At 45.1% G+C, this 57,671-nt stretch carries 43 protein-coding genes, 2 tRNA genes and 3 rRNA genes (2 of these 48 only partly in view); 24 read left to right on the top strand and 24 right to left on the bottom strand.

The annotated features are described in order from the left end of the window. The 4 genes from dnaG to K6V26_RS03240 form a co-directional block, all read left to right on the top strand. Positions 1–324, top strand: partial view of a DNA primase gene (dnaG, locus tag K6V26_RS03255; protein ID WP_224264591.1) — the final stretch only. Its footprint begins 1,839 nt before the window's first position; only the last 324 of its 2,163 coding nucleotides appear in the window; its start codon lies beyond the left edge, outside the window; the stop codon is at positions 322–324. Positions 325–337: 13 nt separating this feature from the next. Beyond that, complete coding sequence (locus tag K6V26_RS03250) at positions 338–1,264, top strand: ABC transporter ATP-binding protein (RefSeq protein ID WP_007657637.1); 927 nt, start codon at positions 338–340, stop codon at positions 1,262–1,264. After that, positions 1,261–2,571, top strand: coding sequence for an ABC transporter permease (locus K6V26_RS03245; protein WP_224264590.1), 1,311 nt, complete (start codon positions 1,261–1,263; stop codon positions 2,569–2,571). The genes K6V26_RS03250 and K6V26_RS03245 overlap by 4 nt, the downstream gene beginning before the upstream one ends. Before the next feature lie 219 nt (positions 2,572–2,790). Beyond that, on the top strand, positions 2,791–3,315 hold the full coding sequence (locus K6V26_RS03240; RefSeq protein ID WP_224264589.1) for a histidine phosphatase family protein: 525 nt from the start codon (positions 2,791–2,793) through the stop codon (positions 3,313–3,315). 12 nt (positions 3,316–3,327) lie between these two features. Here K6V26_RS03240 and K6V26_RS03235 read toward each other — a convergent pair whose 3' ends face one another. From K6V26_RS03235 to K6V26_RS03210, 6 genes are all read right to left on the bottom strand, one after another. Further along, positions 3,328–3,741, bottom strand: coding sequence for a PaaI family thioesterase (locus K6V26_RS03235; RefSeq protein ID WP_007657632.1), 414 nt, complete (start codon positions 3,739–3,741; stop codon positions 3,328–3,330). A 28-nt stretch (positions 3,742–3,769) separates the two neighbouring features. Beyond that, complete coding sequence (xpt, locus tag K6V26_RS03230) at positions 3,770–4,336, bottom strand: xanthine phosphoribosyltransferase (RefSeq protein WP_007657631.1); 567 nt, start codon at positions 4,334–4,336, stop codon at positions 3,770–3,772. Positions 4,337–4,341: 5 nt separating this feature from the next. Next, a complete protein-coding gene (locus tag K6V26_RS03225; RefSeq protein ID WP_007657629.1) occupies positions 4,342–5,721 on the bottom strand; it encodes a nucleobase:cation symporter-2 family protein in 1,380 nt (459 codons plus the stop codon). 27 nt (positions 5,722–5,748) lie between these two features. Then, positions 5,749–7,578 (bottom strand): endonuclease/exonuclease/phosphatase family protein, encoded by a 1,830-nt coding sequence (locus K6V26_RS03220; protein ID WP_224265803.1) that lies wholly within the window; start codon positions 7,576–7,578, stop codon positions 5,749–5,751. 226 nt (positions 7,579–7,804) lie between these two features. Then, complete coding sequence (locus tag K6V26_RS03215) at positions 7,805–8,830, bottom strand: threonine aldolase family protein (RefSeq protein WP_010800178.1); 1,026 nt, start codon at positions 8,828–8,830, stop codon at positions 7,805–7,807. Between the two features lie 137 nt (positions 8,831–8,967). After that, on the bottom strand, positions 8,968–9,477 hold the full coding sequence (locus K6V26_RS03210; protein ID WP_007657623.1) for an RNA polymerase sigma factor: 510 nt from the start codon (positions 9,475–9,477) through the stop codon (positions 8,968–8,970). A gap of 263 nt (positions 9,478–9,740) precedes the next feature. On the opposite strand from K6V26_RS03210, the gene K6V26_RS03205 reads away from it, so the two are divergent. Continuing rightward, a complete protein-coding gene (locus K6V26_RS03205) occupies positions 9,741–11,126 on the top strand; it encodes an NfeD family protein (protein WP_195438157.1) in 1,386 nt (461 codons plus the stop codon). Here K6V26_RS03205 and K6V26_RS03200 read toward each other — a convergent pair. Continuing rightward, entirely contained in the window at positions 11,121–11,777 is a 657-nt protein-coding gene (locus tag K6V26_RS03200) for an AlbA family DNA-binding domain-containing protein (protein ID WP_010800180.1), read from the bottom strand. The two genes, K6V26_RS03205 and K6V26_RS03200, sit on opposite strands and share 6 nt — an antisense overlap. A 70-nt stretch (positions 11,778–11,847) precedes the next feature. Here K6V26_RS03200 and K6V26_RS03195 point away from each other — a divergent pair, with 70 nt between their 5' ends. After that, complete coding sequence (locus tag K6V26_RS03195) at positions 11,848–14,109, top strand: cation:proton antiporter domain-containing protein (RefSeq protein WP_007657617.1); 2,262 nt, start codon at positions 11,848–11,850, stop codon at positions 14,107–14,109. A 28-nt stretch (positions 14,110–14,137) separates the two neighbouring features. After that, positions 14,138–14,896: a 3-deoxy-manno-octulosonate cytidylyltransferase gene (kdsB, locus tag K6V26_RS03190; protein ID WP_007657616.1), complete on the top strand. Its 759-nt coding sequence runs from the start codon at positions 14,138–14,140 to the stop codon at positions 14,894–14,896. Here the strand turns inward: kdsB and K6V26_RS03185 are convergent. From K6V26_RS03185 to K6V26_RS03175, 3 genes are all read right to left on the bottom strand, one after another. Further along, entirely contained in the window at positions 14,877–15,710 is an 834-nt protein-coding gene (locus tag K6V26_RS03185; RefSeq protein ID WP_007657615.1) for a DUF6057 family protein, read from the bottom strand. The two genes, kdsB and K6V26_RS03185, sit on opposite strands and share 20 nt — an antisense overlap. Before the next feature lie 280 nt (positions 15,711–15,990). Further along, entirely contained in the window at positions 15,991–17,889 is a 1,899-nt protein-coding gene (yidC, locus tag K6V26_RS03180; RefSeq protein WP_007657613.1) for a membrane protein insertase YidC, read from the bottom strand. Between the two features lie 11 nt (positions 17,890–17,900). Beyond that, on the bottom strand, positions 17,901–19,505 hold the full coding sequence (locus K6V26_RS03175; protein WP_224264588.1) for a CTP synthase: 1,605 nt from the start codon (positions 19,503–19,505) through the stop codon (positions 17,901–17,903). A gap of 231 nt (positions 19,506–19,736) precedes the next feature. On the opposite strand from K6V26_RS03175, the gene K6V26_RS03170 reads away from it, so the two are divergent. The 11 genes from K6V26_RS03170 to K6V26_RS03120 all read left to right on the top strand — a co-directional run bounded on the left by K6V26_RS03170 (position 19,737) and on the right by K6V26_RS03120 (position 30,989). Next, positions 19,737–21,275, top strand: a complete 1,539-nt coding sequence (locus K6V26_RS03170) for a DUF3078 domain-containing protein (protein ID WP_224264587.1) — start codon at positions 19,737–19,739, stop codon at positions 21,273–21,275. Between the two features lie 101 nt (positions 21,276–21,376). Next, a complete protein-coding gene (locus tag K6V26_RS03165) occupies positions 21,377–21,796 on the top strand; it encodes a SoxR reducing system RseC family protein (RefSeq protein ID WP_224264586.1) in 420 nt (139 codons plus the stop codon). 9 nt (positions 21,797–21,805) lie between these two features. Next, a complete protein-coding gene (locus K6V26_RS03160; protein WP_046146557.1) occupies positions 21,806–22,771 on the top strand; it encodes a Fe-S cluster domain-containing protein in 966 nt (321 codons plus the stop codon). A 12-nt stretch (positions 22,772–22,783) separates the two neighbouring features. After that, positions 22,784–24,115, top strand: coding sequence for an electron transport complex subunit RsxC (rsxC, locus tag K6V26_RS03155; protein ID WP_224264585.1), 1,332 nt, complete (start codon positions 22,784–22,786; stop codon positions 24,113–24,115). A gap of 12 nt (positions 24,116–24,127) precedes the next feature. Beyond that, entirely contained in the window at positions 24,128–25,087 is a 960-nt protein-coding gene (locus tag K6V26_RS03150) for an RnfABCDGE type electron transport complex subunit D (RefSeq protein ID WP_122328723.1), read from the top strand. A 2-nt stretch (positions 25,088–25,089) separates the two neighbouring features. Beyond that, positions 25,090–25,725 carry an RnfABCDGE type electron transport complex subunit G gene (locus K6V26_RS03145; protein WP_129699200.1) on the top strand — a complete coding sequence of 212 codons (636 nt, stop codon included), beginning with the start codon at positions 25,090–25,092 and terminating at the stop codon, positions 25,723–25,725. Further along, positions 25,718–26,302: an RnfABCDGE type electron transport complex subunit E gene (locus K6V26_RS03140; protein ID WP_028728844.1), complete on the top strand. Its 585-nt coding sequence runs from the start codon at positions 25,718–25,720 to the stop codon at positions 26,300–26,302. Before K6V26_RS03145 ends, K6V26_RS03140 begins: the two co-directional genes overlap by 8 nt. A gap of 18 nt (positions 26,303–26,320) precedes the next feature. After that, positions 26,321–26,893 (top strand): electron transport complex subunit RsxA, encoded by a 573-nt coding sequence (gene rsxA / locus K6V26_RS03135; protein WP_007657600.1) that lies wholly within the window; start codon positions 26,321–26,323, stop codon positions 26,891–26,893. A gap of 22 nt (positions 26,894–26,915) precedes the next feature. Beyond that, positions 26,916–27,956, top strand: coding sequence for a UDP-glucose 4-epimerase GalE (gene galE, locus K6V26_RS03130; protein WP_007657598.1), 1,041 nt, complete (start codon positions 26,916–26,918; stop codon positions 27,954–27,956). Positions 27,957–28,255: 299 nt separating this feature from the next. Next, positions 28,256–28,618 carry an Hpt domain-containing protein gene (locus tag K6V26_RS03125; RefSeq protein ID WP_007657596.1) on the top strand — a complete coding sequence of 121 codons (363 nt, stop codon included), beginning with the start codon at positions 28,256–28,258 and terminating at the stop codon, positions 28,616–28,618. Between the two features lie 13 nt (positions 28,619–28,631). Then, a complete protein-coding gene (locus K6V26_RS03120) occupies positions 28,632–30,989 on the top strand; it encodes a hybrid sensor histidine kinase/response regulator (protein WP_224264584.1) in 2,358 nt (785 codons plus the stop codon). A gap of 15 nt (positions 30,990–31,004) precedes the next feature. On the opposite strand, the gene K6V26_RS03115 is transcribed toward K6V26_RS03120, so the two are convergent. The 3 genes from K6V26_RS03115 to K6V26_RS03105 form a co-directional block, all read right to left on the bottom strand. Beyond that, positions 31,005–31,631, bottom strand: a complete 627-nt coding sequence (locus tag K6V26_RS03115) for an HAD family hydrolase (protein WP_224264583.1) — start codon at positions 31,629–31,631, stop codon at positions 31,005–31,007. Between the two features lie 109 nt (positions 31,632–31,740). Continuing rightward, the gene (locus K6V26_RS03110) at positions 31,741–32,391 is read right to left on the bottom strand and encodes an NAD(P)-dependent oxidoreductase (protein WP_224264582.1); all 651 of its coding nucleotides are present in this window, start codon (positions 32,389–32,391) and stop codon (positions 31,741–31,743) included. Positions 32,392–32,545: 154 nt separating this feature from the next. Continuing rightward, the gene (locus K6V26_RS03105) at positions 32,546–33,364 is read right to left on the bottom strand and encodes a peptidylprolyl isomerase (RefSeq protein ID WP_224264581.1); all 819 of its coding nucleotides are present in this window, start codon (positions 33,362–33,364) and stop codon (positions 32,546–32,548) included. A 492-nt stretch (positions 33,365–33,856) separates the two neighbouring features. On the opposite strand from K6V26_RS03105, the gene K6V26_RS03100 reads away from it, so the two are divergent. Both K6V26_RS03100 and K6V26_RS03095 read left to right on the top strand, forming a co-directional pair. Continuing rightward, positions 33,857–34,606: a DNA-binding domain-containing protein gene (locus tag K6V26_RS03100; RefSeq protein WP_224264580.1), complete on the top strand. Its 750-nt coding sequence runs from the start codon at positions 33,857–33,859 to the stop codon at positions 34,604–34,606. A gap of 134 nt (positions 34,607–34,740) precedes the next feature. After that, positions 34,741–37,854, top strand: coding sequence for an InlB B-repeat-containing protein (locus K6V26_RS03095; protein ID WP_224264579.1), 3,114 nt, complete (start codon positions 34,741–34,743; stop codon positions 37,852–37,854). 20 nt (positions 37,855–37,874) lie between these two features. Here the strand turns inward: K6V26_RS03095 and K6V26_RS03090 are convergent, their stop codons facing one another. From K6V26_RS03090 to K6V26_RS03050, 9 genes are all read right to left on the bottom strand, one after another. After that, complete coding sequence (locus K6V26_RS03090) at positions 37,875–39,704, bottom strand: peptidase U32 family protein (protein ID WP_224264578.1); 1,830 nt, start codon at positions 39,702–39,704, stop codon at positions 37,875–37,877. A 22-nt stretch (positions 39,705–39,726) separates the two neighbouring features. After that, positions 39,727–40,659 carry a homoserine O-acetyltransferase MetA gene (gene metA, locus K6V26_RS03085; protein WP_010800193.1) on the bottom strand — a complete coding sequence of 311 codons (933 nt, stop codon included), beginning with the start codon at positions 40,657–40,659 and terminating at the stop codon, positions 39,727–39,729. Between the two features lie 144 nt (positions 40,660–40,803). Beyond that, the gene (locus K6V26_RS03080; protein WP_224264577.1) at positions 40,804–45,318 is read right to left on the bottom strand and encodes a multidrug efflux RND transporter permease subunit; all 4,515 of its coding nucleotides are present in this window, start codon (positions 45,316–45,318) and stop codon (positions 40,804–40,806) included. Next, positions 45,315–46,481, bottom strand: coding sequence for an efflux RND transporter periplasmic adaptor subunit (locus tag K6V26_RS03075; protein WP_007659138.1), 1,167 nt, complete (start codon positions 46,479–46,481; stop codon positions 45,315–45,317). Before K6V26_RS03075 ends, K6V26_RS03080 begins: the two co-directional genes overlap by 4 nt. A gap of 333 nt (positions 46,482–46,814) precedes the next feature. Continuing rightward, positions 46,815–46,925, bottom strand: a 5S ribosomal RNA gene (gene rrf / locus K6V26_RS03070). 123 nt (positions 46,926–47,048) lie between these two features. Further along, a 23S ribosomal RNA gene (locus K6V26_RS03065) occupies positions 47,049–49,926 on the bottom strand. A 131-nt stretch (positions 49,927–50,057) separates the two neighbouring features. Further along, positions 50,058–50,131 (bottom strand) — tRNA-Ala (locus K6V26_RS03060). 23 nt (positions 50,132–50,154) lie between these two features. Beyond that, positions 50,155–50,228, bottom strand: a tRNA-Ile gene (locus K6V26_RS03055). Between the two features lie 146 nt (positions 50,229–50,374). After that, a 16S ribosomal RNA gene (locus tag K6V26_RS03050) occupies positions 50,375–51,901 on the bottom strand. The 16S, 23S and 5S rRNA genes sit together here with 2 tRNA genes alongside, the layout of an rRNA operon. 535 nt (positions 51,902–52,436) lie before the next feature. Between K6V26_RS03050 and K6V26_RS03045 the strand changes: the two genes are divergently transcribed. The 3 genes from K6V26_RS03045 (at position 52,437) to K6V26_RS03035 (ending at position 55,232) form a co-directional block, all read left to right on the top strand. Next, positions 52,437–53,315, top strand: a complete 879-nt coding sequence (locus K6V26_RS03045) for a pirin family protein (RefSeq protein ID WP_224264576.1) — start codon at positions 52,437–52,439, stop codon at positions 53,313–53,315. Between the two features lie 129 nt (positions 53,316–53,444). Further along, positions 53,445–54,605 carry a lactaldehyde reductase gene (gene fucO / locus K6V26_RS03040; RefSeq protein ID WP_224264575.1) on the top strand — a complete coding sequence of 387 codons (1,161 nt, stop codon included), beginning with the start codon at positions 53,445–53,447 and terminating at the stop codon, positions 54,603–54,605. A gap of 114 nt (positions 54,606–54,719) precedes the next feature. Continuing rightward, positions 54,720–55,232, top strand: coding sequence for a ferritin-like domain-containing protein (locus tag K6V26_RS03035; protein ID WP_007659478.1), 513 nt, complete (start codon positions 54,720–54,722; stop codon positions 55,230–55,232). A gap of 47 nt (positions 55,233–55,279) precedes the next feature. Here K6V26_RS03035 and K6V26_RS03030 read toward each other — a convergent pair whose 3' ends face one another. Beyond that, positions 55,280–55,720, bottom strand: coding sequence for a 5'-nucleotidase (locus K6V26_RS03030; protein WP_224264574.1), 441 nt, complete (start codon positions 55,718–55,720; stop codon positions 55,280–55,282). 152 nt (positions 55,721–55,872) lie between these two features. Continuing rightward, the gene (locus tag K6V26_RS03025) at positions 55,873–56,541 is read right to left on the bottom strand and encodes a Crp/Fnr family transcriptional regulator (protein WP_224264573.1); all 669 of its coding nucleotides are present in this window, start codon (positions 56,539–56,541) and stop codon (positions 55,873–55,875) included. A 361-nt stretch (positions 56,542–56,902) separates the two neighbouring features. Between K6V26_RS03025 and hcp the strand changes: the two genes are divergently transcribed. Next, on the top strand, positions 56,903–57,671 hold the beginning of the coding sequence (gene hcp / locus K6V26_RS03020; RefSeq protein WP_224264572.1) for a hydroxylamine reductase. Its footprint extends 887 nt past the window's final position; 769 of the gene's 1,656 nt are visible here — the first part of the coding sequence; it begins with the start codon at positions 56,903–56,905; its stop codon lies beyond the right edge, outside the window.

The raw sequence follows: 57,671 nt of genomic DNA, 5'->3' as shown, positions 1-57,671 counted from the left end.
CTGGCCCATCCGGACCCGAACGTAAGCCGACTGGCCGCCAACCTGATCAGCGAAAAGTATCAACTGAGCAAGTATCACAGCAAATACCGCGAGTTGGAACAGGAACAGGATAAACTGGACCAGTTAGTCACCCGCGAAATATATGCGATGAAAGATGCCTATATCCTCCGGCAGATAAAGGAGACACAACTGGGCATCAAGGAGGCGCACGCACAAGGAAATGAAGAAAAGGTGTTCGAGCTGATGAAACAACTCACACGCCTGAATGAAATAAAAAACGTATTGAGTAAGGAATTGGGAGAACGTATCGTATTAAAAATGTAACAACTTATAGCCTATGAACTTTTTGGAAACGGAAGATGTGGTTAAACAATATGCCAATCATCTAGCCCTGAACAAAGTCAGCATACAGGTGCCCGAAGGGAAAATATTCGGGTTACTCGGACCGAACGGTGCCGGAAAAACCACGCTGATTCGTATCATCAACCGCATCACCGCCCCCGACAGCGGCACCGTCCGTTTCAACGGACGCGAATCGAGACCGGAGGATATTTACCAGATCGGTTATCTCCCGGAAGAACGGGGATTGTATAAAAAGATGAAAGTAGGCGAACAGGCCATCTATCTCGCCCAACTTAAAGGACTGTCTTATTCCGAAGCCCGGACCCGCCTGACCCGTTGGTTTGAAAAGTTCGACATCATGCCCTGGTGGAATAAAAAGCTGGAAGAGTTATCGAAAGGGATGCAACAGAAAGTGCAGTTTATCATTACCGTTATCCACGAACCGTCACTGCTTATCTTCGACGAACCGTTCAGCGGTTTCGATCCGGTGAATGCGGAAAGACTGAAACAGGAAATCCTGGAACTGAAAGAGAAAGGACATACGATTATTTTCTCTACCCACAATATGGCTTCGGTGGAAGAGATATGCGATAACATAGCTCTGATCAACAAATCGCAAGTGGTATTATCAGGAAATGTGGCAGAAGTCAGAAACCGTTTCCGGAACAATACATTTACATTACGTATCTCATCCGATAGTGTCCTTTCAAACGTTCCGTCGGATACCTTCACGCTGCTTTGCGAAAAAGAACAAAGCGGAATACGCGAACTGCAAATCCATAAAGCCGACGGGATCAGTAATTCCACTTTACTGTCTACTCTGTCCGAACAGGTCGAAATCCTGTCGTTTGCAGAGGAACTTCCTTCCATGAATGATATATTTATTAACACCGTATCGGGCACAAACACCACACAGGCATGAATAAAATAGGACTTATTATCAAAAGAGAATATTTGCGCCGGGTAAGCAAAAAGTCGTTTATCCTGCTTACACTTCTGACTCCGTTTTTGTTTGCCGCACTGGTATTCGTACCGTTATGGTTGTCGACCATTAAAGGAGATGAAGTACGTAACGTTGCCATCATCGATACGACCGGAAAATATGCCTCGCTGTTCGAGAATAACGAGAGTTTTCATTTCATCCACAGCGATAAAACGTTAGACGAATATCGCCAGGGTGAAGATAAGGAGGTATTCGCCTTCCTGAGTATCACAGACGATTTGCTGAACAATCCTAAAGCAGCAACCCTTTACTCAGAAAAACAGGTTCCGGCCGAACTGAGCCGTTTGGTCAACCAGACACTCAGCAAGCAGTTGGAAAGCGAAAAACTCGCCTCTTTCAATATCCCTAACCTGAAAGAGATCATCCGGGAAAGCAAAATCAATTTCAACGTACAGACCATAAAATGGAGTGAAGACGGAAAAGAAAGTGCTTCATCGGCAACCGTCGCTTCGATCATCGGGATGGTGTTCACGTTCATTATCTATATGTTTATTATGATGTATGGTGCAATGGTGATGCAGGGGGTTATGGAAGAAAAGACCAACCGTATCATTGAGGTGATGATCTCGTCCGTTCGTCCGTTCGACCTGATGATGGGGAAAATTATCGGTATCGGTTTTGTTGGTCTTACACAAGTATTCCTATGGGGTATTATCACGACCATACTGGTCAGTGTAGGAGGTTTTATGTTCTCCGGTGGAGTCGATGTGGCATCCCTGCAAGCTGGGCCTCAAATGGGGATGATGGATGCAAATGCTTTAGCCTCTTCTTCCGGGAATGAAATCATGGGAATCATCAATTCAATCAATATTGCAGAAATCGGTATCTCTTTTATTATCTATTTCATTGGAGGTTATATGTTGTATGCATCCATATTCGCGGCTATCGGCTCGGCGGTAGACAGCCAGGAAGATACCCATCAGTTTATGGCTCCGGTCACGATCTTTATGATCTTTGCGCTGTATGCCGGTATTTACAGTATGGAAAATCCGGACGGACCGCTGGCATTCTGGTGTTCGATGGTTCCGTTCACTTCACCGATCGTCATGATGGTACGTATTCCTTTTGAAATTCCTTTATGGGAAAAGTTACTATCAGTCTCTTTATTATATGCCTCTGCCATCGGCATAGTCTGGCTATCCGCCAAAATATACCGGGTAGGTATCCTGATGTACGGTAAAAAACCGAGTATCAAGGAAATGGTGAAATGGATTAAATATAAATAAGATGGCAATTATAGAAAGATTTGAGCTATTTGTTTATAGTGACGGGAGTAACTAATTCCCCTCTTGAGAGGGGATAAGGGGTGTGTTAAAACTAGTTATAGGGCGAAACTATAACACACCCCCTTCCCCCTCTCAAGAGGGGAGCCAGGTACAACCGGTCAATAATCAGATAGTTCAATTCTGATAATATTTGAAACATTCATATCCGACAATATAAATATGGAAGCGACAATCTCACTTATATTAAGCCGTCATGGAGAGACGGAAGAGAATAAATTGCGTATTATGCAGGGACAGATGCCCGGGCATCTGTCTGAGTTGGGCAAACAGCAGGCGGAACAGTTGGCCGACCTGCTGGAAGAGGAAGAAATCGACGTTATTGTCAGCAGCGACCTGGCCCGGAGCTACGACACCGCTATGGCTGTTGCCCGCCGCAAAGGATTGGAGCCTGTCCGGACACCGCTGCTCAGGGAAATGGATTGGGGTATCTATACCGGAAAAGTGGCCAATGAAATGGATTTCAAGAATCTGCCGGAAAGCGTGGAAAGCGTGGAGGCTTTATATAAAAGAGCCGGAGAGTTTCTGCAATTCCTGCAAACGAACTTCTCGGGAAAACGTATCCTGGCTATCGGGCACGGAGGTTTCAACCGTGCCATTATCGTCCGTATAGAAAAAAGGCAGCAAGAGGAAATCCTGAAGCTGCCAATCATGAAAAACACAGCTTGCCTGCGCTTTTCACTCTAAATGATATTTACTTTACACCTGGGGCTGCACGACACTGAATGTACCGGATGCTTTGCTGACCAGTTTATCGTCGCAATAAATCTCACATTCACTGAAATGGACGTGCCGTCCCGGTTTGATAACCGTTCCTCTCGCGATCAGTTCCTTTCCCCAGGCAGCCCTTAAAAAGGATACTTTCAATTCGGCTGTCAATACGTCTTTATCGAGCGGCGTCATCGTATAGGCTGCAAAACCGGCTATCGTATCTGCCAAAGCCGCCAATACACCACCATGAATAACGCCGCTATATTGGCGTTGTTCATCATGCAAAGGCATACGCGCCTCAACGATCCCGTCTTCAACAGTAGTGAACTGTACCCCCAAATGATTCACATAAGGGTTTGTCTTCACCCTGTCGAGCAATCTTTCTTTTACTTCTGCATTCATTATTTTTACTCAATTAGTTGGTTTCTTTCTAGCGGATAGTAATCTTACAATCATCCAGATTGTCGATAATAGCCAGGCTTTCCACATGGATACCCGACTCACGCAAGGCTTTTCCTCCATCCTGAAAGGCTTTTTCTATAATAAAGCCCATACCGGAAATGGTTGCACCGGCCTGCTCTGCCAGATCGATCATTCCCAGGGCAGCATTACCGAAAGCCAGGAAATCGTCTATAAAAAGAATATGATCGTCTGCCGTCAGGAAGTTATTACTGATACAAACCGTATAATCACGGTCTTTCGTAAAAGAATGGACTACCGTACTCAGCATGTTCTCCATCGTCTTCGGTTGCTTCTTCTTTACAAATACGACCGGCAACTGCAAAATATATCCCACCATAATAGCCGGAGCAATACCGCTGGCTTCGATCGTTACAATCTTATTAATATGTTCGCCTTTAAAACGATTGATGAACTCTTCGGCAACCTTGTACAGAAGCATCGGGTCCATCTGATGGTTAATAAAACTATCGACTTTCAGGATACCTCCCGGATAACATCTGCCGTCTTGCAGAATACGCTGTTTAAGTAATTCCATGTGTTTTATTCTGTTTTATCTACTTGATCTTCCTTTACTCTTATCAAAACATTGGCTATGATAGCTGTTAATCCGCCAGTTGTTATACCTGAAGAAAAGATACCTTTAATCGCTTCGGGAGCCGTTTTCAGAATATCGGGCATCAACTCGACACCGAGTCCCAACGACAAACTGACTGCCAGCACCAGCGTAGCTTTCCGGTTGATTTCCTGTGCGGCAATAATACGGATACCGGCCGCTGCCACCGTACCGAACATCAATAAAGTCGCTCCCCCAAGGACCGGATCGGGCATCAAAGAGAAAATAACCCCGACAACCGGAAATAACCCCAACAGGATCAACATTCCGGCAATATAATAACCGACATATCGGCTGGCAACACCTGTCAACTGGATAATCCCGTTATTTTGTGCAAAGATAGAGTTTGGAAACGAATTAAAGACACCTGCGACGAAAGAATTCACGCCATCCGCCAACACACCGCCGGATACACGCTTCAGATACCCCTCTCCTTCAATCGATTTACCGGAAATCATGGAGTTGGCAGTAACATCGCCGGTCGCCTCGATCGCAGTAATCAGGTAGACCAGCCCAATCGCAATAAAGGAAGATATATTAAAATCCAACCCATACTTAAAGGGTACCGGAATATTAAATCCACTCAAATTTTGTGAAGCGGCAGCGCTCATATCCACCATGCCCAAAGCAAAGGAGAGTCCGTAACCGATACACAGCCCAAGAACAATCGAGCTCATCCGCAGGTATTTATTCTTACAACGGTTGAAGAACAGGACGCTCAACAACACCGTCGCCGCCACTCCCAGATTCTCCAAACTACCGAACGTACCGTTATCCATCGCTGCAAAGCCACCTCCGCAGGAGACAACCCCCACTTTAATCAAGCTCAAACCAATCAACAAGACAACGATACCGGAAACCAACGGTGTAATGATAGAACGCATATACTTAAATGTACGGCTGATAATCATCTCGACCGGAGCGGCAGCCATACAAACACCAAAGATAAGCGGCAACCCGCCAGCCAGGCCGGCAGAGATGATCGGTCCGATAAAAGAAAAACTCGTACCCTGTATACAGAGCAACCCTGCCCCTACCGGACCAATCCGCTTACATTGTATGAAGGTCGACACACCGGAAGCAAAGAGAGCCATCGACACCAAAAATCCGGTTGTTTCGAGATCCAGCTTCAATGCCCCCGCAATAATCAAAGGCGGAGTAATGATTGCGACAAAAATGGCTAATAAATGCTGCAAAGCGGCAAACAACGTCTCCTTTAAAGGCGGACGGTCATCGATGCCATAAATCAAATCTGTTTCTTTTACCGGGATAATAGTCTCTTCTAACTCCTCTGTGTTAATCTTCATCTTTACTTTATATATTGATATATTCTATTACAGTTTCAAATCCTGCAAGGTCTCGCCTTTGGCATTCAATACACGCAATGTCATTTCCTTTCCTTTCTTCTGAAGGACCATCACTGTGGCACCGTCCATCCGGTATCCTCCTCCCACCATAATAGGGAAGTTGTTACCATTGGCAGTACCTTTCGGATAATAGGCATGGCGGTGTGTATGCGCATTGATACAAATATTGAACGGTGCTTTTGCCAGCAGCCCTCCCCATAACTCCAAACACGGATTATAACGATCCACCTCCTTACCATAAATAGGTATATGATGGATTAAGACACGTTTTGCAGCCTGTTTGAATGGTTTCGAGGCCAGTTCTTCTTTCAGAAAACCGACCTGTGCTTCGCGCAAAGCCGAAAAATCATTCAAGCCATAATATACCCAGTGGTCGTCCGGTTTGTCTTCGCCACAGTCGAGCATAACGATACGGGTATCGCCCCAGTTGAATGCTCCATACGTTTTATCACCTATATAATCGAACAAGCTACGCAACCCGATTGAATAAGCATTTCTAATCTCATGGTTGCCACGCAAATAAAAAACGGGTACATCAGCAGCACCGACCGTCTCGTTCAGTTCCGAAAGGAAATGAGTCGCTTCGTCATGATCTTTCGGGTCATCGATGCAGTCACCATTAAAGATCACGAAATCATAGTCTACATCCTTCACTTGTTTGTATAGGGCTTGTAATGTCTCAGAATGTTTGTGCAGGTCGTTGAAGATAATAGTTGTAAAATCAGCATCGGAAGAAGCCGGTAAGGTGAATGAATGGAAATCGGAAACAGCCGTTTCGCCGAATACTTTCTTATAGGCCTGATAAAGCATTATTTCCTGTGAGCAAACACGATAATAATACGTCTTGCCCGGTTCCAGATCGTTCAGTCTTACTTTATTTTGCAAGTCATTGCAAATAACCTGTCCGTCCACGATCGTACGTGCTTTTTTCAACTGGTTCTTATCGGTTCCGTATTCCACCCAGCTATAAGCAGGCACTGTCGTCTGCCACATAACCGTGATACCGTTTCCTACCGGGTTCTGTAAATAAGGTTCCGTACGGAATATCTGTGCGGCAGGCTGCATAAAAGCAATCTCCGCCACAATCGGACGATGATCGGAGGCAGCCGGCTCATTCACGACATAAGCAGAAAGGCGGGTAAATGCCGTTGTGTCCTTGGCATAAGCAGCGATATAATCGATTGTTTCCGTAGGTTCGTCGGCCGGGAAAGTCGGTTGCTTGTTGTTTGTCAGGATAACGAAATCCTTTTGAACCTCCTGTATGACTTCCGAATCAGGATGGGCATTGAAATCGCCGGCTATGAATAAAGGCTTATTGGCTTTTGCCGCTTCCTTACGGATGATATCCAAGGAGGCCAGACGATCTTCCCCTGTCAGCGACAGGTGGGTGCAGCAATAAATATATTTCTCAAATTCAACGATCAGCAAAGCACGTTCTTCCTCTCTTCCCGGAAGAGCCAGATAACGGTAACTAAGCGGTTTCTCTTTACTCAGCATCCCAATGCCGTATTTACCGCCGTCATAATTTATTGCGGGAGCATAAACGGGAAACATAAGTGTCTTATCAGCCAATACACGCAAGATGTCGGTCTGGCCGCTTCTGCCCGTTACACTGTCCACTTCCTGAACAGCGACAACATTCGGACGCACCTTATTGATTACATCAGCCGTACGTTGAATATTGGAGACATTATCCAATCCTCTCCCGTTACGGATATTATAACTCATGATACGCAAGGAGTTATCCACCCTTGCCCCTTTCTCCTGTGAATAAATATTACATAACGGCAATAACATAAAAAGTATCGCCATGAACCTACTCCCGTGTCTCATCTGTTTATTATTTAGTGATTAACAGAGGACAAAAGTAAGAAAAAGGAATGATTTTCCCTTTAGAGGTAGGTCTAATTTCATTTAGAGGTAGGTGTAAATCGATTTAGACGTACCTCTAAATTCATTTACACCTACCTCTTTTCTCAAAAGGTATGGTAGAAAAAACGAGAATGTTCTAAATATCCCGAAATTATTCTCCCATTATTTCTTTCAAATCCTGTTCGAACTGTGCAATATCTTCACCGGTCGTATCCCACGAAGTAACCAGGCGGGCCTCGTTATTTTCTTCGTTCCACATATAGAAGAAATAACGGTCCTGCAATTTCTTCAGCGGTTCTGCCGGGATGGTGAAGAATATCTGATTGGTTTCAACCTTCTGGGTAAACTGTATCTGGGGATATTGTTTGAGTGCCTCAGCCAGTTTAGCTGCACTGATATTGGCTTTCATCGCATTTTCAAGCCAAAGGTTGTTTTCAAGATAAGGAATAAACTGTGCAGACAGATAACGCAACTTGGAGGCCAACTGAGCCGATTGTTTCCGGTAATACTGCAAATTCTCCGTGATCTCAGGACGGAAGGAAACGACAGCCTCCCCCATCATCATTCCGTTTTTGGTCCCCCCAAAACTCAGGATATCCACACCGGCATCTACCGTTACCTGTTTCATGGAACAATTCAGATATGCACAGGCATTTGCCAGACGGGCACCGTCCATGTGCAGATACATATTGTAAGCATGCAACAAATCGGCAATGGCTTTTACTTCTTCTACCGTATAGACCGTTCCCAGTTCAGAAACCTGGGAGATATAAACAGCTTTCGGTTGGGAATGATGGCAAACGCCGAAGTTATGCAAACGCGGTTTTATCAATTCGGGAGTAAGTTTGCCGTCGGTTGTCGGAATAGTAACAACCGCACAGCCGGTCATCCGGGCCGGAGCTCCGCATTCGTCTACATTAATATGTGCCGTCTCAGCACACAAAATACTGTTGAAAGGACGCGTCACAGCTTGTAAAGCCACCGAATTAGCACCGGTACCGTTAAAAACAAAGAACGGAGAGGCTTCTTCACCAAATATGCTTTTAATCTTTGCCACTGCGGCACTTGTCCAGGGGTCGTCGCCATATCCGATTGCGTGATCCTCATTTGCTTTTATCACAGCCTCCATTACGAATGGATGGACGCCCGAATTGTTATCGCTTGCAAAACTTCTCATTGTGTTTTAGTATTTTGCGGCAAAAGTACGGATTTATTCATTAATATGTCATTTTTATCATCTATATATTAAAAAAGAAGAGGCCTCCAACCGGAAGCCTCTTCTTTTTATTAACTTGTTTATTAGAATATTAACCACTAACTCAGGCGAAAATCCTTCAAAACTTTCTGCAACTCCTGGCGGGCAAAGAAGATACGGCTCTTTACCGTTCCCAGTGGTACATTCAATTTGTCAGCGATCTCATTATATTTATAGCCACTTAAAAACATGGAAAAAGGAACTTTCAATTCATCATTCAATCCATTAATGGCTTTTGTGATTTCCTGAATCTGATAAGCTCCGTCCGGAGAATCAAATCCCGAATCATTCACGACGTCCAAATTATACAAATCAACACCCTGATCAACAACGGTTTGCGTACGAACAATCTTATGATAATTGTTTATAAAGATATTACGCATTACGGTCAAGACCCAGCCTTTAAAATTAATATTGTCAACAAACTTTTCCTGATTGTCTAAAACCTTCAGCGTTGTGTCTTGCATCAAATCCTGGGCGTCATCCCGATTTGCGGTGAGCATCAATGCAAAATTCATCATATTTTCTTGCATGCTCAATAATTTTTTCTGAAATTGCAACGCATTCATATTACTTACTATTTATAAAAGGTTAATACCGGTTAAGTATAGCCCCTCACTATTGAGAGACAATACAAATGTAGGAAATATTATTGATACTGGATGACGCTTTGAGGAATATTAATATTAAAAATCGTAACTTAATATATTTATAACAAATTCAGCTGAAAATGAACAGCTTTTACAAGTTTACAACTTGAAGAATTTCAAAATTTACAAGTTGTATGTTACAATTTTCAATTAAGTATAAAAAGTATAGCTAATTAGATAAAATGATGAAAAATTCAGGATTCTTATTATTACTGTTATTTATAGCGATAACAACCTTTAAATCAACAGCTAAAGAACAAAAACTAGTCTATCAAATCGACATAAAGAAAGAGATTGATAATACTACCCGCTTATACCTTCGTAACGGATTGGAAGAAGCGAAATCATTGGGGGCCGATGCCGTTCTTCTTCATATGAACACCTATGGAGGATTGCTCGAAGCAGCGGATTCAATGCGTACCGCAATCTTGTACAACCCTGTTCCCGTCTACGTTTTTATCGATAATAATGCTGCTTCGGCCGGAGCGCTGATATCGATTGCGTGTAAAAAAATCTTTATGAGGAAAGGCGCCAACATCGGTGCCGCGACTGTCGTTAACCAAACCGGAGCCGCTTTGCCTGATAAATATCAATCATACATGCGTTCGATGATTCGATCGACAGCCGAAGCACACGGAAAAGATACGATCATCCAGGGAACGGATACTACATACAGATGGAAAAGGAATCCGCTGATAGCCGAAGCCATGGTGGACGAACGTGTCATTGTTCCGAATCTGATCGACTCGGGCAAAGTGCTCACCTTCACTGCCGACGAGGCACTGGAATGGGGCTATTGCGACGGCATTGCGGAAACACCCGGTGAAGTGATCACAAAGTATCTGGGATACAACGATTATGAACTGAAGACATACGAACCGTCCTGGTATGACGACCTGAAAGGTTTCCTGATGAATCCGATGTTGCAATCGCTTCTTATCATTATTATTATAGGAGGTATCTATTTCGAAATGCAGACGCCGGGACTCGGCTTCCCGTCAGCAGCAGCCATCGTCGCCGCGATTCTTTATTTCGCTCCTTTATATATGGACGGACTGGCACAGAACTGGGAAATACTGGTCTTTATCATCGGACTACTGTTAATTGCAGCGGAGATATTTATCATCCCGGGATTCGGTATAGCGGGCATCAGCGGCATCATCTTTCTGGTTGCCGGATTGACACTCAGCCTGCTGAATAATACGGATTTCAACTTCGAAGCAGTTTCTTCCAAAGAAATCGGAGAAGCGGCATTGACCGTCCTGATCGGATTGGGGCTGGGCTTCGTGCTGATGATCTGGTTATCCAACAAAATCGGGACAAAAGGTATGTTCCGGAAAGTAGCGCTCCACAAAGACCTTGAAGACGCCCACTCCTCCCCTTCATTGACTCCGCTGATCGGGAAGGAAGGAACAGCTTTCACCGTGCTCCGTCCTTCGGGTAAAGTAATGATCGACAACGAACTCTACGATGGTGTATCGGATTCCGGCTTCATTGAAAAAGGGACAAAAGTGAAAGTGGTCCGTTTTGAGAATGCACAGGTATATGTGGAAACCTCCGATCTATAACGCCAGCTTATCGTTGCCGGGCACCCGTTGATAAAAAATACGTTTATCAACGACCACATATTGCAGGGCATCGATCGCCAGCAAATCGCTCAGAATATTTTTGGCCGTGTAATAATTTACATGGCCAATACGACAAAGCTGACCCGCATTGATATAAGGATATTGCTCCAGGTAAGAGAACAGCCGCTCTACCGGCTTACTGATCTTCACCAGTGTCCCGTCTTTCCGGCGCTTCTTCTCCCACGAAAGAACCAAAATCTCATTTGCCAGGATATTCTCGTCGGCTACGCGGATATAGGCTTTATACTTATCCTCTTTATCAGGCGCCAGGTGAGGTTTGTCCGCACTGGGCGCTATATAGATTTCCAAAACGGTTTTCCCGTTTATTTCCCAGCGGGTAGCCTCGAAAGGGACTTCCGGCTGAGTGTACATTTTAGATGCAGCCTCAATCATATAATACTCTTCCTCACTGTGGACACCGGAGATATTCCCGTTGTCTTTCACCCCAATCAGCAACCGACCGCCATCGGTATTGGCAAAAGCAGACAAGGTGCGGGCAATCTTCTTACTGTCGCTCACTTCGAACTTAAAATCGAGTTGTTGATGCTCGCCCTGTTCAATCAATGCTTCTATCGGATGTTTCTTCTTCATTTTGGCTCATTATTTGACCTGCAAAATTAAAATAAATGTCTAACTTTGCCAACCGAAAAAGAGTGAAAGCATGTCACAGATCCCTTCATTAATTTCAGACCTGGCAGTAATACTGATTTCTGCGGGGCTTGTTACTTTGCTTTTCAAGAAATTAAAGCAACCGGTCGTACTTGGCTATATTGTTGCCGGAATTCTGGCAGGACCAGCCATTAAAGAAATCCCTACCGTTACAGACGTAGAAAGTATCCGTATCTGGGCCGACATCGGTGTCGTATTCCTGCTTTTTGCCCTGGGACTGGACTTCAGTTTTAAGAAACTGATGAAAGTCGGAGGCACCGCCGTTATCGGAGCGGTCACCGTCGTTATCGGGATGATGACGTTCGGCTATATCACCGGATTGTCGCTCGGCTGGGGGCACATGAACAGTCTTTTCCTGGGCGGAATGCTTTCCATGTCGTCCACGACAATCATATTCAAGGCTTTCGACGATATGGGACTACGCAACCAACGGTTCGCCGGAGTGGTGTTCGGGATATTGGTGGTGGAAGACTTATTTGCCGTCCTGTTGATGGTTTTGCTTTCCACGCTTGCCGTCAGTAAACATGTCGAAGGGATGGAGTTGCTCGACAGCGTGATAAAACTGGGGGTATTCCTGCTCTTCTGTTTTGTAGTCGGTATTTACCTTATTCCTTCTTTCCTGAAAAGAGCACGGACTTTCCTCAATGACGAAACCCTGCTGATCGTCAGTATCGGCCTATGCCTGGGGATGGTCATGATCGCGACTAAAGCCGGATTTTCTTCTGCACTTGGCGCTTTCGTGATGGGGTCTATCCTTGCTGAGACAATCGATGCGGAACATATAGAACATATCGTAAAACCGGTAAAAGACTTGTTCGGAGCCATTTTCTTCGTTTCTGTCGGCATGCTGATCGACCCGGTATTACTTTGGGAATACAAAATACCGATCCTGATACTGACACTTGTCGTCATGGTCGGACAGATACTTTTTGCCACCTTCGGCGTACTATTATCGGGACAGACTGTCAAAGTCGCCATCCAGTCCGGTTTCTCGCTGGCACAAATCGGTGAGTTCGCCTTTATCATCGCCTCTTTGGGACTGACGCTCAAAGTAACGGATAATTTCCTTTACCCGATCGTTGTGGCCGTATCTGTCATAACAACCTTTTTTACGCCCTATATGATACGTATGGCCGAACCGGCTTATAAAATAGCTGAACGAGTCATCCCGGCAAGCTGGATGAGTTTTCTGGAACGTTATTCTTCTGGCTCCAACACGATCCGGCAGAAAAGTGCCTGGGACAAACTGCTGAAAGCATTGGTGCGTATCGTCGGCACCTATACAGCTGTCACGCTGGTACTGATCTTTATCTGGTTGCAATTCGTCGCTCCGTTCATTATCAATCAGCTACCGGGACTGCAAGGACAAATCATTTCCCTGGTTCTGATCCTTCTCCTAATCTCACCGATGCTGCGTGCCATCATGATGAAAAAGAACCATTCCGTAGAATACCAACAATTGTGGCACGACAGCAAATATAACCGTGGTCCGTTGGTTTCCCTGATTGTGCTCCGTATTATATTATGTATAGGGCTCGTCATGCTGCCGATCGCACGCCTGCTGAACACAGCTGTCGGAATAGGGCTCGCCATCGCAGCCACCGTCATAGCCCTGGTTATCTTCTCTAAGCGGTTGAAGAAGCAGTCGATCCTGATGGAACGCCATTTCTTCACAAACCTGACGGCACGTGAACTGGAGAACGAACGAAACGCTCCCATCAACCAACGGTTCGCCAGCCATCTGCTGGAACGCGACCTTCACCTGGCTGATTTTGAAGTGAAGCAAAACTCTCCCAGTATGGGCAAGACACTCAAAGAACTTAATTTCAGGCAGAAATGTAATGTAAACATCGTTACTATTATCCGGGGAAGCAAACGTATCAACATACCGGGAGGAAACGAACGGCTTTATCCATTTGATAAGCTGGTCGTAGTCGGTGCGGATGACGACCTGGCCCATTTCCGTCAATACATAGAGGAGCGTTATAAAGAATCGCTGAATAACCTCCAGGAGACTAAGGAGGTGAATATGGAACAATTCTTTATCAGTGAAGGCTCCGGACTTATCGGCCGGACCATCCTTGAATCCGGAATACGCGATAACTCCGGCTGCCTGGTGATCGGCATCGAACGAGATGCCCGTTCAATCAAAAACCCGCCTCCAACAACCGTATTCGAGCAGGGAGATATTGTATGGATCGTCGGCGAACATGAAAAAGTGCTTCGTCTCAGCGAAGGTAAAACAGTAAAATAATTAACTAACGAATAAAAACAACCGGAGTATGAAGTTTATAGGAATAATACCGGCAAGATATGCCTCCACCCGCTTCCCGGGGAAACCTTTGGCCGACATGGCCGGCAGGCCCATGATACAGCGTGTGTATGAACAAGTGAAGGATGTACTGGATGCCGTTTGTGTAGCCACCGACGATAGCCGTATCGAAGCTGCCGTGAAAGCATTCGGCGGAAATGTCGTTATGACTTCCGACCAGCACCGGAGTGGCACCGACCGTGTTTACGAAGCCTACACTAAAGTTGGACAAGGATACGATGTCGTTGTCAATATCCAGGGAGACGAACCTTTCATCCATCCGGAACAGATCGAGACGTTAAAAGCATGTTTTACTGATGTCGGCACGCAGATTGCCACACTGGTAAAACCATTCCGTCCGGACGATGACTTCGAAACGACATTATTCAATGCAAACTCACCGAAAGTAGTTCTCAACAAGAATAACGAAGCAATGTATTTCAGCCGTTCCATCATTCCTTATATGCGCGGCAAAAATTACCAGGAATGGTTACCCAACCATACGTATTACAAACATATCGGTTTGTATGCTTACCGGGCCGATACGCTGAAAGAAATCACCCACCTGCCCCAATCACCACTGGAGCTTGCCGAAAGCCTGGAACAACTCAGATGGCTCGAAAACGGCTACAAGATAAAAGTCGGCATCACCCAGCAGGAGACAATCGGTATCGACACGCCTGAAGACATGGAGAAAGCACTTGCTTTTCTCAGCCAACAGCATGGCTGAACGCAGTAAGCGCCAGCAATACCAGTAAAAGTCCGGAAGTGACAGATACAGACCATACACTGATCTGCATATACCGGACTTTCTTAAACTGCGTAGCCACCAACACACAAGCCAGCATGATAGCCGGGAAAAATGCCGGAAGCCATGCCTGTGGATATTGATATGCCTGTTCTTCTGAAAGTGAGTACAGTTCTTTCAGGAATTCAGGCAGCACAGTACCCGTTATCAACAGCAAAGCCCAATACACCCAATGCTTCTCTCCTATTTCCGCCTCGTACAACAGTACAAGGATTACAAAAATAAACAACCGGCTCCCCACCATACAATAAACCGCAAACAACAAAATAAACCCCGTCACCCAGGAGAGCCATTTTACCTTTATCTGTATATAACCACAAAATATATACAAAACAATAACCAAAGAAAGAATAGAATTCAAATGATAATAAGGACTACAATAGGTTCCCCACTCCATAACAACCGGAAACAGAGCATACAAAGGAGCCATATCCCCTACATTGAATTTCCGCAGAATAAATAAAGAAGCCCACCATTCCAGCATCAACACGGCCGTAATCAAAACAGCCCCGCCACCGACAGGAACAAACAAAGACGTAAGTACTTTCGCCATTGAACAAGCCAGCCATGCAGGTTTCCCCCAATAGCCGACCAACACTTCCGGCAAACTCGCAACACTTACCACCTCTTCCTTCAGGAACAAATGATCCGAATCAAAAAACTGGAAAAAGATAACGCATAGCAATGCAAAGAGTCCAGCTACCCTCTTTTGCAAAAGCTTTTCTTTCTTATCCATCAGTGAACTATTTTTATACCTATTAACTCAAAACGTAAAGCCGGTACTTGCTATTCCTACCGGATAAGTCGTCAACGTAAGCATAATCATCAATAGTTGACTTATATATCAATAGTGCAAATATATAAATATTTTAATACAACGCACACCACATTTCTTCAAATTCAAGCGATTGTACAAAATATACAACTTATTGCATAATCCGGACACAAAAAAAGGCGTGCCTGAGTCTTTTCCGGACCGGCACGCCTCTCTTTTATTTATCTTGCAGAAAAAGCTGTTATCTTTTCTTTTTCTGATCCTGTTGTTTCTTCAACTGCTCCTGCTGCATACGCTGCGCTTCTTCCAGGCGTTTCATGAAACCTGATTTCTTCTGAGGCTTCTTCTTGTTGGCTTCCAGCTTAGCCAGCAGCTTATCTTCATTAATCGTATAACGGAACACCAATGTCTGAACAATCGTGATCAGCGTAGAAATGAAGTAATAGTAAGTCAGACCCGATGCATACTGGTTGAAGAATACCAGGAACATCAGCGGCATCATATACATCATCGCCTTCATACCCGGCATCTGTTGCTGTCCGGTATTGGTCATTTCCATATTATACTTGGTATAGATAACGTTGGTGATTGTCATCAGCAGACAAAACAAACTGATGTGGTTACCAAAATACGGAGTAATAATAGGAATGTATTTGTTCCAACTGAAAATAGCATCGTATGTTGACAAATCGTGCGCCCAAAGGAAACTCTGGTGACGCAGTTCGATTGCCGACGGGAAGAACATGAACAAGGCGATCAAAATCGGCATCTGCAACAGCATCGGGATACAACCTGCCATCGGGCTTGCCCCGGCTCGGCTATACAGTTCCATAGTTGCACGCTGGCGTTCCACCGCTTTATCCTGTCCCGGATATTTGGCATTAAGCTCTTCCACCTGTGGACGAAGCACACGCATCTTCGCTGACGACATATATGATTTATATGTCAACGGGAATAAAATCAGTTTCACGATAATCGTCATCAACAGGATGATCAGACCGTAACTCTTGATATATTTACCCAGGAAGTCAAACATCGGAATGACGAAATACTGGTTCACCCAACGGAAGACACTGGCACCCAGCGGAACCAAGCGTTCCAGATCCAACTGCTGGTCCGAAGCAACCCCTTTGTCATACGATTTCAGCAACGGATAGCTGTTCGGTCCGAAGAAATAACGGAAAGTCGTTGCCTCATTGCCTCTCAGGTCAAAAGGAACGGCTGTTGTAGTCTTAAACTCTTTAACGATACCGTCTGCCTCAACCATCTTTGAATCGAAAGTGGCGCTTTCAAAACCTTCATCGGCAATCATCACCGTCGAGAAGAATTTATCTTTATAAGCAATCCATTTCAGACGGCCCGACACCTTCTTGTCTTCGCTCTTGCTTTCGCTCAGCTGCTCCACATCATCGGACAGGAATTTATAATACAAGGCAGTATATCTGTTTTCATATTTGATACCCTGTTCCTGCTGGCGGATTTTCTGACGCCATACCATATCCAAAGCAGTCGTACTCGGAGCCAGGACACCGTTCAGGCCCGTTCCCTTAATATCGAACTGAACCATATAATCGTCCGGCTTGACTGTATAGATAAAGTCCAGTGAACTGCCTTCACCTGTATTCAGTCGCATCACCAACCGGTTCGGGTCCTGTGTTTTCACCGGAGTGAAATACAGGTCGGCTGTGTTCAATACGCGGTTGGTTGCTGTTACCAGGGTAAAGTCAAGCGAAGCCTCTTTTCCTTCAAACAGGATGACCGGCTTATCATCATACGTTGTATAATCCTTCAGGCGGGCATATGAAATACGTCCTCCCTTATTACTGATATGCAGTTCGATCAGATCATTTTCCAAAACAGTTACATCATCTGTACCTGTCATTGCTTCAGCGAATACACCGAAACTGCTCTTCAGCCGGGCATCTCTCGCAGAATCCGGCAAGCTATCAAAAGAATTATCGGCAGTGCTTTTACTGTCTTCGCGTTGCAACTCCGCCTGTTTAGCCAGTTCGATCTGAGCGATCGAGTCCTGATAACGGCGCTGGGCTTCCAACTGCTCAGGCGTCGGTTTGTTAAACCAGCTGAATGCAAATAAAACAATACCAATAAGCAGAAAACCAATTAATGTGTTTTTATCCATCTATAACGTTGTTATTTATTATCAATAGCGGCTTTCACAAAGCTCACGAAAAGTGGGTTCGGATTAACTACCGTACTGTTGTATTCCGGATGGAACTGAACACCAACGAACCATTTCAACGCAGGAATTTCTACCACTTCCACCAGACCGGTTTCCGGGTTCTCGCCTGCACATTTCATGCCGGCTTCTTCAAACTGTTCGCGATACTGGCCATTAAATTCGAAACGGTGGCGGTGACGTTCCTGGATATGTTCTTTTCCATACGCCTCATAGGCTTTGGAACCTTTCTTCAGGATACAGTCGTAAGCTCCCAGACGCATAGAACCTCCCAAATTGGTAATGTTCTTCTGTTCTTCCATCAGGTCGATCACCTTAAACGGCGTATTCGGCTCCATCTCGGTCGAATTGGCATCCGTCATACCCAAAACGTCGCGGGCAAATTCAATCACCATACATTGCATACCCAGACAGATACCGAGGCAAGGCACATCGTTTTCGCGGGCATATTTCAAGGCTGCGAACTTACCTTCGATACCGCGCTGTCCGAATCCCGGAGCAATCAGGATACCATCCATGTCCTTCAACTGTTCAGCCGCATTGGCTTCAGTCAGTTTTTCCGAATGGAACAAATGAAGATCCAGTTTGCGGTCGTTGTAGATAGCAGCCTGCAACAATGATTCGTCGATTGACTTATAAGCATCCTGCAATTCCACATATTTACCAACCAGACCGATCTTAACTGTTTCAGTAGCATCCGTCTTTTTCTTCAGGAACTCTTTCCAGGGTTTCATTTCCGGAGTCGGCCCTACTTCCAGTCCCATCTTTTTCAGGATAGTTACATCCATGTTCTGACGTTGCAATACCAGCGGAACTTCGTAAATAGTAGGAACGTCGACCGACTGCACTACAGCGTCGGCGTCTACGTTACAGAACAAAGCAACCTTGCGGGTAATATCATTGCTCAGCAAATGTTCGGTTCTCAACACCAGTACATCCGGCTGGATACCCAATTCCTGCAACTGTTTTACAGAATGCTGTGTAGGTTTCGTTTTAAATTCTTTCGCAGCTGCGATATAAGGTACATAAGTAAGATGTACACACATACAGTTCTTACCCAGTTCCCATTTCAGCTGGCGAACGCTTTCGATGAAAGGCAGCGATTCGATATCGCCTACTGTTCCACCGATTTCCGTGATCACAAAGTCAAACTTGTACTTCGATCCCAGCAGCTTCACATTTCTCTTGATCTCGTCGGTGATATGAGGAACAACCTGCACAGTCTTGCCCAGATAATCGCCCTTGCGTTCCTTATTTATCACACTCTGATAAATACGACCTGTCGTAATATTGTTCGAGCGTGTAGTCGGAACATTCAGGAAACGTTCATAGTGTCCCAGGTCCAGGTCCGCTTCATGTCCGTCTACGGTTACATAACATTCACCGTGCTCATAAGGGTTCAATGTACCCGGATCAATATTAATGTAGGGGTCAAACTTTTGGATAGTAACCTTGTAGCCTCTCGCCTGAAGGAGTTTACCCAATGATGCAGCAATAATTCCCTTACCTAAAGAAGAGACTACGCCGCCCGTAACGAAGATGTACTTTGTATCTGCCACGATAGTAATATTTTAATTGTCTTTAATTGCTCACTCGCATTTCAAAACTGCAAAGTTAGTCATTTTCATTCAGACAGCAAGTGTCTCGGATATTTTTTCAAAGCACATTCATCCGCATTCCGGTTTCCCTATTAGTTCAGATTGTTATATGATGTGAAAGATTAGTAGATTTCATACTTTTTATCTAATTTCGCACCGTAGATACTTATAGATTGTAAATAAAAAGGAATTATGGTTATCAAGAGATACTTCATTCTATTTTCTATACTTTCATTATTGACAAACCTGGCAAATGCACAGGAAGTGACAACTATTACCGGAACCAATCTTAAAGATACAGTACAGAGTAATGCGGCTGATACTATCCCAATGATTGAAATCGAAGATCCGGACCTGGATAATATCATAAGCCTGCGGGCACAATTCGAGAAACAAAACCAGTCATATTCTGCACCGGTCACACCGAATGAAAATCTGCTTCGCTTCCTGAAAAAAGACGAAGTAGAACTGTCGGACGAAGCCATGTACTGGGCACGTCTGGTGCGCGATGCTTCCACTATCTTCGACGCGAATATGACATTTCAGGATACAGTCATAGCAGACCCGCTGTTTTTACCGCTCATATTCAAAGGGAAACTCCTTCCGAAAGATCTTTCCTTCTACGATGAAGATGCATGGAAAAATAAAATCGATATCCCGCAACCTTTTATTCAGGACACCATATTTAAAGAAGAGGTGTTCAGACAGCAGTTCCACGAGAAAGCACAAAGAAATATAGAAGCCAACCATCCTGAATATTTCCGTTATTCAATGAGGGATCTACCTCAGGACAAAGTAGTTGCCAAAGTGATCAGAAAGCCGACCTACCAACCGGACCTGATCAAGGTAGAAAGCGAAGCAGACTTCAGTGACGTGGATGCACCGGTAAAATTCATTCCCGAAAGACGTTACTGGACGTCACATTTCGAAAGTTCCTTACAGTTTGCTCAGAATTACATCTCTCCGAACTGGCATAAAGGGGGTGTAAGTACGCTGAACCTGACCAACCGCGAACTGTTTACATATAATTATAATAAGGATAAGATAAAGTTCGACAATTCACTGGAAATAAAGAACAACCTGTATACCGCTCCCAAAGATACTTTGCGCGATTACAAAGTCGGAGATGACGTGTTCCGTATCTACAGCAACTTTGGTTATAAGGCATTCAACAAATGGTACTACACACTGGATCTGGACTTCAAAACCCAGCTTTTCAGCAGTTATGCCGAAAACCAGAACGTTAAACTGGCCGGACTGCTCTCCCCTTTCAGTATTAATTTCGGTCTTGGTATGAAATACGACCTGGATAAAACGTTCGCGTCGTCCAAACACAAAAAAGTAACGTTAAGTGCCAACCTTGCACCGTTATCTTATACGTACGTTCGTACATTAGATAAAGACATCGACCTGGGCCGGCATTTCCAGAAGAGAGACGGAGAAGAAGAGTTTCCTTACAAACAAAGCCTCTTCGGTTCTACCGTCAACGCAACTATGACATTCCAGTTCAGCCGGAATATCATCTGGTATTCGCGTTTCTATTACATGACAGATTATAAACGTATCCAAGGAGAGTTCGAAAACCGTCTGAATATGGCAATAAGTCGATTCTTCTCGACTATCATCTCGCTGAACTTACGTTATGATGATGGTATCTCCAAGCATGAAGACTTCGACAGCTACTTACAGATTAACGAGTTGTTGAGCTTTGGCTTTAATTACAAATGGTAAGCAGAACACGATTATTTCTGTAATAAACTTTGTTAATCGTGACATAATATCCAAATAATCCTTACTTTTGCCCCTGATTTTGCAATGTCGAGATTACAAACATGAGTGAAAGTATCAATCACAACGGAATAATAGAGAAGATCGATGGCAATGCGGTCTTTGTCAGAATCATTCAACAATCGGCCTGCTCCGGTTGCCACGCACAAAGCATGTGCAGCGCATCTGAAAAGAAGGAAAAGATCATTGAAGTGAACGACAATAACCCCGGCAGATTCCATGTGAACGAAAAAGTAACCCTATGCGGCCAAAGTTCGCTCGGCCTGCAAGCGGTTTTTCTGGCCTTTGTGCTTCCTCTGATTGTTGTAGTTGCGGCGATTGTAGCAGGAAGCTGTTTGCAATGGGACGAAACAACCAGCGGGTTAACCGGTCTATTACTACTAGTTCCTTACTACAGTATATTATACTTTTTACGCGAGAAACTGAAAAGAAAATTTATATTTACCTTGAAAAAACTTAATTGATCAAATATCATGATTTTAATTGCCGTTATTTCATTAGGAGCCATTGGAGCCATCGGCGCAGTATTCCTCTACGCCGCCTCCAAGAAGTTTGAAGTATACGAAGACCCTCGTATCGCAGAGGTCCAGGAGGCATTGCCCGGAGCCAATTGCGGAGGTTGCGGTTACCCCGGTTGCGGCGGTTTCGCGGCAGCCTGTGTAAAGGCCGATTCACTGGAAGGACTGCTTTGTCCGGTCGGTGGCGCCGAAACAATGGGTAAGGTCGCATCCATCCTCGGTATGGAAGCTGCTACTGCCGAACCAATGGTAGCAGTTGTCCGTTGCAACGGAACCTGCCAGGCCCGTCCGCGTACCAACCAGTATGATGGCGTAAAAAGCTGTGCCATAGCATCCTCTTTGTACGGAGGCGAAACGAACTGTACGTTCGGTTGCCTGGGTTACGGCGACTGCGAAAGTGCCTGTACCTTCGACGCCATCCACATCAATCTGACAACCGGACTGCCGGAAGTGGACGAGGAAAAATGTACTTCATGCGGAGCCTGCGTCAAAGCTTGTCCGAAAAACATTATCGAACTGCGCAAAAAGGGACCGAAATCACGCCGTATCTTCGTCAGTTGTGTAAACAAAGACAAAGGAGCTGCTGCCCGTAAAGCATGTGCGAACGCTTGTATCGGTTGTGGTAAATGTGTGAAAGAATGTCCGTTCGAAGCAATCACGCTCGAAAACAACGTAGCCTATATTGACTACCGCAAATGCCGCCTGTGCCGTAAATGCGTAGCAGTATGTCCGACCGGAGCAATTCACGAATTGAACTTTCCGCCCCGTAAAGAAGCCGCCCCTGCTGTGGACGCCGACAAAGTAAAGCCAGTAACGCCTAAAGCTGCGCCGGCCCCTAAAGCCGAAGCACCGACAAAAGTCGAAGCTGCACCGGCAACAGCGCCTGAAACAATAACAAAAGAAGAAACAACTCAAAAATAAAAATCTAATAGTATGCTAAGGACATTTCGAATCGGAGGTATACATCCACCCGAAAATAAATTGTCTGCCGGGAAGAAAATAACCGGACTGGCTATACCCAAGCAGGTTATTATACCGCTAAGCCAGCATATCGGGGCTCCTGCCCAGGCTGTGGTAAAGAAGGGTGATACGGTTAAAGTAGGTACGCTTCTCGCCAAAGCCGGAGGTTTTGTATCGGCGAATATCCACTCGTCGGTATCCGGTAAAGTAAACAAGATAGATAATGCTCTCGACGCAAGCGGATACAAACGTCCCGCTATCTATATTGATGTGGAAGGTGACGAATGGGAAGAGTCGATCGACCGCAGCGAAACACTCGTGAAAGAGTGCCCGCTTCCTTCCAAAGAGATCGTAGACAAGATCGCCGCAGCCGGTATCGTGGGTCTGGGTGGTGCGACATTCCCCACACAGGTCAAACTGATGCCGCCTCCCGGAAGCAAAGCCGAGATCATCATTATCAATGCCGTAGAATGTGAGCCGTATCTGACTTCCGACCATTCATTGATGATGGAGAAGGCAGAGCAGATTCTGGTCGGCGTTACGCTGTTGATGAAAGCTGTAAATGTAACAAAAGCAGTGATCGGTATCGAAAACAACAAGCCTGATGCCATCGCTCATCTGAGTAAACTGGCTACAGCCTATAAAGGTATCGAGATTATGCCGCTGAAAGTACAATATCCGCAAGGAGGTGAAAAGCAATTAATCGACGCTGTGATTCGCCGTCAGGTGAAAAGCGGTGCACTGCCTATTTCCGCCGGAGCTGTAGTACAAAATGTAGGAACTGCTTTTGCAGTGTATGAAGCGGTAATGAAAAACAAACCTTTGTTTGAACGCGTCGTTACCGTGACAGGTAAAGCGGTTGCCAATCCTTCCAACTTCCTGGTCCGTATGGGTACACCAATCAGTGCACTGATTGAAGCAGCCGGTGGCGTTCCTGAAAATACAGGAAAGATAATCGGTGGCGGCCCGATGATGGGAAAAGCCCTGATTGCTCCGGAAGTACCGGTAACGAAAGGTAGTTCAGGCGTATTGCTCCTGACGAAAGAAGAGTCTGTCCGCAAACCGATGCGCGACTGTATCCGCTGTGCCAAATGTGTCAGCGTTTGTCCGATGGGTCTCAACCCTACCCTGCTGATGAATGCAACAGAATTTGCAGAATGGGATTTGGCCGAGAAGAATTATATCACCGACTGTATCGAGTGCGGTTCTTGTAGTTATACCTGTCCGGCCAACCGTCCGTTGCTGGATTATATCCGTTCGGGTAAAGGAAAGGTAATGGGTATCATACGGGCACGAAAGTCATAAAAACAGAGCAATATGGAAAATAATTTAATAGTATCTCCTTCGCCCCATATCCACGGCGGCGATAGCATAAGCAAAAATATGTATGGTGTACTGATTGCCCTTGTTCCGGCTTTCCTGGTATCCCTCTACTACTTCGGGTTGGGTGCGCTGATCGTTACTGCAACATCGGTCGTAGCCTGCGTCCTCTTTGAATATCTGATCCAGAAGTTCCTGATGAAAAAGGAACCGACCGTATGTGACGGTTCGGCTATCCTGACCGGTGTACTGCTGGCATTCAACCTGCCGTCGAACCTGCCTGTATGGATCATCCTGATCGGTGCACTGGCAGCAATCGGTATCGGTAAGATGTCATTTGGCGGACTGGGTAACAATATTTTTAACCCGGCATTAGTCGGACGTGTATTCCTGCTGATCTCTTTCCCGGCACAGATGACGATGTGGCCGGAAGTCGGACAGCTGACAGCCTACACCGACGCAACCACCGGTGCAACTGTTTTATCACTGATGAACGAAGGGGCACTCGACAAGTTGCCTACCCTGGTAGATATGTTGTTAGGTAAAATGGGCGGCAGCCTTGGTGAAGTAAGTGCACTGGCATTGCTGCTGGGACTCGTCTTTATGTTATGGAAAAAGATTATTACCTGGCAGATTCCGGTTTCTATCCTGCTGACCGTATTTGTATTCACAGGTATTATGCACCTGGTTAATCCGGTACAATACGCAAGTCCGTTCGTTCACCTGCTGTCGGGAGGTCTGATGCTGGGAGCCATCTTTATGGCAACCGACTATGTGACTTCGCCCATGAGCAAGAACGGTATGCTGGTCTACGGTGTCGGTATCGGTATTCTGACCACCGTTATCCGTCTGTTTGGTTCTTATCCGGAAGGTATGTCGTTTGCTATTCTTATTATGAATGCATTTACCCCGCTGATCAACAGTTATATCAAACCTAAACATTTTGGAGGGAAATAAGCATGGCAAAACTAAAATCAACATTACCCAATATGCTCTTGTCGCTTACCATCATCTGTTTGGTTGCGGGAGCGATATTAGCCGGAGTAAATATGTACACCACCGGCCCGATTGCAGCCTCCAAAGCTGCTGCGCTGGAAGCTGCTATCAAAGCTGTTACACCTGAATTCGACAACAAACCGTCAGAGGACGCTTATATGGCAGTTACAGGCGACGGCGATTCCCTGAAAATCTATCCGGCTACCAAAGGCGGAGAGTTCGTAGGTGCAGCTGTCGAAAGTAATACAAAAAAAGGATTCAGCGGAGAGATCAAAGTGATCGTCGGATTCGATAAGGAAGGCAAGTTATTGAACTATTCCGTATTACAGCATGCGGAAACTCCCGGTCTGGGAGCTAAAATGCAGGAATGGTTCAGTACGGACAAGAATAAACAAAGCGTTTTGGGACGCAGCCTGTCCGCCGGACCATTAAAAGTAACTAAAGACGGTGGCGACGTGGATGCTATCACAGCAGCAACCATCACCAGCCGTGCATTTCTGGATGCGGTGAACCGTGCTTACAGCGCATTCGCCGGAACTGACGGAGTAACCGGTGCAACAACTGCTAACACTAACGAGGGAGGAAACGACAATGAGTAATATGAAAGTATTGATGAACGGTATCATCAAAGAGAACCCGACATTTGTCTTGTTGCTGGGTATGTGTCCAACTCTGGGAACAACTTCTTCAGCATTGAACGGTATGAGTATGGGACTGGCAACCATGTTCGTTCTGATCTGTTCCAATATGGTTATTTCAGCCTTGAAGAACCTGATCCCCGACATGGTACGTATTCCGGCCTTTATTGTCGTAATCGCTACATTCGTAACCGTGGTACAGATGTGTATGGAAGCATTCGTTCCGGCTCTTTACGCCAGCCTGGGATTGTTCATCCCGCTGATCGTTGTAAACTGTATCGTGTTGGGACGTGCGGAAGCATTTGCCGCTAAAAACGGAGTGATCCCTTCCGCATTCGACGGATTAGGTATGGGACTCGGCTTTACGCTGGCACTTACCTTGCTCGGAGCTACCCGCGAACTGCTGGGAACAGGTAAACTGTTCGGCCTGACACTGATGCCCGAACAATATGGTTCGCTGATCTTTGTATTGGCTCCGGGTGCCTTTATCGCGCTGGGTTACCTGATTGCTATTGTTAATAAATTGCGTAAAGCCTGATATTAAAAAACGAAAGATATGGAATATATACTAATATTTATCGCAGCCGTATTCGTCAACAACGTAGTGTTGGCGCAGTTCCTGGGAATCTGTCCGTTCCTGGGCGTATCGAAGAAGGTGGAAACGGCAGCCGGTATGGGTGCAGCAGTAACATTCGTGTTGACGATCGCAACCATCGTTACTTTCCTGGTGCAGAAATATATCCTGGATAAGTTCGGATTGGGCTTTATGCAGACCATCAGTTTTATCCTGATCATCGCCGCACTGGTTCAGATGGTCGAGATCATTCTGAAAAAGGTTTCTCCGGCTCTTTACCAGGCACTTGGCGTGTTTCTTCCGCTGATCACCACCAACTGCTGTATTCTGGGTGTCGCCATCCTCGTAATACAAAAAGAATATAATTTATTGGAATCTGTTGTATATGCAATATCAACAGCTATTGGATTTGCGCTAGCTTTAGTTATCTTTGCAGGGATAAGAGAACAGTTGGCTTTGACACGTGTTCCCGAAGGTATGAAAGGTACCCCTATTGCGCTGATAACAGCCGGTTTACTGGCAATGGCGTTTATGGGATTCTCCGGAATCGTATAATTTAATCTAAATAGAGACTAGCATGAAAAAGAAAATCTTAGTAGCAGGTGGAACCGGATATATTGGCTCACACACTACAGTTGAGTTGCAGAATGCAGGTTATGATGTTGTTATCATCGACGACCTGTCAAACTCCAATATCGAAGTGTTGGATGGCATTGAAAAGATCACAGGTATCCGTCCTGAATTCATCAAACTGGATTTAAAAGATAAAGAAGGAACCCGCGAAGCATTGAAGGCTCATCCGGGTATCAACGGTATCATCCTTTTCGCAGCAAGCAAAGCTGTTGGCGAATCGGTTCAGCAGCCGCTGAAGTACTACCGTAACAATGTTGTTACGCTGGTAAACCTACTGGAACTGATGCCGGAATTTAATATCGAAGGTATTGTATTCTCTTCTTCCTGTACCGTTTACGGACAGCCTGATCCCGAAAACCTGCCTGTAACAGAAGATGCCCCGATCAAACCGGCTACTTCTCCTTATGGCAACACCAAACAGATCAACGAAGAGATCATCCGCGATACTATTCACGCAAACGCTCCGTTCAAGAGCATTATCCTGCGTTACTTCAACCCGATCGGTGCTCACCCGAGTGCAGAAATCGGCGAATTGCCTAACGGTGTTCCTCAGAACCTGATCCCGTATCTGACACAGACTGCAATCGGTATCCGCAAGGAACTGAGCGTATTCGGTGACGACTATGATACACCTGACGGCTCTTGTATCCGCGACTATATCAATGTAGTCGACCTGGCAAAAGCACACGTAATTGCTATGGACCGTATGCTGGGTGGTAAAACTGAAGAAAATGTTGAATATTTCAACCTGGGAACCGGTAACGGTGTAACGGTGTTGGAACTGATCAATACATTCGAAAAAGCTACCGGTGTAAAAGTTCCTCACAAAATCGTAGGCCGTCGCGAAGGTGATATCGAAAAAGTTTGGGCTAATCCGGAACGTGCCAATAAGGTATTGGGATGGACTGCTAAAGAAACATTGTCCGACACATTGGCTTCTGCCTGGAAATGGCAGGAAAAACTGCGCGAACGCGGTATCCAATAAAAGAAAAGTCTTTTTTAAATAAGCATGCCGGAAGATTCTCCAGAGATTTCTTCCGGCATTTTTCTTGATCCCCCACATTGCAACCGGAACTTATCAATGAAACGTCAACTGAGCTTCAAAACCAACATCAGACATCAAAACAGGCTCGTCGGAGGACCGGATTCGTCAAATAGCAGAAAAAAGCATACATTCCTATTGAATTATAACGTTTTTTCCATCTCCATATATATTTTTTATCTACTTTTGGGGATTCCTTTCGTAACAGACAGATGATTTGTTATATAAATGGCGATAAAAACATGACAAGCGAATATAAAGAGAAGTTACAAGCATACGGAGTTAACCTGGATAGTGCATTAAACCGTTTCATGGATAATGAACAGTTTTATGAAAGAATACTCTCCAAATTCCCTATGGATGAAAACTTCATCCTGATGGAAAGAAGCCTCAATGAGAATAATATTTCCCAGGCTTTCAGACATGCCCATACATTAAAAGGACTGGCGGCAACGCTTGACCTGACAAATATATCGGACATATTGATCCCGATGACGGAAAAACTCAGAGCCGGAGAGAGTGAAGGTATACAAGACCTGTTTGATCAGTTGAAAGTACAATACAAACTAATCTGCGACCTGATTACCGAACACAAAGCAAGATAATAAAACAAACTGCATGGATAAGAGGCTTACATCAAATAAATCATTGGCTAACTACCAATACCTCATGGATACTATCTGGACTATCTACCTGGAGGACGGAAGTGTCGAAATACAGAAAGACTCCATGATTCCGGAGTTGGAAAATACGAAACATGATTACGTCATTCTCAATAACACGATAAAGAATGATGTCTATCCGCCTGACCATATTTTATGGGACGAAACAGTTTCGCTTGAAGCCTTCCATAAAATGATAGCCGAAGGATGTTTCCACAAAAAATTCGACATGCGTTTCTGTAACAAACATTTCGGTTTTGAATGGCACGAAGCCTTTATAGATATCTTGACTAACAAAGAAGGCATACCCGACAGGGTTGTCCTCTCTAGCCACAATGTTAATGATTTCAGGAAATCACAAATCATTGAAACAGCCGTAAAAGCAGAATACGACTATGTGATTTATATCGAAGCATCTAAAAACAGTTATGTCATGTACACTTCCGGTACGGAAAGCGAAACTCCTCCTCCGGTAGCCAGCAGTAACTATGAAGCGGTAGTTGCAGAGTACAACCGACAGTATATGGAACCGGAATTTTGTGATGCAATGACCGAGAAAATGAGTATCGCCCACGTCGATCCGATACTGCGACAGCATGGAGAGTATATTTTATACGGCACCATGATCGAAAACGGTGAAAACCGTGAAAAGAAAATGCGGTTCAGCTACTTCGACAGGGAACAAAACATCTGGCTGATGACCAGGACCGATATAACTGAAATCAAGGAAGAGAGAAAACAGAAGTTATTGTTGCAGGAAGCCCTACAGAGCGCAACTGCCGCCAACCGTGCCAAGTCAGACTTCCTGTCGCGAATGAGCCATGACGTACGTACTCCCATAAATGCAATCGTGGGTATGACGGCAATAGCCGGTCTTCATATGAACGACCAGAACCGCATAGCTGATTGTCTGAAGAAGATAACCATATCTTCCAAGCTCCTGCTCAACCTGATAAACGAAGTACTGGATATGTCGAAGCTCGAAAGCGGTAAGATCATGCTGACGGAAGAGACATTCAAACTCGATGAACTGCTGGAAAGTTTATTTATCATGGTGCAGTCGGCCTTTGAAGCCAAAAAGCAAAAGTTAGTAATACACAGCAAAGTAAAGCACGAATGCCTGATCGGTGACGTACAACGCATACAACAAGCACTGTTGAATATGCTGACAAATGCAATCAAATATACCCCGGACAAAGGACTAATACAAATTTCAGTCGAGGAGAAACCTTCCGTTTATAACGGTTATGGGCAATTTGAAATAGCCGTCACGGACAATGGCATAGGAATGAAACCTGAATTCTTAAGCAAAGTATTCGAGCCGTTCGAACGGTCGGACGATAAAGCCATCCGTAATATCCAGGGTACCGGACTCGGTATGGCGATCAGCCGTCATATCGCCCAGATGATGAACGGCGATATTCTGGTAGAGAGCGAATACGGGAAAGGCTCCAAATTCACCATGAGATTCCATGTCAAACTGGGAGGCATGGATGAATACGACAACAATCTATTAATAGACCTGCCGGTATTGGTTGTGGATGATGATGATGTATCCTGCGAAATAGCCTGTGAAAATCTGCAAGAATTGGGAATGAAGCCGGAATGGGTTCTTTCCGGTCAGGATGCCGTACAGAAAGTAAGCGACGGGAACAAGTATTTTGCAATCATCATAGACCTGATGATGCCCAACATGAATGGCATTGAAACAACCTACAAAATACGGGAATGCGTAGGACCGGATATTCCTATCATCATCATTTCGGCTTACGACTATTCCGGCTACGAAATCGAAGCCTTGAAAGCTGGGGTCAACGGTTTCATCTGTAAGCCTATCATGAAGTCCAAACTGTTCCACCTGATGAAAAAGTTTGCCACAAACAAAAAAGAGGAAGAAGAGGTCACTATCGTACCATCTACCGTCACCTCTTTCCCAGGCAAACGGATACTCGTTGTGGAAGACAACGAGCTGAATCGTGAGATCGCTTATGAATTGCTACAGGAAACCGGTGCTGAAATTGAAACAGCCAGCGACGGACTGGAAGCCGTAAACAAGGTTGCGGATTCTCCTGAAGGATATTACGATTTCATAATCATGGATATACAAATGCCTGTCATGGACGGTTTGGAAGCCACCCGGCAAATCCGCCTTCTCGACCGGCAAGACACCAAAGACTTACCGATCGTAGCTATGTCGGCCAACGCTTTTGCCGAAGACGTACGGCTAAGCCTGGAAGCCGGAATGAACGAACATATCGCCAAGCCTATAGAAATAGACAGGCTTTACAGTGTTATGGGAAAGTGGTTCCGTTGAATACCCCCAACCGGTTTATTTCAACAGCGCATCGATAGCTTCACGCCAATCTTCCCCGTTTTGGGGTTGGTAGGTGATGAAGCCCAATGTGTGTCCTACTTCAATATTGCTTTTACCATCATCCACAAAGAGCGTCTCTGCCGGAATCAGTCCGCTGTCTTTGATCATATAGTCAAAGATACGCCGGTCAGGTTTCGTTACGCCGACTTCATACGAGGTGTACATTTTGTCAAAATAGGCACCGATCGGACGACCTGCCGGAGTAAACTCGTTTGTCCTTGCCCACCCTTCCTGGATGATGGGATTGGTATTGCTCAACAGATAAACATTGTAGTGCTCGCGAAGTTTCAACACATAATCGAGCTTATATTGAGGCGTATCGGCGATAAATCCCAGCCAACCGGATTTTATATCTTCATACGTCAGGTCCTTCCCCGTATGCTCCCGAAGCTTTTGGCAAAACTCGTCAGCACTGATCGCACCATTTTCCACTTCCAGAAAGATCCCTTTCTGCTCATAAGGATCCAGCAACTGTTCCGCATCCTCCACGCCGATCTCTTTAAAGCGACGAACTGCCTGATCATGATCCAGGTCTATAAAAACTCCTCCTAAATCAAATACAATGTTTTTAATCTTTGCCATAATTATCTCTTTTTACATCTATCTTTATCTCTACTTCCTGACAAAGATAAGCATAATAAGTGTAAAGCAACAACTATTCGAATGCCTGCAACTGTTTTGCCTAAGATACTTAGTACCCAAGTGTAAACCGCTCCTGATGATGCTTTTCCTGTTCCAGTTCATCGATCATGGCTACAGCGAAATCTTCTACGGAGATGTTGCTATCCCCACTTTCATCGACAATCAGTTCATCTTTTCCCAGACGGAACTTTCCGGTACGCTCTCCCGGAGCCATATTAGCCGCAGGACTCAGGAAAACCCAATCCACCGACTTTTCCGGCAACAACAAATCGGTATAAACCTTTGCCATCCCTCGTATTCCCGGTAAAAGTTTCTTGGGAACGTCCGGTTCATCCATCAGTTGACGACCGGGAGCCACCAACAAACTGCCTGCTCCGCCAACCATCAGGAAACGATGCACACCGGAGTTGCGAACGGCACAAAGGATAGAGCCATAGCCTTCCAGTGTCTCTTCATAAATATTAGGATTCGACCAGCCCGGATTAAAAGCACTGATCACCGCATCCGACTTAGCCAGTTCGCGGGATAAAAAGTCCGTATCGATCACACTCCCTCCCACGACTTTCAGATGCGGATGGATTAAAGTCAGTTTCGACGGATCTCTGACGATGGCTTTTACCTGATGCCCTCTGCCTAATGCTTCTTTCAGAATAGCGGATCCGACATAGCCGGTCGCACCTATGATAACTATTTTCTTCATGACTGTATGTTGTTTGATTACTTTCTATAGAACAACATACAATGGCAAACTGTTCCCGTGCCTGACACGGGATCGCAAAGGCACCGCCCATATATCCTATTATCAATCGATACAGACAGCCCTTATGCGGCCCCGTGTCAAGTACAGGGACTAGTTACTTTTGAAATACTTTCGTCGATTTGATCATAACATCCCGGATAGGCCGGTCATTCTTATCCGTTTTCACCAGCGACATTTTCTCTACGATATCGAAACCGTCCACCACTTCTCCGAAGATCGTCACGGAACTATCCAGGTGGGGTACTCCGCCAACCGTCTTATATACTTCGCGCTGTTCGGCAGGAATAACATACGGCCCCAAGTCAGCCAATGTATCCTCCACCATCACCAGAACACGGTTTGTCAGTTCCGTTTCCAAAGAGTCGGCAGCCAGTGCCGGTTCTTCTTTCTTCAACCGGTCCAAAAATTTATAATATAACCAGTTACGGCGAATCTGGTTGATCCGTGCCTCTTTCTCATCCAGTTCGGCATCGGTATGTTTCTTCCCCTGCACAAAACAAAACTGGGTTCCGGCCGATGCACGTTCGGGATTTACATCATCGCTTTCCTTGGCATCGATCAGAGCACCTCGTTTATTGAAATGATTGGGAAGTATCTCGGCCGGAACGGTATAACCACCATCACCGTCTCCATACAAAACGCCCGGTTCATGAGCTTTGCTGGTCGGATCACCGCCTTGCACTACAAAATCTTTAATGATACGGTGAAATAGCATCCCCTCATATTCACCCGACTGGCACAATCGGATAAAGTTATCACGGTGCAAAGGAGTGTCATCATACAACAGGACAGTAACATCTCCCATAGTCGTTTTCACTGTCACATAAACGGGTTTCGAAGGGTCCAGCGGTTTATCGCCACAAGAGACCAAAGTAAACAAGACGAGTAAAAAGGCGAATAGTTGTTGTTTCATTTCGATTAGAATTTAATAAAAAACTTGCAGCAAAGATAAGTATTTATACATCTGTGAGAATAATCCTTATCATACTTTTATTATTAGATATCCTGACAAGGTCAATGAGTAGACAGAAATAACTTAGTCTGTGTAGAACTACGTTATTATTGATGGCAAAGATATAAATTAATCGTTACAGCCAAAGCTTTATATTCAATTAATTCATGATCTATTAAAAAATATCGTTTATCCTAAAAGTTTTAGCTTGATTCTAAGAAATTAATTATAATCCACGAAGTATATAAGACGATTATCGTCCGGTTTGTCTTTAGTTCTACACAGACTAAAACATTACTGGCAATGAAGCTCAAGGATTTAAATATCATACTCTATCTTTTTAGAAAGATTCTAACTTTTAGCTTAAAAAAGGGAAATAAAGGGATAATTTCTACTCATATTCTACCCCATTATATACAATTATTTTCTTATTAACAACATAAATTTAACAGTATGCAAAACACATTAAAAGGTTGGTTAGCCGATAATACGGTTACCACAGACAACAAAGACGACAAAATCCTTTTGCTCGAATCATCCGGCAACATCGGACTTGAACAAATTTATAACGAGATGAAAGAGGAAGATACGGGACTTCGAATGGAAACAATCGTACACGTCGTTACCCTCTTCCTTCGCGTTGTTATGCGCCTGATATTAAACGGATACAGTGTAAACACAGGTCTTTTCCGTGCTGTGGCACAATTTGTCGGAGTAATTGATAAAGGACAATGGGATCCAAAAACGAACTCAGTCTACGTATCATTTATCCAGGAAAAGCTTCTGCGCGAAGCGATTGCTAAAACTAAAGTAGAAATACTCGGTACGAAAGCAAACGTAATGTATATCCTTGAAGTAGAAGATCGCAAAACCGGTTTGAAAGACGGGACAGCTACTCCGGGACGTAACTTCTTCGTTCGTGGCTCGCACCTGAAAGTAGTCGGTTCAAACGAATCAGTCGGTGTAACTCTAACTGATAGTAAAGGTGTTGTCAGAAAATTGGAAGATGACGAAGTAAGTATCAACAAACCGTCAGAGCTTACCCTCTTGCTACCGGCCGACCTGGCAGATGATACATATACACTGACAGTATGCACACAATACAGTCAAAGTGCACAGCTACTGAAAGAACCCCGCAGCGTAAGTACGACTATTGTTGTGGGTAACGGAGGTGGAGGCGGAGACCGTCCTGAGATAGAATAGCCTGGTCGCCTTTGCTTTATCACGCAAAGACCCTTTGCGCGGTAAGGCAAAGACCTTTTGCGTGAGCGGGCAAAGCCTGTTTGCTTACCCCTTAAATTCATTTAAAACAGATATAACAATAATAGATAATCATTATGCAGAAATTTTTCATTTTACTTTTTACCTTCCTGCTTATACCGGTTATGGCATCGAGCGAAATAGAGCAGCTTACTACTCGACTTGACTTCAGAGATACTGAAACAACTGATCAACTGGATCAATATGGATATAAATGGGATAAAGAGAACTTGACTCTTACTTTAAAGGGACTGAACATGCTCATTGAACCCATAGAAAATAGTAATAATAATTCAGCTATTACGTTACCGGATAAAGCGATAGTTAAATTGATCGGAGAAAATACAATTACACATAATGGTAATTTTCCGAAACAGAATTATCCTTATTCTTCCATAAGGCAACTATTTGCCGATAATACTTTGAATATAACAGGCGAAAACAATGGATCACTAATATTAAAAGGAAATGCTACCAATGCTAGCAATGCAGGCTATCTAATTGAAAGCAGCTATATAAATATTAGTAATGTGACAATAATCGCCAAAGAAGGCTTAAGCTATAAAAACGCTATCCACAGTTACAAATCAATGCAAATTAATGATAGTAAAATTACGATAGAAGATTGTGGTGAAACGGCCTTTTATGGTAATGATGCTAACAAAGCCTCTACAATCAAAAATAGCACCATAAAGGTTCTTAAATCGGGGAAAGCCGCTATCAGAATGAATTATGGAGATCTTGCGATTGAAAACAGTAGTATTGAAATCGGGGAAACAACACAATCTAGCCATGCCATCTCCGCAAACAAGATTACAATTTCCAATAATAGCAAAGTGACTGTGGATAAAGCCGGATATACAGGAATTTACGCCACCAAAGATATTTCTATTAATAACTGCGACATAACTATTAATAAGACGGGGTATGCCGGGCTTTTCGCCGGAGAAAATATTTCCATATCCAACGGGAGCATGGTAACAATAAAAGAAAAAACACCTCACCACGCAGTAGTAGTTAAAGCCGGAAATGATCAAGCCGGAACAATAACGGTTGACGGGAGTACACTTCTCATTAATGATTCTGAATTAGGCGGAATTACTGTACGGACTAACAATGCAAGCAATAAAATTACTGTTAGTAATAGTTATATAGACGTACATTGCAGTAGTAGTACCTACAAATGTTTCAATGTAAATGACGGACAGGAATCAAAAACAACCATCACCAATTCATTCGTATGGGAGAAAGATGGTGATGTTGATGCTAAAAAGACCGGTACCATTTACGGAGAATATACTTTAAATGAAGATCTGACTATCCAACAAGATGAAGTTCTTGTAATATCCCAAAATGCCCAACTAACAACCAATCACGCACTAACCAACAATGGAGAAATGCAAATCAGGGAAAATTCGACTTTCAAAGGTAGTGGGACGTTCATCGAAAATAATGAGGGAACACAAATTGTTGAAACACTAACAGAAGATATGATTTCAGTTCCACAGGATCTGAAGTATACCCGAGAAGATCTTTCAACGGTAGCTAATTCAGCCATCAATCTTTCAATGTCCATTCTCGGAGAAACAGTTCCGTTAGAAGCAAACGACTGGAAGTCTACAATTGAGCCGACAGAAGTAAAAAATGCCGGAACATATACCATAAAATATACGAAAGAGGAAAAAACGGTATCAAAAACGTTTGAGGTTGCAAAAGCTGACAAGGCTGAATTTGCTACTCCAGAACTTGCAGGTTCCGTTACTTACGGAGTTCAATTATCTACTATCGATTTGCCGGATGGATGGAAATGGGAAAAAGAAACAGATATTCCAACAGTAACTAATAGCGGTTATTCTGCCATTTATACAGTCAAAGATTATAACAATTATAACTGGACAAAAATTGAAGGTTACCAAGAAGATAAACAGGAAGTAACACGAAACATCACGGTTAGTGTAACAAAAGCAACAGGGGATGCAGCAACCGATTATACCGAACCATCCGGCTTATCTGCCATCTATGGCCAAACACTGGCTGATGTAAGATTACCCGAAGGTTGGACATGGGATGCCCCGGAGACATCCGTAGGTAACGTTATTACAAATCCAAACTCATTTGTTGCAACATTTACTCCGGACGATCTGGGTAATTATGAGGTATTCAAAAAAGAACTTCTCGTAACTGTCAACAAAGCTGATTTATCAGTAACCGATTTTCAGTTTGAAGCACCAAACCCGGAAGAGCTGGTTTATGATGGAAATAAAAAAGCTGCAAACATAACTACTTCACTTATCGACAACGATAAAATCACAATTAAATATAAAGAAAATGCCAGTGATAATATAACATCAGAAGCTCCGACAGAAGCTGGTACCTATACCGTAATAATCGATGTTGCGGAGAGTGATAACTACAACAAGGTTACCGACATGACAAACGAAGACTGGACATTCACCATCATCCCCGTCTATACAATCACCATCGATCCGTCAATTACTAACGGTACAATTAAAGCTGACAAGGAAACAGCACAGGCAGGCGAAACTGTCACATTAACAGTGAGTCCTGCTACAAATCACCAATTGTCCACTTTATCTTATAGCTGGACAGAAGGTTCGGTCATTCTCACGGAAACCACCATCATAATGCCAGCCGGAAATATAACAGTAACAGCCACATTCAGTGCAATACCTGTTACACCTCCTGTTCCTACCTATTATACTGTTACTCTCCCTGCTATAGAGGGTGTCACCACCGATCCGGCAGCAGGCAGTTATGAGATAGAGAGTTGGGATAGCTTCGGCTTCTTCCTTACGCTCGCCGAAGGATACCAAAAAGACTCGCAGCCGGTAGTAACCGCTGACGGTAAAACGCTCGTCCCACGTATTTCAGACGGCAAATACATCATAACCAATGTTATTAATGATACTGACATCGAAATCACCGGCATCATTAAGGACATTGCTACCAGCAACGAGCCGCTCCCATCCGGCTTCCATATCACGACGTCCGAAGGTCTACTACTGGTCACCGTCCCCTACGCTACCAGCCTATATCTCAACGAAATCTCCGGTCGCCTGATCCTCACGCGTCTCCTTTCGCCCGGCGATAATTGCTTCGAAGGGCTGGCTGCCGGTGTCTATATCCTGACAATAGACGGCAGACCGGGACAGAAGGTTCTATTGAAATAGAGGAAATAAGCAAAATATACTTATTCCGCATACACCAACATCCGGCACCGCTTGCAATCGAAATGCAGGCGGAGCCGGGTGTCTCTATATAAAAGATAATAAGGTTCCTTATAAGGTGATTTCTCTTTCTGGTAAGTCGGACACCATCCCATGCTATACCGCAAGCAATGTTTCGTAAACATCAACGGAACATCTTTCTCCGGCTTTAATTCGAAAGCATCTGCAACAGTCTCTACCCCATGCGCCTTATAAAAAGCTTCCGCCCGGCTATTTGATACATTCCCCAGATAAGTCAACTGGCGTTCCGGAAAAGGAACCTCTTTCGCAGGTTCAATCTTACGCGAGAGTTCACGCTGATAACGGATCATACGATCTGACTGCAACTTCTCTACGGCCTTGCGGCGCATATCTGCCAGAAGGGACGACGGGACGAACCAGTTTTCACTCATCCCTATATGTACTTCCGATGCTTCAAACGGCGTGTTCCCCAACTTGGCAAGTTGCGTCCGGATATTGTCGGCCTGGTCACGACGTGCCAGCTCTTTATCGAACGGCTCGGTCAGCATCACACGTGCTCCCGTTTCATCTTCCATCACCAACGTAAAACCGAAAGGATTGTCCAGGAATTCGATCTTTACAGCCAGCTTACGTTCGGCAGAAGGTTTCACCAACTGCTTTTCAAAAACCTGGTCAAAATTACGATACAAAGGTGTCTTGGGCTTTATATCCGGCATATCCAACGGAAAGACACGGTTCGCCTCTACCCTGTTGACACGAAACCCTTCCAACTCACCACGGCTATTGAAGAATACCAAGCCATCCCCATTATTCAGTTGCTTCACTCCGGCGATGGTAAACGAATTGCCTTTCAGTTCCTTGACGGTTCCGACAGGTTCACCTAACGATTTCGGAGTATTGAAAGCTGTTATATCTTTTGTACGTTCATGCAGGAAGAAAGGAGTAAATCCCCGGTTGAAACTTTTCTCGGCTACCGGCTCAAACTCATAGCTACTTTTCCCTGCTGAGGCACGGCAATATTCCGGACGACGTGCTAGGATAGCATCCAGTTTCTTCCGATAATAAGCTGTTATATTCTTTACATAAGTGACATCTTTCAGTCGTCCCTCTATTTTAAAGGAAGAAGCACCTGCATCCAGCAGGGCCTCCAGTTGGTCGGAACGGTTCATATCCTTGAGTGATAACAAATGTTTGTTATGAACGATCTCCGTCCCGTTCGCATCCACCATCGAATAAGGCAACCGGCAATATTGCGCACACTCTCCCCGGTTAGCGCTCCGCCCGCTCAAAGCCGCGCTCAGATAGCACTGCCCGCTGTAACTCACACATAATGCCCCATGCACAAAAACCTCCAACGGGACAGAAACCTGTTCCGATATGCGGCGAATCTCATTCAACGACAATTCGCGCGCCAGAACTACCTGTGTAAAACCGGCTGCCTCCAGGAACTTCACCTTTTCAGGCGTACGGTTATCCGTTTGTGTGCTGGCATGCAGCGGGATAGGCGGCAGATTCAGGCGAGTGATCCCCATGTCCTGTACGATCAGAGCATCGGCTCCTGCCTGATAGAGTTGCCAGATCAGTTGCTCCACTTCCGGCAATTCTTCTTCCCGCAGAATGGTATTTAACGCCACATAGATACGGGCATTATATAAATGAGCATATTCACAAAGAGCACGAATATCCTCCAACGTATTTCCGGCAGCGGCACGGGCTCCAAACTTCGGCGCACCGATATACACGGCATCAGCCCCATGATTAATGGCTTCAATACCACAGTTCAGATCTTTAGCCGGCGATAGTAATTCTATGCGGCGGAGTTTTATTGGCATATTGTTATTTCAGATTTATCAATCACAAACTCCCCAAATTCTTTATATCCTCAATATTGAACGGAGTTGCCTGGTAAACGTAATAGTTCAGCCAGTTTGTAAACAACAGGTTCGCATGGCCGCGCCAACGGACTACAGGGCCCTGGGCCGGGTCGTTGTTGCGGTAATAGTTGTGGGGAACGGAAATAGGAAGACCTTTATTCAGGTCGCGGATATATTCATCGCTCAACGTATAAGGCGAATATTCGGAATGGCCCGTAATATAAAACTCACGTCCGCCGCGCGACATCGCCATATAAACGCCCGACTCCTCGCTCTCCGAAAGAAGCGTCAACTCCGGTACCTTCCGGATATCTTCACGGCGTATTTCGGTATGACGGCTGTGAGGCACATAAAACTCATCATCGAACCCGCGGAATATCGGCAGATAAGGCTCACGCAACGTATGCCGGAAAACACCGAACATCTTTGCCGGCAAATCATATTTAGGCACACCATAAAAATGATACAATCCCGCCTGCGCCGCCCAACAGATATATAATGTAGAGGTTACATGCGTACGCGCCCAGTCGAAGATCGTCGTCACCTCTTCCCAGTAACTCACATCTTCAAAAGGCATCTGTTCAACCGGAGCGCCGGTAATGATCATTCCGTCGTAATAATCTTTCTCTATATCGTCGAAGTCTTTATAAAACTCCTGCATATGTTCGATCGGAGTATTCTTTGGGGTATGGCCCTTTATCTTCATAAAGTCCAGCTCCACCTGCAAAGGGGTATTACTCAACAGACGGATCAGGTCTGTCTCAGTCGTGATCTTCAACGGCATCAGGTTCAGTACCACCACACGCAGCGGACGGATATCCTGGGATGATGCACGCAAGGAATCCATCACAAAGATGTGTTCCTTTTTAAGAAGCTCAATAGCGGGTAAATTCTTTTGTAAATTTAATGGCATTGCGATTCCTCTCTTTATTGTTTTTAGGAATACAAAGATAGAAATAAGTTAGCAGTTAACGTTTTTCCTACTGAAAAAAGTACCTATAGGCTCTTTAGTAAATAACCCATAGGTACACAAATATATCAGAGTCTTTCTATTTAACTACTGTATTTCTTCTGAGGCAGATGTATATCCTCCTCCCAGCGCTTTATACAGATAAACCACCGACAGCAGTTCATCCAATACCGCCTTATTCAAGCTGATCTGGGCATCCAGGTAACCACGCTGGGCATCCAGTACATCTATATAATTGGTTACACCATTGATATACTGCAATTCCGCCAACTTTAGATATTTCCTCGAGGCTGCTTCCAGTTTTTCCTGCGAGCGGCGGATATCTTTCGCCATATGGATCGTAACGATTGCATCGTTCACCTCCTTGAAAGCACCGATCACGCTTTTCTGGTAACTGTACACCTCCTGCTCATAACGGGCTTTGGAGGCTTTCAGCTTTGCCTTGTTCTTCCCCATTGCGAAAAGAGGCTGAAGCAGATCGCCTGCCAGGAACCATGCCGGACTTTTCAACAGGTCGCCCAACTCTTCACTCTCGAGACCGAAATTACCGGTCAGGCTGATCTTCGGAAACAGATCGGTATAGGCTACTCCTACTTTTGCATTCGCTTCGCGCAACTTCAACTCAGCCTGACGCATATCCGGACGGCGTTCCAACAGAGCCGAGGGCAGTCCTACCGGCAAAGCATCCGGCAAATGTTGCTGGTCGAGAGACAGGCCGCGGGGGATATATCCCGGATATTCACCTAACAACAGAGACAGGTCATTTTCCTTGATCTTCACCTGGCGCTCCAACGAAGGGACAAGCGTCTCGGTACGGGCAAGCTCCACCAAAGCCTGGTTATAAGAAGTCTCGGAAGTCAGGCCACCATCATAGCGGAGTTTAGCCAGGCGAACCCCTTCACGACGAGCTTCCAATGTCTGGCGGACTATAGCCAACTGACGGTCGAGAGCACACAGTTGATAATAAGCGGCCGCCACTTCGGCAACCAGTGTCAACTGTAATCCCCGGCGGGCCTCTACCGATTGCAGGTAGGCAGCAACGCCGGCTTCGTTTGCCCAACGGAGGTTACCCCACAAATCCAACTCCCACGAAAGAGTCAGCTTCGCCCCGTATTCTGGATCGGGTTTAGGGTTATCACCACCATAATTCAACCGTTCTTTCTGGCTGTAAATGCGCGCACCTATTTCCGGAAACTGGTCGGCAAATGTGATACGTTTGGCAGCGATCATTTCCTTGATCTTGGCGGCTGCTATCTTCATATCTTTATTATTCTCCAGGGCAGTCGTAATAAGCCGTTGCAAAGTGGTATCGGCATACAGGCTTTCCCAGGGAATACTATCCACGGAAAGACTGTCGGCACCGGCCTCCAGTTCAGTCGGAAGGTTCAACTCCGGACGGGCATATTTCTCTCCTAGCTTACAGGAAGAAAAAGAGAAGGTAATAGCCGACGCAGCAACCATAAAAAAGAGCATCTTCTTTTTAGGTATTATCCGCGCAACACGATCCATCCGCAGCGTTCGTTTGATCTTATAAATCAGAACAAAGAAGAACGGCACCAAAACAATACCTACCGTAATGGCCACCAGCATACCAAAGAACACCCCTGTACCGATGCTATGGCGTGAGGCTGATCCCGGTCCACTAGCCAACACCATCGGAAGCATACCCAATACAAATGCCAGGGAAGTCATCAGGATCGGACGGAAACGCATCCGCGCCGCATGGATAGCAGCCTGAACAACATCTACTCCGGCATCGACCTGTACTTTGGCAAATTCGACGATCAGGATCGCATTCTTCGCCGCCAGCCCGATCAGCGTGACAAGCCCGATCTGGAAATAGACATCGTTATGTAACCCGGTAGCCCAAATTCCCAGATAAGCACCCAAAGCGGCAACCGGCAAAGATAAGATAACTGCGATCGGAACGATCCAGCTTTCATACTGTGCGGCCAGAAACAGGAACACAAAGAGGAATACGAGTACAAGGATCATGCCTGTCTGTCCGCCGGCCTTCTTTTCCTGATAAGACAGACCGCTCCATTCCAAACCTATGTTATCGGGTAGATGTTCGCGTGCAATCCGTTGCATGGCAGCCATGGCTTCACCGGAACTATAGCCGGGGGCAGCCACTGCACTGATGGCAGCTGTCGAGAACATATTGAACTTCTTGATCGTACCCGGTCCAGTCGTATAGCTCGTCGTACCCAAAGCGGTTAGCGGAACCATCGAACCATTTTGTGCACGGACAAAGAACAGTCCTATATTATCACGGGTGGCGCGATAAGGGGCTTCTGCCTGGATATATACCTTATATATACGGTTGAACATATTGAAGTCATTCACGTAGACGGAGCCCAGATAGGCTTTCATCGTCGAGAAGATATCCGTCAGAGGGATACCCAGGAACTTTGCCCGGTCACGGTCTACGTCAAAGTATAGTTGCGGAATCTCCGGTTGCAGGGCAGAAGATACGCCGGTCAGTTCGGGAGCTTTCGACGCATATAGCATAAATGTATCGGTGGCACTCACCAGATTTTCCCAACTGGCTTCACCGCGGGCTTCCAACTGCATTTCCAAACCTCCGCTTTCTCCCAGACCGGGTATTACCGGCGGACGATTCAGATAAGCGAGTATCTCCGGATAATATTCAAATTCTTTACGGGCCACAGCCATCACATCTTCAACACCCATGCCGGAAGACTTACGTTCTTCCCAGGGTTTCAGAATAACGGTAAGCGTGGAGCGGCTTTGCGAAGTTCCCACACGGGTACTGCTTCCCGTCACGTTCTGGACGTAAGCGACGGCCGGTTGTTTTTCCAGAAATTCTATCGCCCTGTCGGTTACTTTACGGGTACGCTCCAATGTCGCACCTTCGGGCATAACTAATTCCACTGTAAAAAATCCCTGGTCTTCCTCCGGGATAAAACTGGTAGGAATAATCCGGTTCAGCACAAAGATAAAAACAAGTACCATACCGAATCCGGCCAGGATTCTTTTGGGATTAGTGATCGCACGGGTCAGCAAATGGATATATTTATTATTCCCTTTATGCAGCCATATATTGATCTTCCGGAAGACGAAGTTTTTCTTCCCTACAGTCGGACGTAATATCAGGGCACACATCGCCGGGCTTAATGTCAAAGCAACGACAGTCGACAACAATACGGAAACCACTATCGTAATAGAGAACTGGCGATATAATGCTCCGGTAATTCCACTCAGAAAACTCACCGGAACGAATACGGCTGCCAATACCATCGATGTTGCAATCAAAGCTCCCGATAATTCACGCATCGCTTTATGGGTGGCTTCGCGGGCTGTAAGCCGTTCTTCATGCATGATACGTTCCACATTCTCCACTACGACAATCGCATCGTCGACCACAATACCGATCGCCAGGATCAGTCCGAGCAAGGTCAGCATATTCAGGGAGAATCCCATGATAAGCATAAATCCAAACGTCCCGATCAATGATATGGGAACAGCGATAGTCGGGATTAAAGCGGCACGCCAGTTCTGTAATGACAGGAATACAACCAGTATAACCAGGAACAAAGCCTCAAACAAGGTTTTATAAACTTCATGGATAGACTGTGATATATATTCGGTCATATCAAAAGGGAATTTATATTCCAGTCCTTCCGGGAAGTTCTGGCTGATCTCTTTCATTGCTTCTTTTACATTCGTTGCCACTTCCAGAGCATTGGCACCCGGTAGCATATAAATACCCAGGATAGCCGCATTCTTTCCGTTTATTCCACTCTCCGTAGAATAGGAAGAGGCTTCCAAAGATATTCTCGCGACATCGCGCAAACGGACAATCGATCCGTCAGGATTGGCACGGACAACGATATCTTCAAATTCTTTTACCGTAGACAGACGTCCGCGGGCAGTGATCGGCAAAGTGATATCCACGTCGATAACCGGCTGTTTACCCAATTCTCCGGCAGCGGATTCACTGTTCTGTTCTTTCAGGGCGGCCTGGATATCTTTTACCGTCAGTCCCATATTTGCCAGGCGGTCCGGATATACCCATATCTGCATACCATAGTAACGGCTACCGATATTGGAGACACGCCCCACACCCGGAATACGGCGAAGTACGTCAAGCACATTGATCGTAGCGAAGTTACTCAGATAGATTTCATCAAAGCGTGGGTCATCCGAACTCAGGCTTAACGTCATCAACTGGCTGGCCGATTGCTTTTCTACGGTGATACCATTCTGAACAACATCGGAAGGCAGACGCGATTCAGCTAGCTTCACACGGTTCTGTATTTCCACAGCAGCAAGGTCAGCATCGGCAGATACATCGAATGTGACTGTTATAGTCAAACCTCCGGAGTTCGTACTGCTGCTCTGCATATAGATCATACCCGGAGTACCATTCAGTTCCTGTTCGATCGGTGTTGCAACAGCCTGCGACACCGTCAAGGCACTGGCTCCCGGATAAGAGGCACTGATCTTCACAACCGGAGGCGTGATCTGAGGATACTGGTCCACCGGTAACATCATCAATCCTATAACCCCGACAATAACGATCAATAAAGATAGTACGGTCGAGAATACGGGACGGTCTATAAAGAATCCCGGCTTCATTCTCCTGCCTCCTCTCTATATGCTTCGATGGCTTTGTCATCCCCTGCCTGAACCGGACGCACCAGCATACCAGGAACTAATTTATGATAGCCTTCGATAACTACTGCTTCATTTTCTCCCAGACCGCGTTCAATAACGATGTTATTTCCGATTTCAGGTCCTGTTTGCACGAAACGCTTTTCCGCTACATTATCACGCCGGATAATATAGATGAAGACACCGCCTTGTTCTATAGAAATAGCTTTCCGGGGAACCACGATTGCCCGTTCACGTACATCTAATAATAGTTTTACGCGGGTGAACTGTCCGGGAAGTAATTTCTGATTCGGATTAGCCAATTCTGCACGTACACCGAAAGTTCCTGTTTGGGGATCTACAATCGGATCGGCAAAGTCGACTACGCCTTTGACCGGATATTCGGAATTATCGGCCAGCGTCACGGTTACAGTCGGCTGCCAGGAACGGGTCGTATCCTGCTCACCGAACTTAATGTTACGGCGTTCGGCACGCAGATAATCCAATGCAGTCATTTTGAAGTCGACCAATACTGTGTCACTTTTTACCACGGCCGCTAATTTGGAGTTAACACCGGGACCAACCAGGGCGCCGACATCGACAAAACGCTCACTGATATATCCGGCAATCGGTGAAGTGACCGTTGTATAACCCAGCTCCAGTTGTGCCTGGTCCAGGTCAGCTCTGCTCATTGCGATATTAGCTTCCGAATCATCCAGGGAAGCTAATGCGTTATCAAGATCCAACTGGCTGGCTGCATGCTGTTCGTACAACGGCTGTAAACGCTCTACATCTCTTTTGGCTTTTGCCGCCTGAGCTTCGTTCTTCTTTAACTGTGCTTTCGCTTTCTCTACGCGTGCCTTATAAAGTGCTGAATTTATTATAAACAAAGGTTCATTTTGTTTCACCTGTTTACCTTCTACAAACAGCATCCTTTCCAGATAACCTTCTACGCGTGCATGTATCTCTACATAACTTGCGGCACGAATACGGCCTACATATTCACCAAAAATTTGCACATCTTCTTTCTGAGGCTTGTCAACTATGACAAGGGGACGCAACGGCTCTTCTTTTTTTCGACATCCTGTTGCCAACATTAAAAGGGCGACTAATACGATACCTCCTTTTACTAATCTTTCTCCTACCATTACTAATATCTATAAATGACATTTAAATTTTCTATTGTTCTATCTCTATATTGTAAGAATGAAATAATCGTACCATTGTTCAATGCAATCTGTTAAAAAACGCTATACTCCTAAATATTAACCATATAAATAAACAATCAAATAGAACAACTTCTTTATTAAAAACGGGGTTCGTAGAATTATTCCACAGACAAATGCTACATAATCCACAAAACAAATATAAACCAAATACAAATAATGTATTTATGGATAGTCAGAGTCATCAGCTATAAATGCAAAAAGGAACCAACCTTTCGATTGATTCCTTTCATTTGTTTGGAGTCTGTGACTCTAAAACGGCGGCTATCTACTCTCCCACTTTTACGCAGTACCATCGACGTGGTTGGGCTTAACTTCTCTGTTCGGAATGGGAAGAGGTGGATCCCCAACGCTATAACCACCTTAATACCTTTTAAGATGTTTGACTTGGACAACGTTACTTTAACGTAACTTTAGAGCGAATCAAAAATTTTCAATTCATAATTTCCAATTTTCAATTCTAAAAATATATCAATCCTTCCTTCCGGAAATAGAAAGTCTCGGGCTATTAGTACTACTCGGCTTCGACATTACTGCCCTTACACCTGTAGCCTATCAACGTCGTAGTCTACAACGACCCTCAGGGAGATCTTATCTTGAGGCTGGCTTCGTACTTAGATGCTTTCAGCACTTATCCAATCCAGACTTAGATACCCGGCGGTGCACCTGGCGGTACAACCGGTAAACCAGAGGTCTGTCCAACACGGTCCTCTCGTACTAGTGTCAGAGCCACTCAAATCTCCTACGCCCACGATAGATAGAGACCGAACTGTCTCACGACGTTCTGAACCCAGCTCGCGTGCCACTTTAATGGGCGAACAGCCCAACCCTTGGGACCTTCTCCAGCCCCAGGATGTGACGAGCCGACATCGAGGTGCCAAACCGCTCCGTCGATATGAGCTCTTGGGAGCGATCAGCCTGTTATCCCCGGAGTACCTTTTATCCTTTGAGCGATGGCCCTTCCATGCGGAACCACCGGATCACTATGCTCTAGTTTCCTACCTGATCGAGTTGTCTCTCTCCCAGTCAAGCACCCTTATGCCATTACACTCTACGACCGGTTACCAATCGGTCTGAGGGTACCTTTAGAAGCCTCCGTTACTCTTTTGGAGGCGACCACCCCAGTCAAACTACCCACCATACAGTGTCCTTGCTTTAGCAAGTTAGAACTCAAACAACCAAAGGGCCGTATTTCAACGGCGACTCCACCGACACTGGCGTGCCTGCTTCGCAGTCTCCGGCCTATCCTACACATTAGTTGCCCAAATTCAATGTAAAGCTATAGTAAAGGTTCACGGGGTCTTTTCGTCCCATCGCGGGTAATCGGCATCTTCACCGATACTACAATTTCACCGAGCTCACGGTTGAGACAGTGTCCAGATCATTACACCATTCGTGCAGGTCGGAACTTACCCGACAAGGAATTTCGCTACCTTAGGACCGTTATAGTTACGGCCGCCGTTTACTGGGGCTTCAATTCAAACCTTCTCTTGCGATGAGCTCTCCTCTTAACCTTCCAGCACCGGGCAGGTGTCAGGCTGTATACTTCATATTTCTATTTCGCACAGCCATGTGTTTTTGTTAAACAGTTGCCTGGACCTATTCTCTGCGCCCCGCCATCGCTGACAGGGACCCTTTATCCCGAAGTTACAGGGTCAATTTGCCTAGTTCCTTAACCGTGAATCACTCGAGCGCCTCAGTATTCTCAACCCAACTACGTGTGTCCGTTTACGGTACGGGTACTCTATAGATATGCTTAGCGGATTTTCTAGGGAGCCTGTTTACATCCATATTGCCTTGTACAAGTACTCGGCATACTCTCAGGTTCGACTCTCACGGCGGATTTGCCTACCGCGATCAACGTCTACACCCTTTAACCAACTATTCCGTCAGTTGGCAGGACTGTCACTTCTCCGTCTCCACATCGCTCTATAAAGTAGTATGGGAATATTAAACCATTCTTCCATCGGAATCGCCGTTCGGCTTATCCTTAGGTCCCGACTTACCCTGATCCGATTAACGTTGATCAGGAAACCTTAGTCTTTCGGCGAGGAAGTTTCTCACTTCCTTTATCGTTACTTATACCTACATTTGCTTTTCCAGCTACTCCAGCAAGGGTTATCCCTCACCTTCAACGCCACTGGAATGCTCCCCTACCATCCATTACTGGATCCATAGCTTCGGTAAACAGTTTATGCCCGAGTATTATCCACGCCAAACTCCTCGACTAGTGAGCTGTTACGCACTCTTTAAATGAATGGCTGCTTCCAAGCCAACATCCTAGCTGTCTCTGCAGTCTGACTTCGTTAGTTCAACTTAACTGTTATTTGGGGACCTTAGCTGATGGTCTGGATTCTTCTCCTCTCGGACGCGGACCTTAGCACCCGCGCCCTCACTCCAGGGCAATATATAGTACGCATTCGGAGTTTATCTGGACTTGATAGGCGGTGAAGCCCTCGCATCCAATCAGTCGCTCTACCTCATACTATACTAACCCTAGGCTGCACCTAAATGCATTTCGGGGAGTACGAGCTATCTCCAAGTTTGATTAGCCTTTCACCCCTACCCACAGTTCATCCGAAAGCTTTTCAACGCTTACCGGTTCGGTCCTCCAGTTAGTGTTACCTAACCTTCAACCTGACCATGGGTAGATCACTTGGTTTCGCGTCTACTCCCTCCGACTAATTCGCCCTGTTCAGACTCGCTTTCGCTTCGGCTCCGTATCTGAAATACTTAACCTTGCCGGAGAAAGTAACTCGTAGGTTCATTATGCAAAAGGCACGCCGTCACAACTTACGTTGCTCCGACCGCTTGTAGGCAGACGGGTTCAGGGTCTATTTCACTCCTCTGTTCGAGGTTCTTTTCACCTTTCCCTCACGGTACTGGTTCGCTATCGGTCTCTCGGGAGTATTTAGCCTTACGGGATGGGCCCCGCTAATTCACACAGAATTTCTCGTGCTCCGCGCTACTCAGGATACCACTAGGCTTCGTTAGAAAGTCGTGTACGGGATTTTCACCCTCTACGATCACTTTTTCCAAAGTGTTCCACTTTCCTAAGTTCTTGCCACAACGTGGTCCTACAACCCCGGTATTGCCTAAACAATACCGGTTTGGGCTCTTCCGCGTTCGCTCGCCACTACTTGCGGAATCATTCTTATTTTCTCCTCCTATGGGTACTTAGATGTTTCAGTTCCCCACGTTCGCCTCCCATTACGGGATGACAGGCCTTCAACCTGCCGGGTTGCCCCATTCGGAAATCTGAGGATCAAAGATTATTTGCATCTCCCCCCAGCTTATCGCAGCTTATCACGTCCTTCGTCGCCTCCGAGAGCCAAGGCATCCACCGTCTGCCCTTGCTTACTTTCTTATTTCCGGTTACCACAGGGGTAAATTGGATTGATATATCTTCAGCTTGCTCTTGTTACTTTATTTTACGTTGTCCATCATGTCAAAGATCTTGTCGTTACTCTACGTTTCCTATGTCTCGGTAACTTTTTGTGGAGAATAACGGATTCGAACCGTTGACCCTCTGCGTGCAAGGCAGATGCTCTAGCCAGCTGAGCTAATCCCCCAAAATTCTCTCTCAGAGATTCTGTAGTCCCAGGCAGAGTTGAACTGCCGACCTCTACATTATCAGTGTAGCGCTCTAACCAACTGAGCTATAGGACTGTCAACTTTGCCTTGGTTTCCCTCAGCATCATTTTTCTCTCTTGCCGACACTTTATTGCCGGTAGATCTATATTTTATACATATTCAACCGTAGTACAAGTTAACTAATACCTTTTGTCAACTTGATAACGAACTCTTCGCTCCAGAAAGGAGGTGTTCCAGCCGCACCTTCCGGTACGGCTACCTTGTTACGACTTAGCCCCAGTCATCGGTTTTACCCTAGGCCGATCCTTGCGGTTACGGACTTTAGGTACCCCCAACTCCCATGGCTTGACGGGCGGTGTGTACAAGGCCCGGGAACGTATTCACCGCGCCATGGCTGATGCGCGATTACTAGCGAATCCAGCTTCACGAAGTCGGGTTGCAGACTTCGATCCGAACTGAGATGAGGTTTGGAGATTAGCATCCTGTCGCCAGGTAGCTGCCCTTTGTCCCCACCATTGTAACACGTGTGTCGCCCCGGATGTAAGGGCCGTGCTGATTTGACGTCATCCCCACCTTCCTCACAGCTTACGCTGGCAGTCTCACTAGAGTCCTCAGCACGACCTGTTAGTAACTAGTGATAAGGGTTGCGCTCGTTATGGCACTTAAGCCGACACCTCACGGCACGAGCTGACGACAACCATGCAGCACCTCGCAAATTGCTATTACTAGAGACTCTGTTTCCAGAGCTGTCAATATGCGTTCAAACCCGGGTAAGGTTCCTCGCGTATCATCGAATTAAACCACATGTTCCTCCGCTTGTGCGGGCCCCCGTCAATTCCTTTGAGTTTCACCGTTGCCGGCGTACTCCCCAGGTGGATTACTTAACGCTTTCGCTGTGCCGCTTACTGTGTATCGCAAACAGCTAGTAATCATCGTTTACTGCGTGGACTACCAGGGTATCTAATCCTGTTTGATCCCCACGCTTTCGTGCTTCAGTGTCAGTTATAGTTTAGTAAGCTGCCTTCGCAATCGGAGTTCTGCGTGATATCTATGCATTTCACCGCTACACCACGCATTCCGCCTACCTCAAATATACTCAAGTCAACCAGTTTCAACGGCAATTTTATGGTTGAGCCACAAACTTTCACCGCTGACTTAATTAACCACCTACGCACCCTTTAAACCCAATAAATCCGGATAACGCTCGCATCCTCCGTATTACCGCGGCTGCTGGCACGGAGTTAGCCGATGCTTATTCATATGGTACATACAAAAAGGAACACGTTCCTCACTTTATTCCCATATAAAAGAAGTTTACAAACCATAGATCCTTCATCCTTCACGCGACTTGGCTGGTTCAGGCTCTCGCCCATTGACCAATATTCCTCACTGCTGCCTCCCGTAGGAGTCTGGTCCGTGTCTCAGTACCAGTGTGGGGGACCTTCCTCTCAGAACCCCTATCCATCGTAGACTTGGTGAGCCGTTACCTCACCAACTATCTAATGGAACGCATGCCCATCTATCAGCGATAAATCTTTAACAAATATTTCCATGTGGAACCCCTGTTTTATGCGGTATTAGTCCGACTTTCGCCGGGTTATTCCCCTCTGATAGGTAGGTTGCATACGCGTTACTCACCCGTGCGCCGGTCGCCACCAATGTATTGCTACACCGTGCTGCCCCTCGACTTGCATGTGTTAAGCCTGTCGCTAGCGTTCATCCTGAGCCAGGATCAAACTCTTCGTTGTTTAAATTGTTTTATATCTCTATGCTCAGAATCCGTTATTTTATTTTCAAGTTTATTGACGGTATTAATTTCTAATACTTGTACTACTTGTTGATATGTAAATCTTTCAAAGAACTCTTGTTGTTACACTCGCTTTATTTTAGCAAACGTGGATGCAAAGATAAGAACTTTTATTTCATACTTCCAAATGTTTTAGGAAGTTTTTTCTAAAAGTTTTTTTCATCATGTTTTGCAGTGCCGTTCTCTCTCGAATGCGGATGCAAAAGTAGTGCTTTACAACATACGCTCCAAACTTTTATGGGATTATTTTTTCAACTAAATCGTTACTGACAGACTATAATTCTGAACGACTGACAATTACAAAAGAAAAAAAATCTAACAGAGTCTCACATGCAACTATCCTTAAAATTCAGGCATTATTGCCTAACTAAGATCTTTTCAAGGGCCTTCCCTATACATTATAATATGGGAATAACGAATTGTAACAACAAAGCCGTTTTCTTTTTTGTTTTACTAAAAAACAAAGAGATTATTTTATGACAATAAAAAAAGTAGAAAGTATCATAGCTCCGCCTGCCCCGCATATGGTTGGAGACGGATTCAGAGTTCATAATTTCATACCGCATCTGGAAGAACTAAGCAGGGAACGTATGAATCCTTTCATCCTGTTAGATTATAATGCAAAAATGGAGTTCTCTCCACGTAAAGAACCGAGAGGAGTCGGAGTACACCCTCACCGCGGGTTTGAGACCGTCACAATCGTATATAAAGGAAAAGTAGCCCATCACGACAGCAGAGGCAACAGCGGCGTGATCGGACCGGGCGATATCCAATGGATGACAGCCGCATCCGGAGTACTTCATAAGGAATATCACGAAGAAAGTTTCAGCCGGAAAGGAGGCGAATTCCACATTGTACAATTATGGATCAATCTTCCCGCCAGGGATAAGAAAGCCGATCCTAAATATCAATCTATCGAAAACAGTCAGATACCTAAAGTCGAATTACCCGATAACACAGGTATGGTGGAAGTTATTGCAGGCAAATATCAGAATACAAACGGAATAGCATTTACTTTTACCCCGATGCATCTGTTCAATGCTAAACTAAACAAAGGTGGAAATGCTGAATTTTCATTTCCAGCAGACTACAATACTGCTATTTTAGTCGTTGAAGGTTCCGTAAAAATCAATAATAATGAATTGGTTCCAACCGACTATTTTGCTTTATTTGAAACTAAAGGAGAAACGTTCACCATCCACGCTGTAAACAAAGCTACTGTTCTTATAATGAGTGGTGAACCGATCAAAGAACCTATTGCAGCATACGGTCCGTTCGTTATGAATAACGTGGCAGAATTAAAACAAGCTTACATTGATTTGGGAGCCGGCAAGTTCGGCAAACTGGACGATTGAACGACAATAATCCTAACGTAAAAGCATTATCAGTTTTGAAACCATAAATATCATATTTATAAGTTTCAGAAACTGGTAATGCTTTACTTTTGACGCCCTATTACAATACATAACAAAAGAAAAACGATCATGAACACGAACAGAATCGTATTGAATGAAACATCTTACTTTGGTCCGGGATCAAGGAGTGTTATCCCTGAAGAAGTAAAAAGGAGAAACCTTAAAAAAGCATTTATCGTAACAGACAATGATCTTGTAAAATTTGGAGTAGTAAAACAGGTTACCGACATATTGGAACAGGCGGCTATCCCCTACACCACTTTTGCAGAAGTAAAACAAAACCCAACTGTTACAAATGTAAAAGCCGGCGTAAAAGCATATGCAGCATCTGCTGCCGATTTCATCATAGCCATAGGAGGCGGTTCCCCGACAGATACGGCAAAAGCAATAGGGATTATTACTAATAACCCTGAATTCTCAAATGTCGTTTCACTGGAAGGTGTAGCCAATACCAAAAACAAATCCGTTCCTATTATAGCTTTGCCAACTACGGCAGGAACAGCAGCAGAAGTAACTATCAACTATGTGATTACCGACGAAGAGAATGTCAAGAAAATGGTCTGTGTAGACCCGAATGATATTCCAGTCCTGGCAATCGTCGATGCAGAGCTGATGAGTTCCATGCCCAAATCGCTCACTGCTGCGACCGGTATGGATGCGCTCACCCATGCTATCGAAGGTTATATAACCAAAGGTTCCTGGGAAATGTCAGATATGTTTGAACTGAAAGCCATTGAAATGATTGCCCGCCATCTTCCCGCAGCCATTGCCAACGGCCATGATCTTGAAGCGCGTAATGGTATGGCAGTAGCTCAATATATTGCAGGTATGGGATTCAGTAACGTCGGATTAGGAGCCGTACACGGAATGGCTCATCCCCTGGGAGCTTTCTATAACATACCTCATGGAGTTGCCAATGCTTTGTTACTTCCTTATGTGATGGAATATAATATGCCTTCTTCCATTCAGAAATATAAGAAAATAGCACAAGCAATGGGATGCGACATACAAGGAATGAACGATGAAACGGCAGCTATCGCAGCAGTAGAATCCGTCAAACAACTATCCCTGAAAATCGGCATTCCACAGAAACTAAGCGAGATTGGAGTAAAGGAAGAAGACCTGGAGCAACTGGCCCAATCAGCTTATGCAGATGTATGTACTCCCGGCAATCCGAGAGACGTTACCGTCGAAGACCTTCTTGCTCTCTACCGGAAAGCCTACATCTAACATAATAGAAAAAATAATAAATTACCGTTCCAATTTAGTTTAGTATGAACAAACACACGACAGTATTGTTTGAACAGTACGAACAAGCATTATACTAAACTAAATTTTACAATTATGGCAAAAGAAAGTGTTAAGATTCTACAGAAAAAACTAGACGTAGAAAGTTTGTTATCACAGCTTAACGCTGCATTATCAGAAGAATGGTTAGCATACTATCAATATTGGGTAGGCGCTTTGGTTGCAGAAGGTGCTATGCGTGCAAACGTACAGGCTGAATTTGAAGAACATGCCAACGAAGAGTTAGGCCATGCCAAACTATTGGCCGACCGTATCATCGAACTGGAAGGTGTTCCCGTTCTCGATCCGAAACAATGGTTCGAACTGGCCAGATGCAAATATGACGTACCAAATGACTTCGATGTTGTCAGCCTGCTGAACCAGAATGTCGCTTCAGAACGTTGCGCCATTGTCAGATACCAGCAAATTGCCGAATTTACAGATGGCAAAGACTTTACTACCTGCGAAATAGCCAAACATATCCTGGCTATGGAAGAAGAACATGAACAGGATTTGCAGGATTATCTGACTGATATTGCCAGAATGAAAAGTTCTTTCCTGAATAAGTAATACCTGGTCCGGTATAGATTACTTAAAAAAATAAACCCACTCTTTTCTTAGAAAATTGTGGGTTTATTCGATTCCAGCCGGATAGAATAAAGATTTGCCATATTAATATATTTCTGATAATCAAACAGAAGTATATCCAATGAGTTCCATCTCTGCTCGATACTTGCCATCTTTATAGCCGGAGTTTCCGAAACAACTCTGCTTTCTGCCTGTAAAGGAGTAGGAGCAGCTACAGTAGGTCCGACTGGTCCTTCCGGTTCAGATGGTTCTTCTCCCTCACCTTCACTTTCTTCACAAAAATAAATATGATCAAGATAAAGCGTCCGTCCTCCGGGAGCACAGGATAAATTAATCCGGTTAATCTTCCCTTCTGTTTTAATAAGAAGTCCGGCCAAATCTATATCAAGGGCATTCCATGTATGAGGTTTTAAATCATAACTATATTCTTGTTCTACAGTATCATTACCAACCGTTATTTTCAGACTCATTCCACTTCCGGGTCGGTTTGTGGCGCTGTTCTAAAATTCAGTTACGAAGATAATTAAAAGCTGACCGAAGTCGGTATATCAGTCTGACGGATTAATTTCTTTTAATCCTTATTAAGGATATTGGTTGGCAAAACTGTTTCCGATTGGATGCTTTATTGCCCCATCTGCCGCAAAAGCTGCATGTTACAAATCGTTATCACTTTCCTGTCTATAGAAATAATCCCCTCCTGCTCCATCTCCGCCAATGCACGCGCCAACGAAGGACGGGTCACACCAAATGAATCGGCTATCTCCTGCTGAGTATCGGTCAGATGAATCACCGTAGACGACGCGTCCGGCAGTTTATGAAGCAAATAATCCGCTATCTTATTCTTTATATTCTTCAAAGACAAGAACATAATCTTGTCACTCAGGAAATGGCTCCTGCCGGATATCAGCATCAGGAAGTTTTGAAGAAGCTGCCTGTTCTGCTGCATCCACACGGTAAAATCATCCCGATGGATAAATAAAATCTCTGACGGCTCCATGGCGATGATATTTACCGGCAAATTGTTTTTTGGGGCATATAAAAAAGCGGGGGCTAACAACTGAGCCGCTTCCAATTCTTCAATAACAACGAGTTTACCCGCATCATTCACCATCTGTCCCTGCAAAAGTCCGTTCAACACGATCATCAGATAATTGCATGGCGTTCCCTGCAAAGCTATAATGTCCTTTGGGCGGTAAGATGCGACCCGGTAAGCCGTTGTCTCCAACAAACCGGAAATGTCTGATTCCGGGATATTCCGGAATAATATGGATTTAGAAAGAATTGCTATCATGTTCATTTATATATACAGACTTATTCAATTATATATACAGGCAAATATAGGAAAAGATACGGAAGAAACCTTATTCTCCTGCTGATGTAAGTTGTTGCCGACGCTGTCGGCAAAATAATCGACGACGTCGGCAAAGCTTTCGACAGTGTCGGCAATATTGTCGAGGACGTCGGCAACAACTTACATCAGCAGATAAATAAAATAACATAGGAACCGGTACGTGTTTCCCCCCTATACAAATGAAAGTATGACCGCGTTTATCAAAGAAATATCCGCGTTTGTAACATTTGGTACAATATAAGAGACCGGCCTGTCCTACTTTTGTTTCGGAATAATATAAACCAATAAATTATAGAATAGTATGGATGCAAAAATGTTTTGTTTTCAGTGTCAGGAAGCTGCGAAAGGTGCCGGTTGTACCATCAAGGGTGTCTGCGGGAAGGATAATGAAACGGCCAACCGGATGGACCTGCTTTTATTTGTCACCAAAGGTGTTTCCGTTGTGGCTACCCTGTTACGGAATGCCGGAGTAGAAGTTCCCACGCATATCAACCGTTTCGTTGTCGATGCGCTCTTTTCTACTATAACAAATGCGAACTTCGATATAGAGAGTATTACCGGCCGGATTGTCTATGGCTTGAAAGTTAGGGAGCAGCTAAAAGAAGAGGCGGCCGGACACGGCATCGAACTGCCGGTCATCGATGAACTGGTCTGGAAAGGCGACGAAAGTACTTTCGAAGGAAAAGCCCTTACGGTCGGTGTGTTGCGTGAAGCCAATCCCGATATCCGTTCCCTGAAAGAACTCATCATCTACGGCTTAAAGGGAATGGCAGCTTATGTCGAACATGCCGGCAATCTGGGATTCGAGGAAAAGGATTTACATGCTTTCATACAGCATGCCCTTGCCGAAACTTTGCGGAAAGACCTTTCAGCCGAACAATTGACGGCACTCGTTTTGGAAACCGGCAGTTACGGTGTAAAAGCAATGGCATTACTCGACAAGGCCAATACCAGCAGTTACGGTAATCCGGAGATCACACAGGTGAACATCGGTGTACGCAACAATCCGGCCATTCTGATTAGCGGCCATGACCTGAAAGATATGGAAGAGCTGCTTGCACAAACGGAAG

The sequence above is a fragment of the Parabacteroides goldsteinii genome, from assembly GCF_020091425.1.
Lineage (GTDB): Bacteria > Bacteroidota > Bacteroidia > Bacteroidales > Tannerellaceae > Parabacteroides > Parabacteroides goldsteinii.
The sequence above is the reverse complement of the archived record's forward strand: the minus strand, read 5'-3'. Positions and strand labels throughout refer to the sequence as shown.

What these genes read in the sequence shown, in the direction of transcription:
- K6V26_RS03250 (WP_007657637.1), top strand. Translation starts at nt 338, where the DNA reads ATGAACTTTTTGGAAACGGAAGATGTGGTTAAACAATATGCCAATCAT.
- K6V26_RS03245 (WP_224264590.1), top strand. Translation starts at nt 1,261, where the DNA reads ATGAATAAAATAGGACTTATTATCAAAAGAGAATATTTGCGCCGGGTA.
- K6V26_RS03240 (WP_224264589.1), top strand. Translation starts at nt 2,791, where the DNA reads ATGGAAGCGACAATCTCACTTATATTAAGCCGTCATGGAGAGACGGAA.
- K6V26_RS03235 (WP_007657632.1), bottom strand. Translation starts at nt 3,741, where the DNA reads ATGAATGCAGAAGTAAAAGAAAGATTGCTCGACAGGGTGAAGACAAAC.
- xpt (WP_007657631.1), bottom strand. Translation starts at nt 4,336, where the DNA reads ATGGAATTACTTAAACAGCGTATTCTGCAAGACGGCAGATGTTATCCG.
- K6V26_RS03225 (WP_007657629.1), bottom strand. Translation starts at nt 5,721, where the DNA reads ATGAAGATTAACACAGAGGAGTTAGAAGAGACTATTATCCCGGTAAAA.
- K6V26_RS03220 (WP_224265803.1), bottom strand. Translation starts at nt 7,578, where the DNA reads ATGTTATTGCCGTTATGTAATATTTATTCACAGGAGAAAGGGGCAAGG.
- K6V26_RS03215 (WP_010800178.1), bottom strand. Translation starts at nt 8,830, where the DNA reads ATGAGAAGTTTTGCAAGCGATAACAATTCGGGCGTCCATCCATTCGTA.
- K6V26_RS03210 (WP_007657623.1), bottom strand. Translation starts at nt 9,477, where the DNA reads ATGAATGCGTTGCAATTTCAGAAAAAATTATTGAGCATGCAAGAAAAT.
- K6V26_RS03205 (WP_195438157.1), top strand. Translation starts at nt 9,741, where the DNA reads ATGATGAAAAATTCAGGATTCTTATTATTACTGTTATTTATAGCGATA.
- K6V26_RS03200 (WP_010800180.1), bottom strand. Translation starts at nt 11,777, where the DNA reads ATGAAGAAGAAACATCCGATAGAAGCATTGATTGAACAGGGCGAGCAT.
- K6V26_RS03195 (WP_007657617.1), top strand. Translation starts at nt 11,848, where the DNA reads ATGTCACAGATCCCTTCATTAATTTCAGACCTGGCAGTAATACTGATT.
- kdsB (WP_007657616.1), top strand. Translation starts at nt 14,138, where the DNA reads ATGAAGTTTATAGGAATAATACCGGCAAGATATGCCTCCACCCGCTTC.
- K6V26_RS03185 (WP_007657615.1), bottom strand. Translation starts at nt 15,710, where the DNA reads ATGGATAAGAAAGAAAAGCTTTTGCAAAAGAGGGTAGCTGGACTCTTT.
- yidC (WP_007657613.1), bottom strand. Translation starts at nt 17,889, where the DNA reads ATGGATAAAAACACATTAATTGGTTTTCTGCTTATTGGTATTGTTTTA.
- K6V26_RS03170 (WP_224264587.1), top strand. Translation starts at nt 19,737, where the DNA reads ATGGTTATCAAGAGATACTTCATTCTATTTTCTATACTTTCATTATTG.
- K6V26_RS03165 (WP_224264586.1), top strand. Translation starts at nt 21,377, where the DNA reads ATGAGTGAAAGTATCAATCACAACGGAATAATAGAGAAGATCGATGGC.
- K6V26_RS03160 (WP_046146557.1), top strand. Translation starts at nt 21,806, where the DNA reads ATGATTTTAATTGCCGTTATTTCATTAGGAGCCATTGGAGCCATCGGC.
- rsxC (WP_224264585.1), top strand. Translation starts at nt 22,784, where the DNA reads ATGCTAAGGACATTTCGAATCGGAGGTATACATCCACCCGAAAATAAA.
- K6V26_RS03150 (WP_122328723.1), top strand. Translation starts at nt 24,128, where the DNA reads ATGGAAAATAATTTAATAGTATCTCCTTCGCCCCATATCCACGGCGGC.
- K6V26_RS03145 (WP_129699200.1), top strand. Translation starts at nt 25,090, where the DNA reads ATGGCAAAACTAAAATCAACATTACCCAATATGCTCTTGTCGCTTACC.
- K6V26_RS03140 (WP_028728844.1), top strand. Translation starts at nt 25,718, where the DNA reads ATGAGTAATATGAAAGTATTGATGAACGGTATCATCAAAGAGAACCCG.
- rsxA (WP_007657600.1), top strand. Translation starts at nt 26,321, where the DNA reads ATGGAATATATACTAATATTTATCGCAGCCGTATTCGTCAACAACGTA.
- galE (WP_007657598.1), top strand. Translation starts at nt 26,916, where the DNA reads ATGAAAAAGAAAATCTTAGTAGCAGGTGGAACCGGATATATTGGCTCA.
- K6V26_RS03125 (WP_007657596.1), top strand. Translation starts at nt 28,256, where the DNA reads ATGACAAGCGAATATAAAGAGAAGTTACAAGCATACGGAGTTAACCTG.
- K6V26_RS03120 (WP_224264584.1), top strand. Translation starts at nt 28,632, where the DNA reads ATGGATAAGAGGCTTACATCAAATAAATCATTGGCTAACTACCAATAC.
- K6V26_RS03115 (WP_224264583.1), bottom strand. Translation starts at nt 31,631, where the DNA reads ATGGCAAAGATTAAAAACATTGTATTTGATTTAGGAGGAGTTTTTATA.
- K6V26_RS03110 (WP_224264582.1), bottom strand. Translation starts at nt 32,391, where the DNA reads ATGAAGAAAATAGTTATCATAGGTGCGACCGGCTATGTCGGATCCGCT.
- K6V26_RS03105 (WP_224264581.1), bottom strand. Translation starts at nt 33,364, where the DNA reads ATGAAACAACAACTATTCGCCTTTTTACTCGTCTTGTTTACTTTGGTC.
- K6V26_RS03100 (WP_224264580.1), top strand. Translation starts at nt 33,857, where the DNA reads ATGCAAAACACATTAAAAGGTTGGTTAGCCGATAATACGGTTACCACA.
- K6V26_RS03095 (WP_224264579.1), top strand. Translation starts at nt 34,741, where the DNA reads ATGCAGAAATTTTTCATTTTACTTTTTACCTTCCTGCTTATACCGGTT.
- K6V26_RS03090 (WP_224264578.1), bottom strand. Translation starts at nt 39,704, where the DNA reads ATGCCAATAAAACTCCGCCGCATAGAATTACTATCGCCGGCTAAAGAT.
- metA (WP_010800193.1), bottom strand. Translation starts at nt 40,659, where the DNA reads ATGCCATTAAATTTACAAAAGAATTTACCCGCTATTGAGCTTCTTAAA.
- K6V26_RS03080 (WP_224264577.1), bottom strand. Translation starts at nt 45,318, where the DNA reads ATGAAGCCGGGATTCTTTATAGACCGTCCCGTATTCTCGACCGTACTA.
- K6V26_RS03075 (WP_007659138.1), bottom strand. Translation starts at nt 46,481, where the DNA reads ATGGTAGGAGAAAGATTAGTAAAAGGAGGTATCGTATTAGTCGCCCTT.
- K6V26_RS03045 (WP_224264576.1), top strand. Translation starts at nt 52,437, where the DNA reads ATGACAATAAAAAAAGTAGAAAGTATCATAGCTCCGCCTGCCCCGCAT.
- fucO (WP_224264575.1), top strand. Translation starts at nt 53,445, where the DNA reads ATGAACACGAACAGAATCGTATTGAATGAAACATCTTACTTTGGTCCG.
- K6V26_RS03035 (WP_007659478.1), top strand. Translation starts at nt 54,720, where the DNA reads ATGGCAAAAGAAAGTGTTAAGATTCTACAGAAAAAACTAGACGTAGAA.
- K6V26_RS03030 (WP_224264574.1), bottom strand. Translation starts at nt 55,720, where the DNA reads ATGAGTCTGAAAATAACGGTTGGTAATGATACTGTAGAACAAGAATAT.
- K6V26_RS03025 (WP_224264573.1), bottom strand. Translation starts at nt 56,541, where the DNA reads ATGATAGCAATTCTTTCTAAATCCATATTATTCCGGAATATCCCGGAA.